Origin of the sequence: Serratia sp. H1w, from assembly GCF_000633355.1 — a bacterium.
GTDB lineage: Bacteria > Pseudomonadota > Gammaproteobacteria > Enterobacterales > Enterobacteriaceae > Chania.
Map to the genome: position 1 here is coordinate 1 of NZ_AYMQ01000056.1, position 56,710 is coordinate 56,710.

General features: G+C 54.5%; 55 protein-coding genes and 1 pseudogene. 22 read left to right on the top strand and 34 right to left on the bottom strand.

Annotation, left to right across the window (positions count from 1 at the left end; translation table 11 throughout):
• Positions 1-148: 148 nt before the first annotated feature.
• From U869_RS0113400 to U869_RS0113420, 5 genes are all read right to left on the bottom strand, one after another.
• The gene (locus U869_RS0113400; protein WP_025119313.1) at positions 149-1,129 is read right to left on the bottom strand and encodes a magnesium and cobalt transport protein CorA; all 981 of its coding nucleotides are present in this window, start codon (positions 1,127-1,129) and stop codon (positions 149-151) included.
• Positions 1,130-1,140: 11 nt separating this feature from the next.
• Positions 1,141-1,560: a GNAT family N-acetyltransferase gene (locus U869_RS0113405; protein ID WP_025119314.1), complete on the bottom strand. Its 420-nt coding sequence runs from the start codon at positions 1,558-1,560 to the stop codon at positions 1,141-1,143.
• A 63-nt stretch (positions 1,561-1,623) separates the two neighbouring features.
• A complete protein-coding gene (locus U869_RS0113410) occupies positions 1,624-2,040 on the bottom strand; it encodes a YjaA family stress response protein (protein ID WP_025119315.1) in 417 nt (138 codons plus the stop codon).
• 52 nt (positions 2,041-2,092) lie between these two features.
• Complete coding sequence (locus U869_RS0113415) at positions 2,093-2,713, bottom strand: glutathione S-transferase family protein (RefSeq protein WP_025119316.1); 621 nt, start codon at positions 2,711-2,713, stop codon at positions 2,093-2,095.
• A gap of 74 nt (positions 2,714-2,787) precedes the next feature.
• Positions 2,788-3,444, bottom strand: coding sequence for an HAD family phosphatase (locus U869_RS0113420; RefSeq protein WP_025119317.1), 657 nt, complete (start codon positions 3,442-3,444; stop codon positions 2,788-2,790).
• 417 nt (positions 3,445-3,861) lie between these two features.
• Here U869_RS0113420 and U869_RS0113425 point away from each other — a divergent pair, with 417 nt between their 5' ends.
• A complete protein-coding gene (locus U869_RS0113425) occupies positions 3,862-5,067 on the top strand; it encodes a serine hydrolase (protein ID WP_025119318.1) in 1,206 nt (401 codons plus the stop codon).
• 181 nt (positions 5,068-5,248) lie between these two features.
• On the opposite strand, the gene U869_RS0113430 is transcribed toward U869_RS0113425, so the two are convergent.
• From U869_RS0113430 to deoC, 4 genes are all read right to left on the bottom strand, one after another.
• A complete protein-coding gene (locus U869_RS0113430) occupies positions 5,249-6,616 on the bottom strand; it encodes an L-serine ammonia-lyase (protein WP_025119319.1) in 1,368 nt (455 codons plus the stop codon).
• Positions 6,617-6,751: 135 nt separating this feature from the next.
• On the bottom strand, positions 6,752-8,050 hold the full coding sequence (locus U869_RS0113435; RefSeq protein ID WP_025119320.1) for an HAAAP family serine/threonine permease: 1,299 nt from the start codon (positions 8,048-8,050) through the stop codon (positions 6,752-6,754).
• 967 nt (positions 8,051-9,017) lie between these two features.
• Entirely contained in the window at positions 9,018-9,782 is a 765-nt protein-coding gene (gene deoR, locus U869_RS0113440) for a DNA-binding transcriptional repressor DeoR (RefSeq protein WP_025119321.1), read from the bottom strand.
• A gap of 162 nt (positions 9,783-9,944) precedes the next feature.
• Positions 9,945-10,625 carry a deoxyribose-phosphate aldolase gene (gene deoC / locus U869_RS0113445; protein ID WP_025119322.1) on the bottom strand — a complete coding sequence of 227 codons (681 nt, stop codon included), beginning with the start codon at positions 10,623-10,625 and terminating at the stop codon, positions 9,945-9,947.
• A 226-nt stretch (positions 10,626-10,851) separates the two neighbouring features.
• Between deoC and U869_RS0113450 the strand changes: the two genes are divergently transcribed.
• Positions 10,852-11,670, top strand: a complete 819-nt coding sequence (locus tag U869_RS0113450) for a hypothetical protein (RefSeq protein WP_025119323.1) — start codon at positions 10,852-10,854, stop codon at positions 11,668-11,670.
• 28 nt (positions 11,671-11,698) lie between these two features.
• On the opposite strand, the gene ybjG is transcribed toward U869_RS0113450, so the two are convergent.
• Together ybjG and U869_RS0113460 are read right to left on the bottom strand one after the other, a co-directional pair.
• On the bottom strand, positions 11,699-12,304 hold the full coding sequence (gene ybjG / locus U869_RS0113455) for an undecaprenyl-diphosphate phosphatase (RefSeq protein WP_025119324.1): 606 nt from the start codon (positions 12,302-12,304) through the stop codon (positions 11,699-11,701).
• Positions 12,305-12,310: 6 nt separating this feature from the next.
• Positions 12,311-13,069: a phosphatase PAP2 family protein gene (locus tag U869_RS0113460; protein WP_037408175.1), complete on the bottom strand. Its 759-nt coding sequence runs from the start codon at positions 13,067-13,069 to the stop codon at positions 12,311-12,313.
• 169 nt (positions 13,070-13,238) lie between these two features.
• Here U869_RS0113460 and eco point away from each other — a divergent pair, with 169 nt between their 5' ends.
• The gene (gene eco / locus U869_RS0113465; RefSeq protein WP_025119326.1) at positions 13,239-13,751 is read left to right on the top strand and encodes a serine protease inhibitor ecotin; all 513 of its coding nucleotides are present in this window, start codon (positions 13,239-13,241) and stop codon (positions 13,749-13,751) included.
• 67 nt (positions 13,752-13,818) lie between these two features.
• On the opposite strand, the gene lpxA is transcribed toward eco, so the two are convergent.
• A complete protein-coding gene (lpxA, locus tag U869_RS0113470) occupies positions 13,819-14,610 on the bottom strand; it encodes an acyl-ACP--UDP-N-acetylglucosamine O-acyltransferase (protein WP_025119327.1) in 792 nt (263 codons plus the stop codon).
• A gap of 353 nt (positions 14,611-14,963) precedes the next feature.
• Here lpxA and U869_RS0113475 point away from each other — a divergent pair, with 353 nt between their 5' ends.
• The gene (locus tag U869_RS0113475) at positions 14,964-15,389 is read left to right on the top strand and encodes a universal stress protein (RefSeq protein WP_025119328.1); all 426 of its coding nucleotides are present in this window, start codon (positions 14,964-14,966) and stop codon (positions 15,387-15,389) included.
• Between the two features lie 369 nt (positions 15,390-15,758).
• Here U869_RS0113475 and U869_RS0113480 read toward each other — a convergent pair whose 3' ends face one another.
• Entirely contained in the window at positions 15,759-17,447 is a 1,689-nt protein-coding gene (locus U869_RS0113480; protein ID WP_025123983.1) for an aspartate:alanine antiporter, read from the bottom strand.
• 344 nt (positions 17,448-17,791) lie between these two features.
• Here U869_RS0113480 and U869_RS0113485 point away from each other — a divergent pair, with 344 nt between their 5' ends.
• A complete protein-coding gene (locus U869_RS0113485) occupies positions 17,792-18,181 on the top strand; it encodes an inner membrane protein YbjM (RefSeq protein ID WP_025119330.1) in 390 nt (129 codons plus the stop codon).
• 52 nt (positions 18,182-18,233) lie between these two features.
• On the opposite strand, the gene U869_RS0113490 is transcribed toward U869_RS0113485, so the two are convergent.
• The gene (locus U869_RS0113490) at positions 18,234-18,497 is read right to left on the bottom strand and encodes a GrxA family glutaredoxin (protein WP_025119331.1); all 264 of its coding nucleotides are present in this window, start codon (positions 18,495-18,497) and stop codon (positions 18,234-18,236) included.
• 238 nt (positions 18,498-18,735) lie between these two features.
• Here U869_RS0113490 and U869_RS0113495 point away from each other — a divergent pair, with 238 nt between their 5' ends.
• The 8 genes from U869_RS0113495 to rlmC all read left to right on the top strand — a co-directional run bounded on the left by U869_RS0113495 (position 18,736) and on the right by rlmC (position 26,624).
• Entirely contained in the window at positions 18,736-19,035 is a 300-nt protein-coding gene (locus tag U869_RS0113495) for a YbjC family protein (protein WP_025119332.1), read from the top strand.
• Between the two features lie 57 nt (positions 19,036-19,092).
• Positions 19,093-19,995 (top strand): 30S ribosomal protein S6--L-glutamate ligase, encoded by a 903-nt coding sequence (rimK, locus tag U869_RS0113500; protein WP_025119333.1) that lies wholly within the window; start codon positions 19,093-19,095, stop codon positions 19,993-19,995.
• A 175-nt stretch (positions 19,996-20,170) separates the two neighbouring features.
• Positions 20,171-20,650, top strand: a complete 480-nt coding sequence (locus U869_RS0113505; RefSeq protein WP_025119334.1) for a YbjN domain-containing protein — start codon at positions 20,171-20,173, stop codon at positions 20,648-20,650.
• 396 nt (positions 20,651-21,046) lie between these two features.
• The gene (gene potF / locus U869_RS0113510) at positions 21,047-22,156 is read left to right on the top strand and encodes a spermidine/putrescine ABC transporter substrate-binding protein PotF (RefSeq protein ID WP_025119335.1); all 1,110 of its coding nucleotides are present in this window, start codon (positions 21,047-21,049) and stop codon (positions 22,154-22,156) included.
• A gap of 234 nt (positions 22,157-22,390) precedes the next feature.
• The gene (gene potG / locus U869_RS0113515) at positions 22,391-23,524 is read left to right on the top strand and encodes a putrescine ABC transporter ATP-binding subunit PotG (protein ID WP_025119336.1); all 1,134 of its coding nucleotides are present in this window, start codon (positions 22,391-22,393) and stop codon (positions 23,522-23,524) included.
• Positions 23,525-23,548: 24 nt separating this feature from the next.
• Positions 23,549-24,511, top strand: coding sequence for a putrescine ABC transporter permease PotH (potH, locus tag U869_RS0113520; protein ID WP_021804975.1), 963 nt, complete (start codon positions 23,549-23,551; stop codon positions 24,509-24,511).
• Positions 24,508-25,353, top strand: coding sequence for a putrescine ABC transporter permease PotI (gene potI, locus U869_RS0113525; protein ID WP_025119337.1), 846 nt, complete (start codon positions 24,508-24,510; stop codon positions 25,351-25,353). Before potH ends, potI begins: the two co-directional genes overlap by 4 nt.
• A gap of 143 nt (positions 25,354-25,496) precedes the next feature.
• Positions 25,497-26,624, top strand: a complete 1,128-nt coding sequence (rlmC, locus tag U869_RS0113535; protein ID WP_025119338.1) for a 23S rRNA (uracil(747)-C(5))-methyltransferase RlmC — start codon at positions 25,497-25,499, stop codon at positions 26,622-26,624.
• A 177-nt stretch (positions 26,625-26,801) separates the two neighbouring features.
• Here rlmC and U869_RS0113540 read toward each other — a convergent pair whose 3' ends face one another.
• The 6 genes from U869_RS0113540 to U869_RS0113565 all read right to left on the bottom strand — a co-directional run bounded on the left by U869_RS0113540 (position 26,802) and on the right by U869_RS0113565 (position 31,425).
• Complete coding sequence (locus tag U869_RS0113540) at positions 26,802-27,536, bottom strand: arginine ABC transporter substrate-binding protein (protein WP_025119339.1); 735 nt, start codon at positions 27,534-27,536, stop codon at positions 26,802-26,804.
• A gap of 192 nt (positions 27,537-27,728) precedes the next feature.
• The gene (gene artM, locus U869_RS0113545; protein WP_025119340.1) at positions 27,729-28,397 is read right to left on the bottom strand and encodes an arginine ABC transporter permease ArtM; all 669 of its coding nucleotides are present in this window, start codon (positions 28,395-28,397) and stop codon (positions 27,729-27,731) included.
• Complete coding sequence (artQ, locus tag U869_RS0113550) at positions 28,397-29,113, bottom strand: arginine ABC transporter permease ArtQ (RefSeq protein ID WP_025119341.1); 717 nt, start codon at positions 29,111-29,113, stop codon at positions 28,397-28,399. The genes artM and artQ overlap by 1 nt, the downstream gene beginning before the upstream one ends.
• A gap of 9 nt (positions 29,114-29,122) precedes the next feature.
• On the bottom strand, positions 29,123-29,854 hold the full coding sequence (gene artJ / locus U869_RS0113555; RefSeq protein ID WP_025119342.1) for an arginine ABC transporter substrate-binding protein: 732 nt from the start codon (positions 29,852-29,854) through the stop codon (positions 29,123-29,125).
• A gap of 32 nt (positions 29,855-29,886) precedes the next feature.
• Positions 29,887-30,615, bottom strand: coding sequence for an arginine ABC transporter ATP-binding protein ArtP (gene artP / locus U869_RS0113560; RefSeq protein WP_115650685.1), 729 nt, complete (start codon positions 30,613-30,615; stop codon positions 29,887-29,889).
• Between the two features lie 261 nt (positions 30,616-30,876).
• The gene (locus U869_RS0113565) at positions 30,877-31,425 is read right to left on the bottom strand and encodes a lipoprotein (protein WP_025119344.1); all 549 of its coding nucleotides are present in this window, start codon (positions 31,423-31,425) and stop codon (positions 30,877-30,879) included.
• 176 nt (positions 31,426-31,601) lie between these two features.
• On the opposite strand from U869_RS0113565, the gene U869_RS0113570 reads away from it, so the two are divergent.
• Positions 31,602-31,925 carry a heavy metal-binding domain-containing protein gene (locus U869_RS0113570; protein WP_025119345.1) on the top strand — a complete coding sequence of 108 codons (324 nt, stop codon included), beginning with the start codon at positions 31,602-31,604 and terminating at the stop codon, positions 31,923-31,925.
• Between the two features lie 32 nt (positions 31,926-31,957).
• Positions 31,958-32,230 (top strand): hypothetical protein, encoded by a 273-nt coding sequence (locus U869_RS0113575; RefSeq protein WP_025119346.1) that lies wholly within the window; start codon positions 31,958-31,960, stop codon positions 32,228-32,230.
• Between the two features lie 115 nt (positions 32,231-32,345).
• On the opposite strand, the gene U869_RS0113580 is transcribed toward U869_RS0113575, so the two are convergent.
• Complete coding sequence (locus tag U869_RS0113580; protein WP_025119347.1) at positions 32,346-33,767, bottom strand: DUF3300 domain-containing protein; 1,422 nt, start codon at positions 33,765-33,767, stop codon at positions 32,346-32,348.
• Positions 33,768-33,969: 202 nt separating this feature from the next.
• On the opposite strand from U869_RS0113580, the gene U869_RS0113585 reads away from it, so the two are divergent.
• On the top strand, positions 33,970-34,803 hold the full coding sequence (locus U869_RS0113585; protein ID WP_025119348.1) for an N-acetylmuramoyl-L-alanine amidase: 834 nt from the start codon (positions 33,970-33,972) through the stop codon (positions 34,801-34,803).
• Here U869_RS0113585 and U869_RS0113590 read toward each other — a convergent pair.
• Together U869_RS0113590 and U869_RS0113595 are read right to left on the bottom strand one after the other, a co-directional pair.
• Positions 34,798-35,808, bottom strand: a complete 1,011-nt coding sequence (locus U869_RS0113590; RefSeq protein WP_025119349.1) for an NAD(P)-dependent oxidoreductase — start codon at positions 35,806-35,808, stop codon at positions 34,798-34,800. The two genes, U869_RS0113585 and U869_RS0113590, sit on opposite strands and share 6 nt — an antisense overlap.
• Before the next feature lie 151 nt (positions 35,809-35,959).
• Complete coding sequence (locus tag U869_RS0113595; protein WP_025119350.1) at positions 35,960-37,402, bottom strand: DUF2867 domain-containing protein; 1,443 nt, start codon at positions 37,400-37,402, stop codon at positions 35,960-35,962.
• Positions 37,403-37,554: 152 nt separating this feature from the next.
• Between U869_RS0113595 and U869_RS0113600 the strand changes: the two genes are divergently transcribed.
• A complete protein-coding gene (locus tag U869_RS0113600) occupies positions 37,555-37,902 on the top strand; it encodes a DUF1294 domain-containing protein (RefSeq protein ID WP_025119351.1) in 348 nt (115 codons plus the stop codon).
• A gap of 48 nt (positions 37,903-37,950) precedes the next feature.
• On the opposite strand, the gene U869_RS29415 is transcribed toward U869_RS0113600, so the two are convergent.
• From U869_RS29415 to U869_RS0113630, 7 genes and pseudogenes are all read right to left on the bottom strand, one after another.
• Positions 37,951-38,622, bottom strand: a complete 672-nt coding sequence (locus U869_RS29415) for an MBL fold metallo-hydrolase (RefSeq protein WP_232785361.1) — start codon at positions 38,620-38,622, stop codon at positions 37,951-37,953.
• Complete coding sequence (locus U869_RS32555; RefSeq protein ID WP_232785362.1) at positions 38,534-38,944, bottom strand: hypothetical protein; 411 nt, start codon at positions 38,942-38,944, stop codon at positions 38,534-38,536. The genes U869_RS29415 and U869_RS32555 overlap by 89 nt, the downstream gene beginning before the upstream one ends.
• A 93-nt stretch (positions 38,945-39,037) precedes the next feature.
• Positions 39,038-40,054, bottom strand: a pseudogene (ltaE, locus tag U869_RS29420) (low-specificity L-threonine aldolase).
• A gap of 107 nt (positions 40,055-40,161) precedes the next feature.
• Positions 40,162-41,883, bottom strand: a complete 1,722-nt coding sequence (poxB, locus tag U869_RS0113615) for a ubiquinone-dependent pyruvate dehydrogenase (RefSeq protein ID WP_025119352.1) — start codon at positions 41,881-41,883, stop codon at positions 40,162-40,164.
• 392 nt (positions 41,884-42,275) lie between these two features.
• On the bottom strand, positions 42,276-43,280 hold the full coding sequence (gene hcr, locus U869_RS0113620; protein ID WP_025119353.1) for an NADH oxidoreductase: 1,005 nt from the start codon (positions 43,278-43,280) through the stop codon (positions 42,276-42,278).
• 55 nt (positions 43,281-43,335) lie between these two features.
• Entirely contained in the window at positions 43,336-44,985 is a 1,650-nt protein-coding gene (hcp, locus tag U869_RS0113625) for a hydroxylamine reductase (protein ID WP_025119354.1), read from the bottom strand.
• 181 nt (positions 44,986-45,166) lie between these two features.
• Positions 45,167-46,063, bottom strand: a complete 897-nt coding sequence (locus U869_RS0113630) for a lysine exporter LysO family protein (protein WP_025119355.1) — start codon at positions 46,061-46,063, stop codon at positions 45,167-45,169.
• A gap of 178 nt (positions 46,064-46,241) precedes the next feature.
• On the opposite strand from U869_RS0113630, the gene U869_RS0113635 reads away from it, so the two are divergent.
• Entirely contained in the window at positions 46,242-47,897 is a 1,656-nt protein-coding gene (locus U869_RS0113635) for an ATP-dependent endonuclease (RefSeq protein WP_025119356.1), read from the top strand.
• Here U869_RS0113635 and U869_RS0113640 read toward each other — a convergent pair.
• The gene (locus tag U869_RS0113640) at positions 47,894-48,835 is read right to left on the bottom strand and encodes a VirK/YbjX family protein (protein WP_025119357.1); all 942 of its coding nucleotides are present in this window, start codon (positions 48,833-48,835) and stop codon (positions 47,894-47,896) included. The genes U869_RS0113635 and U869_RS0113640 overlap by 4 nt on opposite strands.
• A 195-nt stretch (positions 48,836-49,030) precedes the next feature.
• Between U869_RS0113640 and macA the strand changes: the two genes are divergently transcribed.
• Positions 49,031-50,146 carry a macrolide transporter subunit MacA gene (gene macA / locus U869_RS0113645; protein WP_025119358.1) on the top strand — a complete coding sequence of 372 codons (1,116 nt, stop codon included), beginning with the start codon at positions 49,031-49,033 and terminating at the stop codon, positions 50,144-50,146.
• Positions 50,146-52,092 carry a macrolide ABC transporter ATP-binding protein/permease MacB gene (gene macB / locus U869_RS0113650; RefSeq protein ID WP_025119359.1) on the top strand — a complete coding sequence of 649 codons (1,947 nt, stop codon included), beginning with the start codon at positions 50,146-50,148 and terminating at the stop codon, positions 52,090-52,092. Before macA ends, macB begins: the two co-directional genes overlap by 1 nt.
• A gap of 77 nt (positions 52,093-52,169) precedes the next feature.
• On the opposite strand, the gene cspD is transcribed toward macB, so the two are convergent.
• Complete coding sequence (gene cspD / locus U869_RS0113655; RefSeq protein WP_021804952.1) at positions 52,170-52,391, bottom strand: cold shock-like protein CspD; 222 nt, start codon at positions 52,389-52,391, stop codon at positions 52,170-52,172.
• A gap of 334 nt (positions 52,392-52,725) precedes the next feature.
• Here cspD and clpS point away from each other — a divergent pair, with 334 nt between their 5' ends.
• Together clpS and clpA are read left to right on the top strand one after the other, a co-directional pair.
• Positions 52,726-53,046 (top strand): ATP-dependent Clp protease adapter ClpS, encoded by a 321-nt coding sequence (gene clpS / locus U869_RS0113665; RefSeq protein ID WP_025119360.1) that lies wholly within the window; start codon positions 52,726-52,728, stop codon positions 53,044-53,046.
• A 26-nt stretch (positions 53,047-53,072) separates the two neighbouring features.
• Positions 53,073-55,352, top strand: coding sequence for an ATP-dependent Clp protease ATP-binding subunit ClpA (gene clpA, locus U869_RS0113670; RefSeq protein ID WP_025119361.1), 2,280 nt, complete (start codon positions 53,073-53,075; stop codon positions 55,350-55,352).
• A 282-nt stretch (positions 55,353-55,634) separates the two neighbouring features.
• Here clpA and infA read toward each other — a convergent pair whose 3' ends face one another.
• Both infA and aat read right to left on the bottom strand, forming a co-directional pair.
• Positions 55,635-55,853 (bottom strand): translation initiation factor IF-1, encoded by a 219-nt coding sequence (gene infA / locus U869_RS0113675; protein WP_002211347.1) that lies wholly within the window; start codon positions 55,851-55,853, stop codon positions 55,635-55,637.
• Positions 55,854-55,959: 106 nt separating this feature from the next.
• Entirely contained in the window at positions 55,960-56,685 is a 726-nt protein-coding gene (gene aat / locus U869_RS0113680) for a leucyl/phenylalanyl-tRNA--protein transferase (protein ID WP_025119362.1), read from the bottom strand.
• Positions 56,686-56,710 lie beyond the last annotated feature (25 nt).

The window sequence follows — 56,710 nt, forward strand, 5'->3', positions numbered from 1 at the left end:
CGGTCTGTACACTCCCACAGGGCGAGGGAGCTAGTCCGGAGTCGGTGGGTAATCTGTGCCGCTTCGGAAGGTACGGTATTACGTCAAGCCGTCAACGAACTCGATCAGTTCCCTCTCCCTGGGGAGAGGGTTAGGGTGAGGGGGCTGGCTATAACCAACCGGAACGCTTGAGCTTTTGGTACAGGAAGAAGCAGCCAGCGACCGTGACGCCCAGCGTCGTGTGGTAAGCCCAGGGAAACTTCAATTCGGGCATATCGGTGAAGTTCATACCGTACAGGCTGAAGATCACCGTAGGGATAGCCAGTATTGCCCCCCAGCCCGCCAGGCGTTTAACCACCTCGTTTTGCTTGACCGTGACCAGCGCCAGATTGACGTGCATGGCGTTGGTCAGCATTTCGCGCATATCGTCCAGCGTGCTGGCTACCTGCCGGGTGTGGTCCTGCACGTCGCGCACATAAGCTCGCAGCTCTTTGGGGATCACATCCTCATGCAGATGGATCAGTTGGTTGCAGATCTCATCCATCGGCAGGGCCGCATTACGCAGGCCGAGCAGGTGACGGCGCAGGCTGTAGACGTTTTCGATGGCGGTTTCGTCAAACTCCGAACGGAACATATTGGACTCGATGTCTTCGATCATCGTTTCAAACTTGCCGACGATATGGCGATAGTTGTCGACGATAAAATCCAATACGGTATACAGCGCAAAACCAGACCCGTGGCACAGTTGCTTAGGGTTTTCCTCTGCTTTGGCACGAATGGGGGCATAGCTTGCGGAGGCTCCGTGACGCACGCTGATCAGGAAGTTTTTGCCAACGAAAAAGTGGGTTTCACCGTATTCGACTTCCTCATTTTCCCAGCGTGCGGTTTTCACTACGATAAACAGCGAATCACCGTAGGTCTCTATTTTCGGCCGCTGGTGGGCGCAGAGGGCGTCTTCAATCGCCAGATCGTGCAGGCCGAATTCCTCCTGGATCTTGCGCATAAAGGCATCTTCCGGTTGCCACAAGCCCAGCCAGATAAAGGTATCCGGCTCTTTGACCACTTCACTGATATCGTCAATCGTCACGTCGGCCAGCCGTTTACCGGCCTGATACGCCACGCAGTTGATGACCATCTCTTGGGTTTCCATTGCGTTACCTGTCAGTCAGTGAGGGTTTTGGTGAAGAAATAGCGCTCATGTTTTACCGGGTAATCGTGCAGCGTCATCTGAAGCTGGTAGCCCAACTTTTCGTAGAATGGGCGGGCCTGAAAGCTGAAAGTATCAACCCGAGCGTAACGGCATCCTGCGGCAATTGCCTGCCGCTCTGCCTCCTGGATGATCTGCTTGCCGACGCCTTCACCCCGCAGCGCCTCGGAAACCCAAAGCAACTCGATGCTCAGCCAATGACCCACGGTACTGCCGGTTAACCCCGCAATTTTATTGCCGTGATCGTCGAGGGCAAAAACCCCGATATTCTTGTTCAGGATATCGCCGACAAATTGGTGATTGAATGCTTTCAAATGATTGCGAATTTCTTCGGTATCTGCGGCTTGTAGAGCGTCTGTTACGGTGATTTTCATCGTGCCTCCTGGATCAATCCACTAACTTAAGCACAGCAAATGGAAAATGCAACATATTGAAATTTAGGCGCGTTTGAGGTCGATGGCGGTAAGTACCTGGTCGGATTTCATTAAGAAAATACGTTTTACCGTGTCGTCGCTCAGAGGATGCGGGTCTGCATAAACTGAGTGGTATCCTTTGGGAAAGCCTGCAACAGTAATTTCCTGCAGGATCCGCTGTTCTACCTGACTGACACCACCTTCCAGCATTTCCATTGCATGGATCACTATGTCATGGCGAAGGTGACGGCGCCTAAGTTGATTGATAAACCCAGGAAAGAACTGCGGGACCAGGTTGTACAGGCAGAATTCGGCAACAAAGAATTGGCCAATTAGCAGTCGTTGGGTGCTGAAATCGGCAGCGCCGGAGGCGGTCTTCTGTGTCTCAAGGCTTTTCAGCGTCAGATGGTTGCGGCGTACCTGTAAATAAAACAATGACATACTTCTTCGTACCTCCGTTGTACGACGTGCCCCGGCAGGGGCACTGTGGCAATCAGGTGAGTGGTATCATTACTGCGTGTTGGTAAGCCGGGCGGGCGCACAGCCGTTGGTACCAGCGTTCCATATGCGGGCTGGGCTGACGCTTGATCGGCATGGAGAACCAGGCGTAAACAAAGCTGCCGAGCGGAATATCGCCAATCCCGAACTCTTGGCCAGAGAGATAAGGTTGTTCAGCCAATGTCCGCTCGATGATGGCAAAATGTTGTTCCAATTCGGCGATGGCGGCCTCGATCTGGGCCATATCACGTTTTTCGGGCGGGGTACGAACCATGCCCCAGAACACGGTGCGGAAGGGGGCAGTAATGGTTGAGGTATTCCAGTCCATCCACTTTTCTGCCGCGGCACGGGCCTGGAGATCCTGCGGGTAAAATGGCGCCTGGCCGAACTTGGCCGCCAGATAGCGCACGATGGTATTGGACTCCCACAACACGAAATCCTCATCCTGCAACAGCGGCACCAGGCCGTTGGGGTTGAGGGAACGGTAAGGCTCATCGTTAACCTTGCCGTAGGCACCACCGGCGTTGATATGGGTATAATTCAACCCCAGTTCAGCGGCACACCAACGCACTTTTTTGACGTTGTTGGAATTTTCACGGCCCCAAATGGTCAGCACAAAGCACCTCCTCATCGACTGGATAAAAGTAACTGTAATACCTACGCTACAAAGCCGCTTTTGTCACCTTGAAATCAGCGTTCCCAGTGGCACACTTCCCAACCGTGCTGTTCGGCCAGCGTGCTCAGATCGCTATTCGGGTTGATGACGGTGGCATTGTCGACATATTCCAGCATGGCCTTATCGTTAATGGAATCACTGTAGCCGTGGCTATGGGCAAATTGCCGTTCAGGATGTTGCTGTAACCATTGTTGCAGGCGGATGACCTTACCTTGTTGATAGGTCATGGTGCCGTAGGTATTGCCGGTAAAACGACCTTCTGCCACTTCGACGCCGATAGCCAATGCCCCATCGGCTCCCAGTTGTTCGGCGATGGGGGCAACCAGATGTTCACCCGTTGCCGAAATAACCAGAATGCAATCGCCGCGTTCGCGATGCCATTGCATACGCTCGCGTGCCGCAGGGTAGACGCGGGGTAGGATATCCCGGCGAATATAGCGCTGTACCCAACCTGCGACGGTCTGGGTACTCAGACCCGTCAGCGGAACCAGCGTTGCCTGCATATACTCTTCCATCGACAGTTTTCCCTGATAGTAGGATTGCATCAGCAGTTGCTCCTGGCGCTCCAACTCCGCTGGCGCGAACCCTTCGGCCACCAACCAGCGGACCCACAGGCTGGCGCTGTCATCATCAATCAGGGTTTCGTCCAGGTCGAACAGGGCTAAGTCCATCAATATTTCTCCGGCAAGGAAAGCTCTTGGGATACAGGATAACGGATACGTGCGGCGGCCAGCCAGTTGCCGCAGTGAGATGCGCTGAGCATAAGTCGCTTTGATGACAGTGCGACGACGGTTTGTTGAAGGTTTGCCTAACCTGGCGTACGGCCTGATTGCCAACCCATTTCTCTGCGGTTACGTACAGTTATGTAAAAAATCAGAAAAATCAGCCTTAACCCTGCAAAAATAAGAGCAATCTAATAAACTCTCAGCAAGGGCACTTTCGGTGCCGCGTTGGCCCAAATGGGAGCCGCTGGCTATTGCGCGGTTGGCAGCGCGGCCTGGTGCCACTCTCGCTGGTTGGCTGAAAACGTGAACATGTTTGAAAGTTAACGCTATTTCAATGGTTTGAATGGACACTCTGGCGACGTCATGATGAAAAATAATAGTACCACCCCTCTGGGTAAATTGGCCCTCAGCGTAGGCGTCATGTTATTGGTAATGCCTGCCGCACAGGCAGCAGAGGCTCCGGCCGCACCGCAGGTCGATGCGAAAGCCTATGTATTGATGGATTACAACAGCGGCAAGATCCTGGCAGAAGGCAACGCAGATACCCGCCTGGATCCCGCGAGTCTGACTAAAATCATGTCCAGCTATGTGATTGGTCAGGCGATTAAAGCCGGTAAAATCAAACCGGACGATCTGGTCACCGTAGGCAAAGATGCCTGGGCCACCGGTAACCCGGTGCTGCGCGGTTCCTCATTGATGTTTATCAAACCCGGCGATCAGGTGCCGGTCTCTGAACTCAACAAGGGCATCGTCATTCAATCAGGTAACGACGCCAGCATCGCCTTGGCGGATTTCGTGGCAGGGAGCCAGGATTCGTTTGTTGGCTTGATGAACAATTACGGCAAGTCCCTTGGTCTGCAAAATACCCACTTCCTGACCGTGCATGGTCTGGATGCCGAAGGGCAATACAGCACCGCACGCGATATGGCGTTGCTGAGTCAGGCGCTGATCCGCGACGTGCCGGATGAGTATGCGCTGCATAAAGAAAAAGAGTTCACCTTCAACAAGATCCGCCAGATTAACCGCAACCGTCTGCTATGGAGCACCAACCTGAACGTGGACGGTATCAAGACTGGCTACACCGGTGGGGCCGGGCACAACCTGGTTGCCTCGGCAACCGATGGCCCAATGCGCCTGATTTCGGTGGTGCTGGGTGCTCCGAGCGATCGCGTGCGCTTTAGTGAAAGCGAGAAACTGCTGACCTGGGGTTTCCGTTTTTATGAAACCGCGACGCCGATCAAAGCCGACAAAGCGTTTGTGACGCAGAAGGTGTGGTTTGGTGACGTGAGTGAGGTTCCGCTAGGCGTAGCGAAGGATGCCGCGGTCACTATTCCTAAAGGGCAGATGAAAAACCTGAAAGCCAGCTATAAGCTGAACCAGCCTACGTTGGAAGCTCCGCTGGCGAAAAATCAGGTGGTGGGTACCATTGATTTCCAACTGGATGGTAAAACTATCGAACAACATCCGCTGGTGGTGATGCAGGAAGTACAGGAAGGGAACTTCTTCGGCCGCATGTGGGATTTTGTGATGATGAAGCTGACTCAGTGGTTTGGCGGCATCTTCGGCTGATCGCGCTCCCTCACCCTAACCCTCTCCCACAGGGAGAGGGGACCGTTCTGTGCTACCTATCTACTCTTGCATCAGTCTTCAATTTCGTGGTCGTTACATGTCAAAAATTTACTCCTGCACCTGAATTCAGCGCTGTACCAGCTCCCTCTCCCTGTGGGAGAGGGTTGGGGTGAGGGGTAAATCAATTACACGCCACAACCTTGATCGCCAATCCGCCCTGTGATGTCTCGCGGTATTTGGAGTTCATGTCCTTGCCGGTCTCGTACATGGTCTCGATCACCTTATCCAGGCAAACGCGCGGCTCGCTGGTGCGTCGCAGTGCCATACGTGCGGCGTTGACTGCCTTCACGGCGGAGATCGCGTTACGTTCGATACAAGGCACCTGAACCTGCCCGGCCAGTGGATCACAGGTCAGCCCAAGATGGTGCTCCATGGCAATCTCTGCGGCGATACAAACCTGTGCCGGGCTACCGCCCATCAACTCTGCCAAACCGGCCGCGGCCATTGAGCAAGCCACGCCGACTTCCCCTTGGCAGCCCACTTCGGCACCGGAAATTGAAGCATTCATCTTGTACAACGTGCCGATCACTCCAGAAGCCAGGAAATAGCGACTGTAGGAATTGGTGTTCACCGGGCGGATAAATTGGTCGTAATACGCCAGTACCGCCGGGATAATGCCGCAGGCCCCGTTGGTGGGGGCCGTCACCACCCGGCCACCCGCCGCATTCTCTTCGTTGACCGCAAACGCGAACATGTTGATCCAATCGACCACGTTCATCGGATCGGTATTGTTCTTGTCACCGGTGACCAGGATGCGACGCAATGCAGCGGCACGGCGTTGTACCTTCATCGGGCCAGGTAGCAACCCCTCGGTATTCATACCGCGTTCGATACCGTCGCGCATCACCTGCCAGACATCGGCGAAGTGTGCTTCGATTTCAGCTTTGCTGCGCAGTGCCAGTTCGTTCTGCATCACCAAGCCGGAAAGCGAAAGTCCGGTATCTTTACAGTGTTGCTGCAAATCCAGCGCGGAGCGGTAAGGGTAGGGGACCGCTACACTATTGCTGGCCGATTGACCGAAGCTTGCTTCATCAACGATAAACCCACCGCCGATGGAATAATAAGTTTTGCTGTGCAGTAACCGATCGCCAGCATAGGCGCTGATCGACATGCCGTTTTCATGCAGCGGCAGGTTGGTACTGTGGAAGTTCATACCGCCGAGCGGTGGAAAATCGACTTCGTGCACACCCTTTGCCAGCAACAGGCGGCCACGTTGTTCTACATCGCGAATAAAACCTGGGATGCTGTCGATGTCCACGTCATGAGGCAGATTACCCGCCAGGCCCATAATAATCGCGATATCGGTATGGTGCCCTTTACCCGTCAATGACAGTGAGCCGTAGACGTCAACCGCTACTCGCGTTGTGTCGTGGAGCTGTCCGGCTGCCAGCAAATCATCGATAAACAGTTTACCGGCTTTCATCGGGCCGACGGTGTGGGAACTGGAAGGGCCGATGCCAATTTTGAAAATGTCGAAAACGCTGACCATAGTCTCGCTTCCTTCTTGAGGTTAATTCCCCTCTGCCTGCCGTTGTTATTGGCTGGTGGGTAATGCTTGGTTCGCGGCGGGGTGGGAGGGGGAGATTCGAGATAGCCGGTGCCATAAGGCACCGGCTGAGCGTGATTAACCGAACAGGGTGTACAGGATGGCAGAGATGGCAATCAGCCCCATCACGACCACAAATACGTTGCTGATGTGGCCGCTGTACTTGCGCATGGCAGGCACTTTACGGATAGCGTACATCGGCATCAGGAACAGCAGCATCGCGATGATTGGGCCACCCAGGTTCTCGATCATGCCCAGAATGCTTGGGTTCAGCGTCGCGACGATCCAGGTGGTCACCAGCATGAAGATGGCGGTGATGCGGTTCAGTTTGTTGGTGGTGATGGTCTTGCCACGGCTTCTCATCGATTTGGCGATCATGCCGTTAAAGCCTTCACGAGCACCGAGGTAGTGGCCCAGGAAAGATTTGGTGATGGCGATAAAGGCGATCACTGGCGCGATGTACTCGATAACCGGGTTGTTAAAGTGGTTAGCCAGGTAAGACAGGATGGAGATGTTTTGCGCTTTAGCTTCGGCCAGATCCGCCGGGGACAGGCTCAGCACGCAGCTGAAAACAAAGAACATCACGGTCAGCACCATCATGATGTGTGCATAACCCAGGATGCGGGAACATTTCTTCTCGGCGTCAACGCCGTATTCTTCACGTTTGGCTACCGCAAAGGCTGAGATGATCGGTGAGTGGTTGAAGGAGAACACCATTACCGGGATTGCCAGCCACAGGGTGATCACCAGGCCGTGGCCCAGGCTGCTGCCAGAACCGGCCAGCGAAACGTTTTCGAAGATGGCGCTGGTCCAGTTAGGGATCAGATATACCGCCAGCAGCATCAGTACCGCAACAAACGGGAATACCAGGATACTCATGGTCTTCACGATGGCCTGCTCACCGAAACGTACGATGCCCATCAGGCCCACGATCAGGATCAGCGACAGAATGGCGCGCGGTGGCGAGGTCATCCCCAGTTGGTGGGTGATGAAGCTGTCCACGGTGTTGGTGATCGCGACGCTATAGACCAGCAGGATTGGGTAAATGGCGAAGAAGTAGAGCAGGGTGATCAGCTTACCAGCGCTGATGCCAAAGTGCTCTTCTACGACTTCGGTGATGTCTTCACCAGGGTTTTTGCCAGACAGCACGAAACGGCACAGGCCACGGTGGGCAAAGAAGGTCATCGGGAAAGCGATGATGGCCATGATGATCAGCGGGATCAAACCACCGATACCGGCGTTGATTGGCAAGAACAAGACGCCAGCGCCGATGGCGGTGCCGTAGAGGCCCAACATCCACATGGTGTCTGATTTACGCCAGGCCGTGCTGGAACCTGAGGCTGCAGAGGCGATAGTGCCGGTCTGTGTAGTGTCCATAAATATCTCCGAGGTGAACACGATAATTTAAAATCAAAAGAAAAACTTAAGGTTAAAATCCGCTGGTGAAATAAGTTGCTATGCCGCCAGTGGTAAAATCAGTAGTGACAACTAGAGGTTGAATTGCGCCTCTGAATTGTTTATCAGGCTAATTAACGGGCTAACCTGTCAAAATGGTTTCTGCTGTTAAAGGGGCCAACACCGATGCTTCTGTCGGCGGGGAAACTGCCCACCGATTTTGTTGGCGGCAAGATAACGATTTGCAGCAGAAACAACCGTGATCGTGCTCTCAAATGCGTGATGTGTGTGGTTAAAGGCTTTTATTGTAAATTTTCATGCAAATGTTGCGTATTTGTGCAAAACATCATGCTGCAATCGCTCTCACTAAAACCACAGTCTTTATCCGGTTTGTATGATGTTTGGCCAGATAAAAACCTGCCTTATGTGGCAGGGCGAGCAATATATTTTATGTGCTGGTTTCGGTCTAGCTAAAAAGCCGGATTAAGCCTGTTTAGTGATATAGATCACATTTAACTATCAGGGGGGTAAATGGTTATCTATTTGATTATTTTGACTTTTTTTGATTTTTGTTGATTATTACATCCTATTTCGCAGCAAGGCTAGTGCGATAAAAAAACGTTCCTATTCATCATATGAATAAAGATAAATCCTGATTATTTGTGTAAATTCAGCCAATGATCTGGCCATAAAAAGTGGCATAGCGGGGTAGATAGTGGTGGCAGGCTGTTTTATCCGGGTAAGGAGTGGTGCAATTTAGCGCTATTAATCTTCATGGAGAATAATAACCTTGGCAAGTTGTTGCAATTTATTAACCTGTAATTATCGCTCAATAGGAATTTTTTCAGTTTAATTGTGCAAAAATAAAACGGCATTTAACGGCGTTCGGCAACCGCGTCCTTCAATGGGGCGCTGAAGGACACGGTATAAATCGGCTGCGGGAGCGGGGTCAAAAACGCAAAGTAACCGCGTGCAGGTTAAAAAACTCGACGAACTCGGGGTCGGGTTGGCGATCGGTGATCACCTTATCGAACAACGCCAGCGGCCCGATGCAGGCGGGCTTGGTTTGGGCAAATTTGCTGTGGTCGGCCACCAGGATCTTTTGCTGTGCCTTGTCTAACGCCTTATGTTTCATTGCCAGCTCATCAAAGTTGTAGCAGGTTGCGCCGTGCTGCAAAGTGATACCAGCCGCCGAGATAAAGGCCACGTTAGGGCAGATATGGTCCAACTCGTTATGCTGGCCAATGGCGGTAAAAATGTAGTTGCTTGGTTTGAATTCGCCGCCGCACAGGATCACCTTGCAGTTAGGTTTGTCCTGCAGTGCCAGGAAGGTATTGAGTGAGTGGCAGATGGCGGTAAAGGGCAGTTCATCGGCAATGGCGTCGATAATGGCCGGGGTGGTGGTGCCACAGTCAAAGAATACCGTGTCATTTTCGTTGACCAACGGTGCTGCCAGCAGGCCAATGCGGCGCTTTTCGGCGACCTGTTTGGCTTTCTGATCGGAGACGAAGTAATTGGTGACCCCGTTGATACGTGGATCGGCTACGACGTAACCCCCAAGCAACACCACAGCAGCGGGTTCGGCACTGAGATCGCGGCGGATAGTCATTTCCGAGACGCCGAGCAGTGCGGCTGCTTCTTTCAGGTGGATCTTGTCAGAACGCTTTAGAGCCTGAACTAACCGGTTGATACGTTCGTCGCGCCGGGTTTCCATCAGTTATTCCTACAGGTCTATACCCCAGGTTGCTGGTATAGAGGAGCCAAAAGTATCTTTCGTTCGCTCCAACACAATAATGCGGAGTAGTGCAGACCCAGTTTGCACTGAGGGCACAACCCCGCATTAAAAGTCGCTATAACTAGATAGAGCTAGCGAAAATCAGTAGCTACCAGCGGCAGCCGCATTGCCAGAAACGATGGCAACGCCCGAGCTGGTGCCGATACGTGTTGCACCGGCGGCAATCATTTTCTCTGCGGTAGCGCGATCGCGCACTGCGCCAGAGGCTTTGACGCCCATCTCGCTGCCTACGGTAGCACGCATCAGCTTAACGTGTTCTTCACGGGCGCCGCCGGTGCTGAAACCGGTAGAGGTTTTCACGAAGGCCACGTCCAGTTCACGACACATTTCACAAACCACAACGATTTGTTCATCGCTGAGCAGACAGGTTTCCAATATTACCTTCAACGGGATAGCCGCGCAAACTTCACGCACTGCGGCGATATCAGCTTTAACTTCCTCATTCAGACCGCTTTTCAGCCAACCGACATTGATCACCATATCGATTTCCTGTGCGCCTGCGGCAATGGCAGCTTTGGCTTCGAAAGCCTTCGAGACGGTCAAACCCGCCCCCAGAGGGAAGCCGATAACCGAACATACTTTAACGTTGCTTTCCTGTAACAGGTGAGCGGCCAGCGGGACATAACCCGAGTTAACGCAAACGGCATAGAAATTATGCTGACGCGCTTCTTCGCACAGTTGGTTGATCTGGCTTTCCGTGGTGTCCATAGCCAGCAGGGTATGGTCGATATAGCTAGCGTAATCAATCTGTTCAGTAGTCATGGTAATTCCTCAGTGGGTATATAAACGCTTTGGGATGTTAGTGATGTTATTATCCTAACATTGTCACATGGCGATTGGTAGTTGTATTAACACTAATTTTTTAGTCATAAGCGGAATTGATGAGCACTGCTCGCCACAGGATTTGCCGGTAAATGTTATTTAAATAACATAGATTACACATTGACCAATCCGTTCGCTGTGCAACGACTGCCCCTGAGGAAAGAAGATGAAGACGATCATGACTCTGAACCCTGGACTGTTCGGCAAAATGCCGAATGAAGTGTATCGCGGTGCCGGTTTTACGGTTACCGCGTTTATGTTTCCTGGTGAGGTTGCCGCATTGGCGCTGCAAAACCAGCGGGGCACCTTAACGCTGCTGCCCTATCAGGATTTGATGGTTTGGGATGCCGTATTTGACGGCAAGTCCCTCAAATCAAACGTTGGCCACGCGCAGCCCCGGCGTAATGATGCCCGTGGTTGTTTTGCATCTCATCAGGGCTTGCCGGCTAATCATGGTCCGGTGGTTGATGTTTGGCTGGAGGTGGAGGAAGACGCAATTACAGTGCGAGCCAGCACTGCCGAGAGTCAATGCCGCACTCAACCGGCGGTTCAGCTAGCCGCCAACAGCACACAGTTCAGTATTGAAATGGTGATCAATAACCTGGCCGAGCAGGCTCAGCCATTGAGCTATATGTGCCATATGAACTATGCCTGTGAGGAGGGGGCCGTATTCCGCCAGAACCTGCCGGGCTGTGCGCTGAATATCCGTGATAATCCGCAGCGGATCATTTGCTCAGACGATCTTTCGTTATACGTCGATCAGGCAGAGTTCTTTATGCTGACGCCGTGCGGCAGAAGGTATGTGACCCGTTTTTCCACCGGCCAATTCAGCTATGCCGTCTTACAGCGGCCACGGGCTAACTCGCGAGCGGCGGCTTTTATCCAGCCAGCCAGTTGCAGCCCAGAGATTGCTGCCACATCAATGGCAGCAATGTTAAAAGCGGGAGAGAAGCGGGAATTTCGTGTGACGACGGGCGTGCTATAGCCGCAGGGGCAAGCCCCTGCGGCAGGCATTACTCCTTTACCCAACCCTTGCGGATCGGGAAGGCGAACAGGAAATGGTACAGGCGCGTCAAACGTTGGGCGATGGCATCGCCAAACAGGTTCCATACCAATTGGGCAAACAGGCAACCCACGCAGCCCAGCAGGAAACCGCCAACCATATCCAGCGGCCAGTGCACGCCGAGGAATACGCGCGACCAGGCGATGGCAACTGCTACGGCCATTAGCAAAACACCGGACCAGGCACGATGCCAACACAAGAAGGCCAGGGCGAAGGTGAAGATGGCTGTGCCATGATCGCTGGGGAAAGAGCTGTCTGGAGCATGCGCCAGGAAGGTATAGCCGATCCCGGCGACAAACGGGCGCTCATGGGGCAACAACGCACCGATAGCGGCCGCGGCGCTCATGGCAAATAACAGAGCAATAGTCGTTTTGGCTACCACTTCTCGCTGTGCTGTCAGTTGGCTATGCGCCCCCCAGAGCCACAGGCCGACAATCAGCAGCGGGATAATGGCGATCAGATCCCGCGCGATGAAAGTGGCAAGATCGATCAACCATTCCGGGCTGGCCGGAGTCGCATTGATCCAGGCGAAAAGAAGATAGTTCAACTGCTCCATTAAGTATTACCTCGTCTTACGGCGGATATAGCCGCTGATACACCAATAAACAGCCAACTGGCTGAACCAGACCCACCACCCGGCCCACAGGTTATGGGAAAGAAAATGCGCGCCCCGCATGATCTGGCCAAAGCCCATCAGCATGCCAAGCGTGATACCGCCGAACCAACACCAGTAAGCCAGGCGTGGGCGTTGCGGATAAAACAGGAAGAACAACGCCATCACGGCAAAGCCACTGGAAGCATGGCCACCGGGGAAACAACGGCCAGGCCCCGGAAACGCGGGTGTGGTGCCAAACAGTGGGAACGACATCGCCTTGCCACCGTACTCCAGCAGATCCCAAGGGCAGGAATGTGCGCTGGTGGCTTTCAGGATCCCCACCACTAATGGCCCAATGCCGATCAACAGCATGGTGACTATCAGCCGTGGATTACGGCGATAAATTCCCCAAAACAGCGCCAACACCGCCCCGGTAATCACTGAAATCTTTAACAGACGATGGTTAATCAGATCCAGCCAGTAGTTGTTCTGCCAAGGGAAGCGCTGGTTGGCGGCGTCATACCAATAATTGCTGACTGCCCAATCCAACTGTTCATTGCGTGACAGCCAGATAAACAGCAAACCCGTCACCAACAACCCAAAGGCTTGCCAACGGTAAAAGGATGTAGGCAAGGAGTAAAGGGAGGTAGTCTTAATTTGGCTTACCGTTGAGGATTGATTTAATGAAGATTGTTTGGCGTTTGACGAGTTCACACGGAGGCTCATAGGCGATAACAGATCGGCTTACTGTAATCTTCCTGCCTTAAGAAAACCTTAATGGATAGCGATCTCGGCAACCGGCCTGCGTAGTGATATCCAGAATTGACCTATAATTTAACGGTGAAAACTGTGCTAGCGTGGCCGGGTATTAGATAATGAATTGTAAGGATAAAAAATGAACAAGCTTTCTATGGTAGTGACCAGCCTGCTGATGGCTGCGTCCGTCAGCGCTTTTGCCGCCACCACCGCCGAAAATGACGATCTCAATATGCAGCCGTTGGAGAAGGTCGCGCCGTTCCCGAAAGCGGAACCGGGGATGAGCCGGCAGGTCATTTATTTGCCCAAGCAGGAAAATGAAGAGAACTTTAAGGTTGAGCTGCTGATTGGCCAAACGTTGGAAGTGGATTGCAACCGCCACATGATGGGGGGCAACCTGGAGAGCAAAACGCTGGCCGGTTGGGGTTACGACTACTTTGTGCTGGCGAAGCTCTCGGCTCCGGCCTCTACCATGATGGCTTGCCCGGATAATACCAAGCGTCAGGAGTTTGTGGCTGCTCATCTGGGAGATGCCGCGATGCAGCGCTATAACAGCCGCCTGCCGATCGTCGTGTATGTGCCGAAGGATGTAGAGGTGCGCTACCGCATCTGGTCAGCCAGTGAAAATACCGGCCGTGCGGTAATTAAATAATCGCATTCTAATGTAGGGGCGCCGCATGCTGCGCCCGTTTAGCCGCATGCTACGCCCGCTTACCTATCTAGCGAATAATGCCGCGCGCCGAGCGTGAGAAGAAAGAGTTAAACCACTGCAGCAGCGGATAGGTTTCGCTCAAGCGTTGCGCCTCCTGTTTCACTTCATCGATCGCCAGCGCATTGTGGTACAACATGTTATACAGTGCCAGGATCACCTGCTGTTGCTGGCTATCCAACGATTGGAAGGCTACCGCTGACTCGTTGACCCCGATGGGGGCCGCATGGTTGCCACTGGCGCGGACAAACGGTGGAACATCCTGCACGACCCCGGATTGATTGGCGATGTGTGCATGGGCACCCAGCAGACAAAACTGATGGATGGCGCACATAAACCCAATCTGCACAAAATCAGCCAGTTCAACATGCCCGGCCAACCCCGAGTTATCACCGATCACGGTGGTATTGCCGACAATGCAATCATGACCAATATGGACGTTGTTTAAGAACAGGTTGTCATTGCCAATGGTGGTTCGGCGATATCCTTGCACGGTACCGCGATGAATGGTCGCATTTTTGCCGATCCGATTCCTGTCGCCAATCACCACGTCGGTGGCTTCACCGGCATATTTCAAATCCTGATTCACTTCACCGATGGTGGAAAACTGCCCGATAACGTTATCGCGGCCAATACGGGTGAGGCCGTTGATGCTTACGTGGGAAGCTATGACCGTATCGTCACCGATCTCGACGTCGGCTGCGATGATGCAAAAGGGGCCAATGCTGACGCGCGCACCGATAATCGCCCCCGGTTCGATCAAGCTGTTGCTTGCGACCCGGGCAGAGGGAGAGATTGACATTGCATTATCCTGGAGATGGCGCGTGGCGTTGCCGACATCGGGCCCAATCATGGGTAAATGACTAAGCCGAAGTGTGGATTAATCAGAGAATAAACGTCGAATGGGAGGGGGGTAGGATTGGGCCATTGAAGGCCACTGATTGTTCTTATCGACAAGGCGAGTATAAGGAATGCTCAGGCGCAGCACGCTATCTTATATTTTATTTATTTTCTGAACCTTTCCGTAATGACGGATGAGGCACGGATTATGGTCGCAGCACGTCCAGCTAGCAGGCAACAACTCTCACGCTAGGCTAGAATTAATAGGTAGATGATGGTCAGGCTGGGTATTAGGCAATACGGAGGGCTGACAACATGACTTATCAACATATCGTTATCGCTACCGATCTGAGTGAAGATGCCGAATTGGTGGTGCGAAAGGGCTCTGAATTGGCTAGTTCGCTAAACGCCAAGTTGTCGCTGATTTATATCGATGAACAAGCCAGTCACTACAGCGAATTTGGTAGTGGCGAGTTCAATTATACCGATAAGACCTTCTCCGAACGGGTGAGGAATATGCTTAACGCCATTCAGCAGCAGACGGAGTACCCCATCAGTGAAGTGATCATTGGCCGTGGCGAACTCAGCGAAGCACTGAATAATGCTATCCATGAAAAGGGGATTGATTTGGTGATTTTCGGTCACCACTACGATATGTGGAGCCGTTTGGTGTCCAGCACGCGACGCACGATCAACCACATTGCGGTGGATATGCTGGTGGTGCCGCTGGTGAAAAGCTGAGGTGGAGATTTTGAATCTGAGAATGCCCGGCACCACAACAATTTAGAACAGTTTTCCCTCACCCAGTTTTATCCAAAAGGATGAGGGAGCTGACGTCAGGCTCGGAAGTTAATATGTGGCACGTATACAAAAATTCCTCCTTTGAGCGAGAAATTTTTGTATACGTTTTTATAAGTTCGTTAAATTTCAGGCAACAAAAAACCCGTTAATCTTGAACCTAAAAAGGCGGGACTAACGGGCTCCACAAAATGGGGACATCAAAGAAAAGCAGTGGCACTAATTCAGACTATGTCCCGATCGAAAAGTTCTGCCTGTTGCTAGAAAAAGCAAAAAATATTTTGCCATGACATCATCGCTCAGCCAGCCTGACTACCCCATGATGGCTGGCCAGATCACCACGATGAGCGAGCCTGCCAAGGTTAACAACACGTTAGCGATGGCATAGGTGCCTGCGTAACCTAATGCAGGGATATTACTACGTGCAGTGTCGCTTATGATTTCCATCGCTGGGGCACAGGTACGCGCTCCCATAATGGCGCCAAACAGCAGGGCACGGTTCATTCGCAGGATATAGGCACCAAACAGGAAGCAGATCACCACCGGCACCAGGCTGACAATCAGGCCGGCGACGAGCATCTGGCCACCGACTGCGCCAAGGCTATGGCCGATACCGGCACCCGCACTCAGACCCACACCGGCCATAAACACCATCAGGCCGAACTCTTTCACCATATTCAACGCGCCCTGGGGGATATAACCAAAGGTCGGGTGGTTGGCCCGCAGGAAGCCCAGCATGATGCCGGACATCAGCAGCCCGGCGGCGTTACCGATACCAAAGGAGAAGCTACTGAACTGAATGGTGATCTGGCCAATCAGCAGGCCGATAATAAAGAAGGCACAGAACGCCAGCAGATCGGTGACCTGGCTATGAATGGAGATAAAGCCAATCTTCTCCGCCACGCTTTTTACCCGGCGGGCATCGCCACTGACCTGCAACACATCGCCTTTATTCAACACGATGCTGTCATCGATCGGCATTTCAATCTGGCTGCGGATCACCCGGTTCAGGAAGCAGCCATGATCGGTCAGCTTCAACTGACTCAGGCGCTTGCCGACCGCATTGCTGTTTTTTACCACGATCTCTTCGGTGACAATGCGCATATCCAGCAGATCGCGGTCAAACACTTCCTTTCCGTTACGGAAACTTGGGTCCAGGCGTGCGTGCGCATCAGGGTAGCCAACCAGGGAAATTTCGTCCCCGACCTGCAACACCGCATCTCCGTCCGGGTTGGCCAGAATACCATTACGGCGAATTCGTTCGATGTAGCAGCCGGTCTGGCGGTAAATGCCCAGCTCACGCAGGTTTTTGCCATCAGCCCAGGCAACCAGCTCCTGACCAACGCGATAGGCGCGGATCACCGGTAAATAGACCTTGCGCTGGCTATCGGCATCAAGGCCGCGTTCACGGGCAATTTGTTGGGCTGAGGTAGAGAGATCCTGATGCTGCAATTTCGGCAGGTAACGAGCGCCGAAGATCAGGCTGACCAGACCAATCAGGTAGGTCAGGGCATAGCCCAGGCTCAGATGATCCTGCGCGGCAAGCAGCGCCGGGCCGTTGGTGATGGTATTACGTAGCGTATCGCCAGCCCCCACCAGCACCGGCGTGGAGGTCATCGAGCCGGCGAGCATACCGGCGGTAAGGCCGATATCCCAGTGGAATAGCTTGCCCAGGCCGAGAGCGAGCACCATCGCGGTCCCCACCATCACCAGAGCCAGCATGAAGTAGTTTTTGCCGTCGCGGAAAAATATCGAGAAGAAGTTGGGCCCAGCTTCAACGCCAACACAAAAAATAAACAGCATAAAACCGAGGCTCAAGGCTTCGGTGTTAATGGCAAAGTGCTGCTGGCCAAGCAACAGCGAGACCACTAAAACGCCAATGGAATTACCGAGTTGAACGGAGCCAAGACGAACCTTTCCGAGGCAGAGCCCCAGGGCGAGTACCACAAACAGTAACAGGATGTAGTTACCGTTTAACAAACTTGCGACGTTTATGTTCACGGGGGATAACTTATTGTTTACCAGTAAGTTCTTGATAAAGAACACTATAAGAGTTAGATTCAGCCATAGAGTATATGGATAAAACTTATATAACAACCAACCATCGGAAGGCGAGCCGAACCATCGAATGGCGGCGCTTATTCTAGTCGCTATCACGTATGACAGCCAGCATAAAGCTGTGTCGGTATACGTATTTAACCCTTTTTGACCAAGGAAAAAGCTCAGCCAGCGCTGCCGATTTCGGCCGCGTATCGCAAGGTCTGTGCGATAGGCTGTTTTTTACGATGTATTCAGCGGTCACATCGCGATACCCGTCGGTTTTCGGGTATGGAAGGGAGAGGTGGATGGTGGGTTATCGATACTGGGTGGGCATTTTCAGCTGTTTTCTGCTCTTTAGCCTGGTTTTTCTTGTCCAGAAGAGCGGTACCGTCGGCGTGACGGAGTCTGAGCATCATGGTGAAACCGGCCTGCTGTTGTTTATTATTCCCGGTTTTATCGCCAGCTATTTGTCTAGTAAGCAGCGTATCCTGTGTCCTTTGCTTGGCGCACTGTGTGCGGTACCGCTGTGTCTGATTATCCGCCACTTTTGGTTGACGCCCGGCTATTCGTTCTGGCAGGAGTTGGCTTACGCGGTCAGTGCCGTGTTCTGGTGTGTTCTGGGCGGGATGTTGTATTTACTGATACGCGCGATGTTGCATGCGTGGCAACAGTTTACTTTGCGGCAAAAATCCTGAGCATAAAAAAGGCCACCTTTATTCGGTGGCCTTTTTTGTTCGAGCGTGAAGCTTACTGGAACAGATTCAGGTTTTCTTTGGCGTAGGCTTCAAAATCGGTGCAGCCGCCAATGTGGTCCTGATCGATAAAGATCTGCGGTACGGTTTCAACCGGTTTGCCCACGGTTTTTTCCAAGTCGGCCTTGGTGATGCCTTCGGCGTGGATATCAACATAGCGGAAGTTGAAATCGTCACGCTCTTCAGTCAATTTCTCTGCCAGCTCTTTAGCACGGACACAGTAAGGACAGCCCGGACGCCCGAAGATTACAGCAAACATGTAACACTCCTAGTCTGTTATTAATAATTAACCGTTATTGTAACGACATTCCTTCCGTCATAAAAAGACTTCAGTTGCGCAATCACTCACGTCATGGCGCTTACTATGCCCGTTGGCAGGGCTAAAAAAAAGCAGGATCTGCCTCTTGGTCTGATTTATAGAACCGATTAATCATCTAGGGCTGTTGCTACGTGGGTGAATTCACTACACTGAGCACAGTGAGTCTGGAGATAAAAATATGCGTTCATTCGGTGACTTACCGCGTTCGGTGCTGGTGCTTGAAGGCCTGGGTATGGTGCTGTTGATACTCTCTTATCTGAGTATTCATGACTACGTGCGTTTGCCGGGCATACTGGCTTCGCAGCAGGCGGCGGTTGGCATGATTTTTCTTGGCGTCTTCCTGATGGTGCCTGCGGCCGCATTTTTGGTCTGGCGCGTAGTACAAGGATTGAGCCCGCTACTGCGTGGTGGCATGCCGCCGCAGAACGATCGGCGTACCCCGCCAAAAGATAAACAAGACCAGGGACCGCAGGACTAAACGCGGCTATGGGGAATGCCTGCCAATGCAGGTGATCAACGCCTTTAGGGGTGACGAGTGAAAATTGCCATTCTTTCACGCGATGGTTCGCTGTACTCATGCAAAAGACTGCGTGAGGCTGCCGAGCAGCGTGGGCACCGTATCGATGTTATCGATCCGCAGTCTTGCTATATGAATATCAACCCGGCGGCACCGAGCATTCATTATCGCGGCCGCCAGTTGGAACGGTATGATGCGGTGATCCCGCGCATCGGTTCCGCTATTACGTTTTACGGCACCGCCGTGCTGCGCCAGTTTGAACTGCTCGGCAGCTATCCGCTCAATGAGTCCGTGGCCATTACCCGGGCACGTGACAAGCTGCGTTCGCTGCAACTGCTGGCGCGCCAGGGGATTGACCTGCCCATTACCGGTTTTGCGCATTCGCCGGATGATACCGGTGATTTGATCGAGCTGGTGGGGGGCGCACCGCTGGTGGTGAAACTGGTCGAAGGCACCCAGGGGATCGGCGTGGTATTGGCCGAAACCCGTCAGGCGGCGGAGAGCGTCATCGACGCCTTTCGTGGCCTGAACGCGCATATCCTGGTGCAAGAATATATCCGCGAAGCCAACGGCTGCGACATTCGTTGCCTGGTTGTTGGGGGCAGGGTGGTCGCAGCGATTGAACGCCAGGCAAAGCCGGGGGAATTTCGTTCCAACCTGCATCGCGGCGGCACTGCCCGTAAAGTACATATCACCGCCAAGGAGCGCGCCACGGCGATCAAGGCCGTTACGACGCTGGGGCTGGATGTGGCTGGGGTCGATATTCTGCGTGCCGATCGTGGCCCGCTGGTGATGGAAGTGAACGCCTCACCGGGGTTGGAAGGCGTAGAAACCACCACCGGGCTGGATATTGCTGGCATGATGATCGAGTACATCGAACAACGGGCCCGACCTGGCTTTCGTCTGAAATCTGGCGGCTGAGAAAATGGCGCTTTTCGCTGTCGTGCCAAGCCTGTACGCGCAGTAACAGGTGTAGATATCCCGTGCAGTGTGGTCGCATTAGTGAATTAAGCGGCTTTGATCGTGGCATCTCGATTGAATATTCCGTAAGCTATGCGCCTTTTCATGTTTTTGAACCCTGTGAGGCTGGTAATTTATGGATTCACTCATCGTCCCCGATTTGGCGTTATTACGACGTTGGTTGGATCAATTGGGGATCTCGTTTTTTGAATGTGATTCTTGCCAGGCACTGCACCTGCCACACATGCAAAACTTTGACGGCGTATTCGATGCCAAGCTCGATCTGGTGGACAATGTGATCCTGTTTTCCGCGCTGGCCGAAGTCAAGCCAACCGCGCTGATCCCGCTGGTGGCCGATCTCAGTCAAATCAATGCCAGTTCGCTGACCATCAAGGCCTTTGTCGATATTCAAGACGACAACCTGCCAAAACTGATCGTGTGCCAGTCCCTGAGCATTGCCGTGGGCGTTGCCTTTGAGCAGTTTGCCCACTTTATGCAACAGGGCGAAGAGCAGATCTCGATGGTGATCCTGGAAGCCCGGGCGAACGATCTGCTGTTTATGGGTGATGAAGAAGAGAACCCGGCTACCGTAGCCAGCCAGCCGATGCTGCATTAATCCCCGCTGTACATTATGTGTGCCGCAGATCTGGCGGCACGCAGCCCTGACTTCCCCTCACAACCAGATATTCTGCGTTTCTCCCCTTATTGCCAGATATTTCTCGTCTTTTCGGGCGTTATTGCCGCATCACATACAGAACACGTGCATAATTAATCGATAAAAGGCGTTTTTTACCCTGGAGGCTGGCACCGTCTGGCAACTCCGGTTATGCTGCTGATCTTGCTAAAGGCTCACGCTCCTGTTTGTGACCTCGTGGGCTGGCAGGTGAGAAAATCGCATGCAATCAACTGCATAGCTATTCACTCGCCATCGCAACGGTTGCGCTCGGCTAATCAAAGGCGTTGTATCCAGCCAGGATACACATTTACCCCCTTGTTTTGGAGGAAGTTACGGATGGTCACCCAACGTAAAAAGTGGTTATCGGGTGTGGTTGGCGGCTTGCTGATGACGGCTTGCTTCACCGCGTCGGCCGCAGACAATACGCTGCATATCTATAATTGGTCCGACTACATTGCGCCGGATACTTTGGCCAAATTCCAGAAAGAAACCGGCATTAAAGTGGTTTATGACGTCTTTGATTCCAACGAGGTTCTGGAAGGCAAACTGATGGCGGGCAGCACCGGTTATGATCTGGTGGTGCCATCATCCAACTTCCTCGAGCGCCAGTCCAAAGCCGGTATTTTTGAGCCGCTGGACAAGAGCAAGATACCGAACTACAAAAACCTTGATCCCGAAATGCTGCAACTGGTGGCGCATAACGACAAGGAGAATAAGTACGGTATCCCTTACATGATGGTCACCACCGGTATTGGCTATAACGTCGATAAGGTCAAAGCGGTACTGGGTAAAGATGCCCCGGTCGACAGCTGGGATCTGATCCTCAAGCCGGAAAACCTGGAGAAACTGAAAAGCTGTGGTGTTTCCTTCCTGGATGCGCCAAGCGAAGTGTATGCCACCGTGCTGCACTATCTGGGCAAAGATCCTAACAGCACCAATGCGGAAGATTACACCGGTGCAGCCAACGATCTGCTGATGAAGCTGCGCCCGAATATCCGTTACTTCCACTCCTCCCAGTACATTAACGATCTGGCGAATGGGGATATCTGCGTGGCGATTGGCTGGTCTGGCGATATCATGCAGGCTGCCAACCGTGCCAAAGAAGCCAAAAACGGCGTGAATGTGGCTTACTCGATCCCTAAAGAAGGGGCGCTGACCTACTTTGACATGTTTGCGATGCCAGCAGATGCCAAAAACAAGGACGCGGCCTACCAGTTCCTGAACTTCCTGCTTAAGCCAGAGGTGATCGCGGACGTCAGCAACCACGTGTTTTATGCCAACGCGGTGAAAGACGCTACGCCATTGGTCAATGCCGAGGTGCGTGATAACCCGAACGTTTATCCACCGGCAGATATTCGCGCCAAACTGTATACGTTGAACGTACAGTCGCCGAAACTTGACCGTGTCATTACCCGCTCATGGACTAAAGTTAAAAGCGGCAAATAAATACCCGTCGTCTTTCAAACTGCAGCGTTGTTACCTGCACTTACTCACCCCAGTCACTTACCCAAAAGTAAGCTCCTGGGGATGAGTAAGCTTGTCGCCTAGCTGCAGCTCGAAATCCATAGGGTATTATTGAAATATTGAAAGGTAGGTGGGGTAACACCCGCCTGCATTGCCATTTTGGGCCATGGCAATTGCTGTGGTTGTTCGTACTGCTTTAGCCGGAGAGCACCCCGATTGAACGACGTTATCCCCCGTCCTCAAGCCAAATCGCAGAAGGTTTTCACCCCTCTGCTGGAAATCCGTAACCTCACCAAAACCTTTGATGGCCAAAACGCGGTTGAAGACGTCAGCCTGACGATCTACAAGGGCGAAATCTTTGCGCTGCTGGGGCCGTCTGGCTGCGGGAAGTCTACGTTGTTGCGCATGCTGGCCGGCTTTGAACAGCCGACGGAAGGGCAGATTGTCCTCGATGGTCAGGACATGTCCCACGTGCCGCCCTACCAGCGCCCGGTCAATATGATGTTCCAGTCCTATGCGCTGTTCCCCCATATGACGGTAGAGCAGAACATCGCGTTTGGCCTGAAGCAGGACAAAATGCCGCGCCCGGAAATTAACGAGCGCGTTGCCGAAATGCTGACGCTGGTGCATATGCAGGAATACGCCAAGCGTAAGCCACACCAGCTTTCCGGCGGGCAACGCCAGCGTGTGGCACTGGCACGCAGCCTGGCTAAACGGCCAAAGTTGCTGTTGTTGGATGAACCGATGGGCGCGTTAGACAAGAAACTGCGCGATCGTATGCAACTGGAAGTGGTGGATATTCTGGAACGCGTGGGCGCGACCTGTGTCATGGTGACCCACGATCAGGAAGAAGCCATGACCATGGCTGGCCGTATCGCCATCATGAACCGTGGCAAGTTTGTGCAAATCGGTGAGCCGGAAGAGATTTACGAGCACCCGAACAGCCGTTTCAGCGCCGAGTTTATCGGTTCGGTCAACGTGTTCGATTGTGTGCTGCTTGAACGGCGGGACGATGCGCTGATCCTGCAAAGCCCGGGTTTACGGCATGCTCTGAAGGTCGATCCTGACTCTTCAGTGGTGGATGGCGTGCCAATCCAGGTCGCGTTGCGTCCGGAAAAAATCATGCTGTGTGAAGAAGTACCGGAAGACGGCTGCAACTTTGCGGTGGGTGAAGTGGTGAACATCGCCTACCTGGGCGATCTGTCGATTTACCACGTCAAGCTGCTCAGCGGGCAGATGATCAGTGCGCAATTGCAGAACGGCCATCGCTTCCGTAAAGGGATGCCGACCTGGGGTGATGAAGTGCGCCTGTGTTGGGAAACCGACAGCTGTGTCGTGCTGACGGTGTAGTTGAGAAAGTGAGGAGTAACCACCATGACATTGCTTTCTGAACGTTCGCCGGAGCCTCCGGCAAGAGTACCCGGCCCGATCAAAGCCTTTATCCAACGGTTGCAGATGGCCCATGGCCGCAAGCTGGTGATTGCACTGCCGCTGCTGTGGCTGCTGCTGTTGTTTATGCTGCCGTTCCTGATCGTGTTCAAGATCAGTCTGTCTGAACTGGCCTTGGCGGTACCGCCTTATACCGACCTGATGAGTTGGGCCGACGGCAAACTCGATATTGCGCTGAACTTTGCCAACTACCTACAGCTGACAGACGATCCGCTCTACATTGATGCCTATCTGCAATCCTTGCAGATCGCGGCGGTTTCAACGCTGTGCTGTCTGGTGATCGGCTACCCGCTGGCGTGGGCGGTGGCACACAGTAAACCGTCAACCCGCAATATTCTGCTGTTGCTGGTGATCCTGCCTTCCTGGACGTCATTCCTGATCCGCGTATATGCCTGGATGGGGATCCTGAAGAATAACGGGGTGTTGAACAACTTCCTGATGTGGCTGGGGGTGATCGATCAGCCGTTGGTGATCTTGCATACCAATCTGGCGGTGTATATCGGCATCGTTTATTCCTATCTGCCCTTTATGGTGTTGCCGATTTACACCGCGTTGACGCGCCTTGACTACTCGCTGGTGGAAGCCTCGTTAGATCTGGGGGCCAAACCGTTGAAAACCTTCTTCAGCGTGATCATGCCGTTGACGCGGGGTGGCATTATTGCCGGATCGATGCTGGTGTTTATCCCGGCGGTCGGGGAGTTTGTGATCCCGGAACTGCTTGGCGGGCCGGACAGCATCATGATTGGCCGCGTGCTATGGCAGGAATTCTTCAATAACCGTGACTGGCCGGTTGCCTCGGCGGTAGCCACCGTGATGCTGCTGTTGCTGATTGTACCTATTCTCTGGTTCCACAAGCACCAGAACAAGGAAATGGGAGGGCAGGGATGAACAACTTGCCGGTAGTGCGCTCACCGTGGCGAATAGCGATCCTGGTGATCGGTTTCACCTTCCTTTACGCACCGATGCTGATGCTGGTGATCTACTCGTTCAACAGCTCCAAGCTGGTTACCGTGTGGGCGGGATGGTCATTCCGCTGGTATATCGAACTGTTCCACGATTCGGCAATGATCAGCGCAGTCGGCCTGAGTTTGACCATTGCGGCAGCCTCCGCCACGGCGGCGGTGATCCTCGGCACCATTGCCGCGATGGTGATGGTACGCTTTGGGCGTTTCCGGGGTTCGACCGGGTTTGCCTTTATGCTCACCGCGCCGTTGGTTATGCCAGACGTGATCACCGGCCTGTCGCTGCTGCTGCTGTTTGTGGCAATGGGGCATACCTTTGGTTGGCCTTCCGAGCGTGGGATGTTCACCATCTGGCTGGCGCACGTCACCTTCTGTACCGCCTACGTGTCGGTGGTTATCAGTTCGCGCTTGCGCGAGCTGGATCGCTCGATCGAAGAGGCGGCGATGGATCTGGGCGCAACGCCGCTGAAAGTGTTTTCGGTGATCACCTTGCCGATGATTGCTCCGGCTCTGGTTTCCGGCTGGATGCTGGCGTTTACCCTGTCGTTGGACGATCTGGTCATTGCCAGTTTCGTCGCCGGACCTGGAGCCACCACCTTGCCGATGTTGGTATTCTCCAGCGTGCGCATGGGGGTTAACCCAGAGATCAACGCTTTGGCGACGCTGATCCTGCTGGTGGTGGGGATCATCGGGTTTATCGCCTGGTGGTTTATGGCGCGGGCGGAAAAACAGCGTGCGCGTGAGTTGCAAAGAGCCGCTCGTGGTTGATGTCCTGGTGACTCATTGAGCTTTAAGCGCCGCCTGACTGGGCGGCGTTTTGTTTTCTCCTACCCTGGTAAACAGGTTTTTCTCCGCGTTGGGTGATACAATCTGCGCCCTCATTGTTCATCCTGGTTTAACGGTTACTATTCATGCATTGCGCTTTGTATTCGGCGAACACCTGCCGTTCCTGTCAGTGGCTGGAAAAGCCTTATTCCCAGCAACTGGAAGAAAAACAACATCATCTGCAATCCTTACTGGCGGATCGCGATGTCGTGCAGTGGCTGGAACCGGTGACGGGTGAACAGAGTGCATTTCGCAACAAGGCGAAAATGGTGGTCAGCGGCAGCGTTGAGCGACCGTTGCTTGGCATGTCGCACCGTGATGGCACGCCGGTAGATCTGTGTGATTGCCCGCTGTATCCGGCCAGCTTTGCCCCTATCTTCGCGGTCTTGAAAAATTTCATTCCCCGTGCCGGATTAACGCCTTATAACGTGGCGCGTAAGCGTGGCGAGCTGAAGTATTTGCTGTTGACGGAAAGCACCTTCAGCGGCGGCCTGATGCTGCGCTTTGTGCTCCGCTCCGAGAGTAAGCTGGCGCAGCTGCGTGCCGCTTTGCCTTGGTTACAACAGCAGTTGCCCCAGTTGAAGGTGATCTCCGCCAATATCCAGCCAGTGCACATGGCGATCATGGAAGGCGAACAAGAAATTCCCCTGACCGAGCAGCAGGCGTTGGAAGAGCAGTTCAACCAGGTGCCGCTGTATATTCGCCCGCAGAGCTTTTTTCAAACCAATCCGCAGGTGGCCAGCCAGCTGTACGCCACCGCACGGGACTGGGTGCGGGCGCTGGGTATCGCCAGCATGTGGGATCTGTTCTGCGGTGTCGGCGGCTTCGGCTTACATTGCGCTCAACCGCAAACCAGGCTGACTGGCATCGAGATCAGCGGAGAGGCGATTGCCTGTGCCAAACAGTCGGCGCAAACCCTCGGCTTACAGCAGGTGGATTTTCAGGCGCTGGATTCAACCCGATTTGCAACCGCTGAGGGGGAGGTTCCTGAATTGGTCTTGGTGAACCCGCCGCGGCGGGGAATTGGCAAGGAACTGTGTGATTATCTCAACCGTATGGCACCGGGTTATATTCTTTATTCCAGCTGTAATGCGCTAAGTATGGCGAAGGATTTGGCGATGCTGCCTGATTACCGCGTGGAACGCGTACAGCTGTTTGATATGTTCCCGCACACCGCTCATTACGAAGTACTGATGCTGTTGGTGCGGAAATAATCCCCTCACCCGAGCCCTCTCCCAAAAGGAGAGGGGACTAAACGTTCTACAGTTTTACTCTCGCATCTGACCTTAACACGGGCGCAGCATGCAGCGCCTCTACGCAGTGCCACATTAGCTGCCAACGACGCTGAACTGGCTCCCTCTCCCTGTGGGAGAGGGTTGGGGTGAGGGGACTTACTGCGGGAACCACTTATCGTTGATCGCCTTGTAGGTACCGTCCGCCTTGACCGCATCCAGCGCAGCATTCAGCTTGACCAATAGCGCCTGATTATCCGGACGCACGGCAATCCCTAAACCGGTGCCAAAGTACTGTGCGTCGGTCACGTGCTCGCCAACAACGGCCAGCTCCGGATTGCTTTTCAGCCACTCATTCACTACCGCAGTATCCCCGAATACGCCATCGATACGGCCATTTTTCAGCTCCAGCACGGCGTTTTGGTAGCTGTCATACGACACGGTATTGATCTCTGGGTGCTTGTCCTGCATGTATTTTTGATGCGTGGTGCCGTTCTCCATCCCCAGTTTCTTGCCTTTCAAATCCGCCAGCGAGGTGAATTTGCCTTTCTGGGCAATAACAATGGCTGAGTTGGCATAATAGGGCTGGGTAAAGGTCACTTGCTTGCTACGCTCTGGCGTGATGTCCATACCGGAGATCACTGCGTCATATTTCTTGAATTTCAGCGCCGCGATCAGGCTGTCAAAGGCCTGGTTGGTGAAGGTGCAGTCGGCTTGCATCTGTTTGCACAGGGCTTTGGCCAGATCGATATCAAAACCAACGATCTGGTTATTGGCATCCAGAGATTCAAACGGCGGGTAGGTTGCCGAAGAGGCGAAACGAATGGTGTCTGCGGCGGTGGCGTTAAAGGTGATCCCGGCGAGAATGGTGGCAGCAAGTAACAGCTTTTTCATCGGTACGGCTCCTGTCGTAAATTTGATTTTTGTCTCGCCACCTTTATTCTGACAACGACCAAAAGGCATTGTGAGTGGCTATGCCGATAACAATGCCATTTAGTGAATTATTATGCAATATAAATGACTATAAAATTATTTTGGTCATAAAAAAGCCCCGCGCAGGGCAGGGCTTGGTCATCGTGGACTGGCTCAGTTACGCCGTTCAAACGCCAACGCGCGGCGTTCAACCATCCGCATCAAGAGTGTCAGCAGGCCGTTAACGCACAGGTACACAATGCCAGCGGCACCGAATACCATCACGTCATAAGTCCGGCCATACATCAGCTGGCTGTAGCCCATCACTTCCATCAGGGTAATGGTATAGGCAAGAGAGGTACTCTTGAACACCAGCACCACTTCATTGGAATAAGAGGACAAGGCACGTTTGAAAGCATACGGCAGCAGAATGCGCAGCGTTTGCTGGCGTGACATGCCCAGCGCTTCACAAGATTGCCACTGGCCCGCCGGAATAGCACGCACCGCACCATGGAACAGCAGGGTGGTATAAGCCGCACTGTTCAACGCCAACGCAATCATTGCGCAGAGCCAGGGTTGCGACAGCAGGTTCCACAACCAGGGATATTCACGGATCGCCGGGAACTGGCCGGGGCCGTAGTAAATCAGGAAGATCTGTACCAGCAACGGTGTACCGGTGAACAGCGTAATGTAGACCTTCACCAACTGCGTCAGTACCGGCGTTTTTAACGTCAGGATCACCGTCAGCACTAACGACATCAGCAAGGCGACCACTAATGCCACGATGGTCAGAGACAGGCTGGTGTGCAGGCCTTTGATGATTTCGGGTATGAACTCAAGCATCAGGCTGGCCCCCGCTCAAAACGCGTCGTGCGCAGTTCGATCCGCTTAAGGATGTACTGGCTCAGTAGGGTGACAACTAGATAGATTGCCGCTGCGATCACATACCAGGTAAACGGCTCCTGGGTGCGGGTGGCAATGCTCTTGGTCTGCAACATCAAATCGTTAACGCTGATCAACGACACCAGCGCGGTATCTTTCAGCAGCACCAGCCACTGATTACCCAGCCCCGGAAGGGCATGACGCCACATTTGCGGCATAATCAAGCGAAAGAAGATGGCTGTCTTGCTGAGCCCCAAGGCCTGGCCGGACTCCCATTGGCCCTGTGGCACCGCTTTCAGCGCCCCACGCAGCGTTTGCGACGCGTAGGCCGAATAGAGCAGGGCCAAGGCGATAACGCCGCACAGGAACGGGCTGACTTCGAAATTATCGATCGACAGTTGCACCGGCAGTTGGAACAGGCCGAAGTTCAGCACGAAGCCGTCGGACAGCACCATCAGCAGCTGCGAAGAGCCGAAATAGATAAACAGCACCACCAGAATTTCTGGCAAGCCGCGCAGCAGCGTCACCCAGGCGGTGCCGAGCCAACTGACCGCTTTCCAGCGGGATGACTCCCAGACGGCAAACAGCATCGCCAGGATCAGCCCAAGAACCAGGGCACAAACGGCAAGGCCGACGGTCATCCCGGCGGCGCTAGCTAAAGGTTGGATTTCATTCATGGATAATGATTACTGCTGGAACCATTTTTTGTAGATGGTCTCGTAAGTCCCATCCTGCTTGATTTTATCCAGGGCAGCGTTGAATTTGCCCTGCAGTTCGGTGTTTTGCAGGCGCATGGCGATGCCCAGGCCGCTACCGAAGTAGTCTTTATCCGTCACTTTATCGCCCACGGCGGTCAGCGCAGCGTTATCTTTCAGCCACTCGTTGACCACTGCGGTATCACCAAACACCGCATCAACACGGCCATTTTTCAGATCCAGGATGGCGTTCTGATAGCTGTCGTAGCCCACGGTGGTGATTTCCGGGTGCTTATCGTTGAGGAATTTCTGGTGCGTGGTGCCGTTTTGCACGCCAACGCGTTTGCCTTTCAGCGCGGCAACGTCGGCCACTTTGCCTTTCTCGGCAATAAACAGGGCCGAGTTATCGTAGTAAGGCTTGCTGAACAGCACCTGCTTTTCGCGCTCAGGGGTGATATCCATACCGGCCATTACTGCGTCGAAGCGCTTGAACTTCAGGCTTGGGATCAGACTGTCGAAGCCCTGGTTGGTAAAGGTGCACTCAGCCTGCATCTCTTTACACAGCGCATTGGCCAGATCGACGTCGAAGCCCTGGATTTTGTTATCCGCCGCCACAAACTCGAACGGAGGGTAGGAAGCTTCGGTAGCGAAACGGATAGTTTCAGCTGCTGAGGCAGAAACGTTGATGCCAGCCAGAACGGCGGCGATTAGTAGTTTTTTCATCGCAAATTCCCTGAGAACAGCAAATAACGCTATTAGTGTGATAAGTAATTGGCAAACTCTACGGTTTGCGGTTGTGCAAACAGGCTGGCATCGCCCTGTTCGACGATATGGCCGTTTTCCATATACACCACGCGGCTGGCGGTTTTACGCGCGACTTCAACCTCATGGGTAACGATCACCTGGGTAATACCGGTGCCGGCCAACTCACGAATGATGCTGACGATCTGTGCGGTAATTTCCGGATCCAGTGCGGCCGTCGGTTCATCGAACAGCAGCACCTGAGGTTCCATCATCAGCGCACGGGCAATCGCTACGCGCTGTTGTTGGCCACCGGAGAGATGCAGCGGGAAACGATCGGCAAAATCGGTCAGACGTAACCGGGTCAGCAACTTGTCGGCACGCGCCATCGCCTGGGCCTTGGTCAGGCCAAGTACGCGGCAGGGAGCTTCGATCAGGTTTTGCACCACGGTCAGATGCGGCCAGAGATTGTACTGTTGGAAGACCATGCCCACGTTTTGGCGCAGTTCACGGATGGATTTCTCCCCCGGCGACTGTTTAAAGTCGAACTTGTTGCCCGCAATTTGCAGGTGGCCAGAACGCGGCATTTCAAGCAGGTTAAGCACCCGCAGCAGCGAACTCTTGCCTGCGCCGCTTGGACCAAGCAGCACCAGAGTCTCGCCGGCAGGGCAATCCAGTGTAATGTTAAACAGCGCCTGATGTGCGCCGTAAAAGCAGTTGATATCTTTTAGTTGAATACTCATGCGCTGAAATTGAATAGACATTGATGCCGTGAATGGTAACTTCCACAGAATACTTATGCAATCTTTGTGAGTTAAAATTTATTAGTACGCGGCAGAATCGCTAAAGAATAGCATAAGATACCGCGAGCGCTGGCTGAACGGCGGATTTGTCGCGCAGAGTGTGAGCTTGATAGCCAATTTTCTCAAACTGATGGATTTTTGAGCATCGAAAGGGTTTTTTGGCAACCGGGTAAGCTATTACGCCCGGCTGCCAGTTCGCTGTTACTGGTTCTCAAGGACCTGGCGCAGCGTACCGCTGGCGGCATGTGCCGGGATGTTCAGGAAGCGGATGTCGTCGACCACCCAACAAGTCCCTTCGCGCACCATCAGCACTTCTTCCTGCCAGTTGATTGCACTGGCGCCGTCTTTTTGGTGGGTCAGTTGCACACGCAGCGGGATGTTTTTGGCATCGGTGTTAGGGATGGTGGAGGCGCTGGCTACCGTTGCGCTGGTTGGCCCCTGGGCATTGCCAGAGAACAGATCGCCGGTGATGGTGTGTTTACCGGGATGCTGACTTGCGCTCACAAAATCCTGATACAGCACATGGCTCAGGTAAGGTTGCAACTGTGCCAGGCGGCTAGTGTCCGGCAGCGCGTTGCTTGGGCCTTGCTGAATGCGCAGATCATAGAACTTCTGGGCTACCGTATCCGGGCCACCTTCTACGCAAGGTCCGGTGCGAACCCCTACATCCTTGAAGGCGGGATCAACGGTGGTACAGGCGCTCAGGAACAGGGCCAAGGGTAAAACAACAGCAAGCGTTTTTGTTTTCATCTCATAACCTTATGTGAAAGTCTCTCAACCATGAAGACCGAAAACCTCGGGACTAGCCTACAGTATAAAGGCGTTTTGGGTCCTTGCATTGGTGCTGTGTGCCATTGTGCCACAGAACATCCGTTAAAATTAGTTGTCCTACCACAGCAATGATTTGATTTTACGAGGAGTTCTTGATGCAATTGTCCACTACCCCCAGCCTGGAAGGGTTTACCATCACCGAATATTGTGGCGTCGTCACCGGTGAAGCCATTCTGGGGGCCAATATCTTCCGTGATTTTTTTGCTGGCGTGCGTGATATCGTTGGCGGCCGTTCCGGCGCCTACGAGAAGGAGTTGCGTAAGGCGCGTCAGTTGGCCTTTCAGGAGTTGCAGGAGCAGGCCAAAGAGTTGGGGGCCAATGCGATTGTCGGCATCGATATCGATTACGAAACCGTGGGTAAAGACAGCACCATGTTGATGGTCAGCGTCAGCGGCACCGCGGTTAAAGTCAGCCGCTAAGCGGCAATATTGTGAAATAACAAGGACGTTAAATGGAAAGTACTGAACAAGGATGCAATGAACTGCAACAGAAAATCAGCCGGCTAACCCAATTGATGACCTGGTTGTTGATCGGGGGAGTTGTCACGCTTGGAATGGCTCTCCTCAAGCTTTTTACCGGCGAGTTCGATCCTATCTACCATTCGATTGAGGCTGCGCTTGGGGTGTACTGTCTGGCAACGTGGTGCAAGAGCTATTCCGACAGACAAAAGCTGGTGCAGAAACTGCAAGCGGCCAAGACAGCGCCAGATTCGCTCGTTTCATGATGCACCGTTAATTAACCGCTCTGGCACGGCAATGATTTGCCCTGATGCAACTACCGCCGCACCGTTTGTGATAAAGGGCGGTAGTTGATGTCAATATCCGCATTAAGCGGCAGCCTTATCCCTCCTTGTGTTCCTCTTTTCTTACTGGCAAATGTTCCTGTGGACGCTTATTCACGCTGACGTGATGCGCAAGCATAGGGGCCGGAGGCTGATGGATCTGCGGTGTTGGTAATTTCGGATGCACTTGTGGAGTAATAGGTGGATGCTCAATAGGTTGTGCATGAACGACGGTTTGTTTTTCAGGAGCCGCAGGTTGTCTGACAGGATGATTCATCACGGTGCCAGGGTGGATACTCGGCGACTGCGCCAGAGTATTGTGGCTGCCAGCAGGGAGTGACTCATGCGCGAGTTGTGTCATATGGAAATTTGGGGCGGTCATAGGAATCTTGGCGTGGGGCATGACGGTGGTTGGCCCAAACCGAGGAACTGGCAAGGTAGCCGCGCTGGATGACGGATGTACCATCGTCGGCGCAGTAAAATGAGGGATCTGGCCATTGTTAGCCTGCGCTGGGAAATTATAGTGGTCGTGACTGTCGTAATGATTCACCGTACTGTAGCGACTGACGTTATTGTACTCATTGACGTTCACCACCGTGGCTGGGTGGGAAAAATAAGGCTGATTGTTATACATCACCGGTTGATGCCTGCCATCGTAATGCCCGTCCCAGTGAACATCCCAGTCGTTCCAACCGTGATGGTGGTCGTTGATTATCGCCCCTAGCGCAACGCCGGCACCAAAGCTGATAATACCGGTAGTCAGCATTTCGCCACCGCTGAAGCCTGAAGGGGCGGCGTAATGGTAGCCGGGGTAAGCCGCTATTGGCCCACCGTAGGCCACCCAAGGATCGTAATAAGGCACATACAGCACGTCCGGCTGGCTGGGTTCAATCACAATAGTCTGTGGTGGGGCCATGACCAGGCTCTGGGGAGCGATATAATCAGGGGGCGCAGCAGAGACGACAACCCGCTGCTGCGGCGTATTTTTCAGCGTACCTTTATGTGCGGCGCGTTGGCGCATGACCTGAATAGCGTTCATCACATCGGTGGGATCGTTGAGATAAGCGTTGCCCAGTTGCGTCGTCCAGGCGATATTTTTTGCCATCTGATCGATAATATCAGGGAACAGTACCAGACTGCGGACGCTGTTGTCCCAAGGTTGAGTATTGGCCGCGTTGCTCAACGCTGCGGGTTGTCGACCTGGGTTTTGCGTCAGCCAGTTATCGGCAGCGGTGATCTGATCGGGATACCCCGCACCTGCTAATACCTGCGCCAGCAATTTATCTGGGAATAGCGCGATTGGGCTGACCAACTGATACAGTTGATCGGCGCTCAGTGGCGTGTAAGCCTGAAGCACCGGCTGCGTTGGTGCCTGAGAGGGGATTATTGGTGTTGCTGCGGTAGTGTTTTTTTGATCGCAACCACTAAGTGGCAGCAGGGCAATAGCTACCAGGCAGGCTAAAACGCTGGGCTTGAACATGATTGACTCCGCTTCTTGGTATACCGGCGATACTTTGAGGCTAACACGCAGACTGCAACTCGCTGGCTGGGTTAACACTCCCTTGCAAATCAGAGAGGAGTTTCATGGTTTGTTGATTAACTGGGTGATTAGATACAGCTTAATCCATGTCGGTAACACATTGTCGGGCTGACCGGCGGATGATAAATACAGGAAGGAACAGGTGAAAATCAGAGCAGGGATAGTAGCTTTCATGCTGCTGGTGGGGTGCCAAAACGTTCAGCATGATACCGTCGTCGATCACGGTAGCTATCAATTGGAAATCCTGCATCAGGCACCGGGTGCCGATCAACGTATTCGTTTCCTGGTGATGCATTACACCGCAGAAAACTTTCATTCCTCGCTGAAGACGCTGACGGATGAACACGTCAGCGCGCACTATTTGTTGCCCGCCCATCCGCCATTGCAGGGCGGCAAGCCGGTGGCTTATCAACTGGTGCCGGAAGCTATGCGCGCTTGGCATGCCGGGGCCAGCAACTGGCGTGGGCGGACCAATCTGAACGATACCTCGATCGGCATTGAGATCGTCAACCAAGGCTATAGCCGTAAGTTGCTGGAGACTGACTGGCAGCCTTATACACCAGAGCAAATTGCGTTACTGATCCAGCTTAGCCGCGATATCGTACAGCGTTACGCGCTGCAGCCGACAGATGTGGTAGGGCACAGTGATATTGCTCCGCAGCGCAAACAGGATCCCGGTCCACTTTTCCCTTGGCAGCAGCTGGCGCAGGCAGGTATTGGCGCCTGGCCGGATGAACGGGAGGTGGCGCGCTATCTGGCGGGTCGTGACAAGCATGCGCCGGTGGCAATGGCATCACTGTTGGAAAAGCTGGCGCGCTATGGTTATGGTGTCGATCCCGCGTGGGATGCCAAGCAGCAACGGAACCTGATAGCGGCGTTTCAGATGCATTTCCGGCCCAGCGATTATCGCGGTGAGCCGGATGCAGAAAGTGAGGCGATTATTGAGGCGTTACTGAGTAAATACGGGGCTTCATAGTCCGTGCAGATTACCGTGCTCTTTCAACCAGCGGGCGGTACGGCTGATGCCTTCTTCCAACGACACCTGCGGCTGATAACCCAGCTCCTGCTGCGCCCGCGTGGTGTTCAGCGTCAGATCGAAGTTGAGTTTAGCTACGCCATAATGGGTCAAGACCGGCTCTTTTTCGCTTTTACTGCCCAGCTTTTCCATGCCACGTGCCATCATATCCAGCATCGGGTAGGGCACCGAGCGGATGCGGCACTTCATTCCCAGTTCGTCGATCAGCTGTTGCAGCACCGTGCGCAGCGTGCAGGCTTGCAGGTTGGAGATATTATAAGCCCGTCCTGAAGGGGTATCTTCCTTCATGGTGGCTAACCACATGGCGTGCACCGCATTATCCAGATAGGTCATATCGACCAGCGCATCGCCACCACGCGGCAACAGCAGGCTGCCGTAATGTTTGATCATGTGCAGCAGGCGCGGCAGCATGATCTTGTCATGCGGGCCAAATAGCCCCTGTGGACGCAGGATGGTGAAGTGGGTTTGCGGGTTGGACAGCGCCAGCTGTTGTACCACCAGTTCCCCAGCGGCCTTACTGCGGGCAAACTCGTTGGCGTAACGGGCCGGACGGAAGTCTTCATCCACATTGCGGTGATGGTGATAATCGAAGTAAATGGCTGGCGATGAAATATGAATAAACTGCTCTACGCCGTAGGCCGCAGCCCACTCGCCTAAACGCCGGGTTGCACGGACGTTGGCCAGTTCGAAGGCTTCTTCTGTGCCCCATGGGGAAGTGAAACCGGAGCAGTGCCACAGCACGTCCACATCCGCCAGCATGGCTTTGGCCTGGGAAGAGATCAGGTTGGTGAGATCGCAATGGATGAATTCGGCACCCAGTTTTTCCAGCAGGCAGCCCATGGCCTGATTACGCCCGGTGGCACGCACTTTTACGCCTTGGCGGCGGAGATATTCAACGGCGTTTCGGCCTAACCCACTGGTTGCACCGGTGACCAATACCTTCATAACGAACTCTATTCTCACCAAAAATCAGGATGCGGGGGGCGTTGTAGCGCGCCCCAGCAAATAAGATGCCATTCTTTCGTGATTTCGTGCGCTATGCAATCGGAAAGGACCCAACCGCAGCAGCAAACTGTGCGGTTGATCGAGAATTGGTCTATTGAGGACGCTGGTTATCGTACTCTTCGGCCAACTGGGCAATACGTTTGGCCATGCCACGGAAAATAAACAGGTGAGCGGGCATCATGACAAACCAGTACAGCAGTCCGCTGAAACCGGCAGGATGCCACCAGGCGCGCACATCGAGCTGACGGCGATCGCCCAGGTCCTTGATGCTGAAAGTCAGGCGACCCAGCCCCGGCGCTTTCATCCCGAACATCAACGCCAACTGGCGTAATGGCTTCTTGGTGATCACCTTCCAGCCATCGACCAAATCGCCAACTTCCAGAGTGTCACGTTGCGGTCGGCCATAAACGATGCCGTTGCCGATCATATCGTCCATACGGGCGCGGATCTGCCAAAGAATATTGCCGTAGAAATATCCCTCTTTGCCGCCCAACTGCTGCACGACATGCCATAGCGCCTCACTGGAAGCCTGCGTTTCCACCTCACAACCTGCATGTTTGGGATAGAAGCCATAGCCGGGGCGCCAGCGGGCCCGGGCTTCAGGATCGTAACCCCAGTCGGCAGAGTCGACCACCTCATCTTCGCGGCGTAGCGTTTCCTTCACGGCATCATCAAAGGTTTGTAGCGGCTGTGGGATCAAGGTTTGCAGCGGTTTGCCATCGGCAGGCAAGTCATGATTCAACCCCTGGATGAGCGCGCTGGCAATTGAAGTTGGCACCGAGGTGATCATGCTGATAAACCAGACCGAGATAAAGCGTGTCGGCAGGGGAACCGGGATCAGCCAGCGCTTTTTGCCGCTGATCTTGATAAAACGCTCGAACATCGTTTGGTAACTGATGTACTCCGGCCCGGCGACGTCAAAAATCCGGTTTTCATGCGCTGGATGTTGCAGCAGCTCGGTCAGGTAGGTGAGCAGGTTATCCAGGGCGACCGGGGAGGATTTTGAACGTACCCAGCGCGGTGGCGTCAGGATTGGCAGGTTGTAGACCATATCGCGCATGATCTCGAACGCGGCAGAGCCAGGGCCAACCACGATACTGGCGCGTAGTTCGGTGACCGGGATACCGCTTTGGCGCAGGATCTCACCGGTCAGTTTACGGGCGATGAGGTGAGGGGAACTGTCGCCCTCGGGTTGCAGCGCGCCAAGGAAAATGACCTGTTTGACGGTAGATCCTCGCAGGGCATCGCGCAGATTCTCTGCTGCCTGACGTTCCTTTTCGATAAAGTCATCGCCATCGCCCATCCCGTGGATCAGGTAGTAAACGGCATCGATCTGCCAGAGCGCTGCCGTGAGCGTTTCCGGACGATAGACATCCACGTAACGGCAGTTCACGTGCGGCCAATTTTGCTCTTCCAACCATTCAATACGGCGCGCTGCGGCGGTGATCTCGTGGCCCTGCTCGGTCAGGCGAGGGATCAGGTGCTGGCCGATATAACCGCTGGCGCCAAGAACCAGAATACGTTGGGAAGTCATTGCGCTGCCTTATTTTAATGATGTTGGTGTGAGCGTAAATTATAGGATGCCAAATTAGCAGGGTAATTGCACTTTTTGCATGGATATCAGGAGTTGCATCTGCACGGTGGGCAGTTCACACTACGCAGCGTTCAAGCAACGAGCCATGTCCGATGAAACTCAATTCCCTGTGTTACTTCCTGCTGCTAATTGCCCTGGCTGGCAGCCTGTGTTTTCCCGCTCCGCTGTGGACCTGGTTACTGCTGGTAAACCTGCTGACCCTGCTGATCTACGGCGTAGATAAATTGGCTGCCTGCAAAAGTTGGCAACGGGTGCCGGAAATCACTCTGTTGCTGTTCGGCGTGCTGGGCGGTTGGATCGGCGCGATTGTGGCGCAACGGCTATTTCGCCATAAAACGCAGAAACAACCGTTCAAAACCTATTTTATTCTTAGTGTCGTGCTGAATTTGCTGTTGGTACTGGCTGTAGGCTACTGGCTCTATGGCCGGATGGTGGTTTGATTTATCAACGGGGTGCCGCATGCTGCGCCCCGATATCAATAATCTACGTTAAGGTTTCTTCTCGCCTTTGACTACCGGGGCATACTCAACCGGTACCCACGCATAGCCTTTACCTTCGACACGCACGTGGCCCAGACCAGGGAACGGTAAATGCGCTCCGCCAACCCACAGCTTGTTTTTAGCCGCATCGGCAAACACCTTTTGCCGGGTAGCGATCGCCTGTTTGGAATCTGTGTCAAAGTCTACCGCGACTTCAGGCTCGGCAAATTGCAAAGAGTGACTGTGAACGATATCCCCCCACAGCAGCAGTTTCTGCCCGCCAGAGCTAAACAGGTAAGAGGTATGCCCAGGCGTATGGCCCGGCGTCGCGATCACTTCCAGGCCAGGGAGTAACTGCTCCCCAGGGCTGTATAGCTTCAACTTGCCCTGTTCAGCATAAGGGGCAACGGCGTCTTGCACCATTTTGAACATCGGTTGCGCGTCCTTGGGAGCTTTGAGAGCCACCTCCTTACTCAACCAGTAGTCACCATCGGCCTTGGAGGCATAGACGGTGGCGTTAGGAAAGGCGGCTTTACCCTGATCGCTGACGCCACAGGCGTGATCGGGGTGCAGATGCGTCAGCAATATCGTGTCAACCTGCTCTGGCTGATACCCTGCCGCGCGCAGGTTGCTCTTGATGGCCCCCAACGTCGGGCACAAAACACTGTGCAGTACCGGCATCAACCAGGACCAGATGCGTTCCGGTGTTCACCAGAAATGCGTTTACTGCCGTCTGTATGCCTGACTTGCTGTCGGTAAACATGCGGGCGAACAGCTTTTGCATATCCGGCTCGCTGATGCCGTGGAACAGTTTGCTGTCCAGATTGACGTAACCATCGTACAGCGCCGTCACTTCCAGGTTACCCAGCATCATGCGATAAAAGCCGGGAGCCTGCGTTTGCTGTTGGGCTGGGGCCGTGGCGGCGCTGGCTGGCAAGGTAAACATCATTCCACTGCTAGCAAGGGTAAGAGCTAATAACGTCTGGCAAAATTTATGACTCATAGAGGATATCCCTTCAGGTATTGGAACCAGGCTGAGATTGCTGGCTAGGCGAGAGCCGGGATGCGGGGGCATCCCGGTTTTACTGCAAAAAACTTACGCGTGTTGCTGCAGGAAATCCTGCCACAGATCGACCACTTTTTGCAGATCCTGGCGGCTAACGTTGAGGTGCGTCAGGATACGGGTCAACGGCCCGGCACTGATTAACACGCCGCGTTCACGCATCCAGGGGCCGAGCTTGGCCGCCAGTTCCGGAGATTGACGCAGGTATAGCACGTTGGTTTGTGCGCCCGGTTCGGCGATGTCTACGCCAATATCACGCAACTGCTGTTCGAGCCATTTGGCGTTGTCATGATCCTCTTTCAGCCGCTCGACGTTGTGCTCCAACGCATACAGCCCGGCAGCCGCCAGAATACCGGCCTGACGCATACCGCCACCGGTCATCTTGCGCCAGCGATTGGCACGCTGAATAAACTCTTCGCTACCGCATAGCAGCGAGCCGACCGGTGCACCCAAGCCTTTCGACAGGCAAATGGTGAAGGTATCGCAGTACTGGGCAATGTCTTTCAGCGGTACGTTCAGCGCTACCGCGGCGTTGAAAATGCGCGCGCCGTCAATATGCAGGGCCAGCTTGTGTTCACGGGTGAACTGCCAGGCCTGTTGTAGATATTCCAGCGGCAGCACTCGGCCACTGATGGTGTTTTCCAGGCTCAGCAAACGCGTCTTGGCGAAGTGAATATCATCGGGCTTGATGGCGGCGGCAACCTTGTCTAACGGCAGTGTGCCATCGGGGTTGGCTTCAATCGGTTGGGGCTGAATACTGCCCAGCACGGCTGCGCCACCGGCTTCATATTTGTAGTTATGCGCCTGCTGGCCAACGATATATTCCTCACCGCGCTGGCAATGGCTCAGCAAGGCTACCAGATTAGCCTAGGTACCGGTGGGCAAGAATAATGCCGCTGGTTTGCCAGAGAGTCTGACCGCTTCGGCCTGGAGGGCGTTAACGGTGGGATCGTCGCCATACACGTCGTCGCCGACGTCTGCCTGTGCCATGGCGGTGCGCATCTCTGCGCTCGGTTGGGTAACGGTGTCACTGCGTAAATCGATAAGCATACGGGTCCTTGGTAGCCGATGAGGAAGTGGCTTTTATCATAACCGGATTAGCGCGTGGCAAAAGCGGAAAATGCAGGGACAACCCACTTGATTGTCCCCGCTAGGAATTATCGTAACCAATTGGTTTTAGCCAGCTCGACGACTTCATCACCCCGGCCATTGATGATCGCGCGCAGCATATACAGGCTGAAGCCTTTAGCCTGCTCGAATTTGATCTGCGGCGGCATTGCCAGTTCCTGTTTGGCGGTAACCACGTCGAGCAACGCCGGGCCTGGATGGGCCAACAGTTCCTGTAATGCGCCATCCAGTTCGGAGGCTTTTTCGACCCGTATGCCTTTGATGCCTGCGGCGTTGGCAATGGCGGCAAAGTCCGGGTTATGCAGATCGGTGCCGTCGGTAAGGTAACCACCGGCTTTCATCTCCATCGCCACAAAACCCAGCACGCTGTTGTTGAACACCACCACCTTGACCGGTAGCTTCAACTGGGCCAGCGATAGAAAGTCCCCCATCAACATGGTAAAACCACCATCGCCGCACAGGGCGATCACCTGTTTATCCGGTTCGGTGGCCTGAGCCCCAATCGCTTGTGGCATGGCGTTAGCCATTGACCCATGGTTGAACGAACCGAGCAGTCGGCGTTGACCATTCATTTTCAGATAACGTGCGGCCCACACCGTTGGCGTGCCGACATCGCAGGTGAAGATCGCGTCCTCAGTGGCGTAATGGCTGATTTGCTGCGCCAGGTATTGTGGATGGATCGGTTGGTTGTCATTGGCGGTTGCCAATCCGTCGAGATCTTTACGCGCTTCCCGGTAATGTTCCAACGCCTTATCCAGAAACTTGCGATCGCTTTTGGCTTGCAGCTGTGGCAGCAAGGCGCTGAGCGTCGTTTTGATATCCCCCATCAGCGCCATATTCACCGGGCAATGAGCGCCGATGCTACCGGGGTTGATATCGATTTGAATAATATTGGCATTGGTCGGATAAAACGCCCGGTACGGAAACTGGGTACCGAGCAGCACCAGCGTATCCGCATTCATCATGGCGTGGTAGCCGGAGGAGAAACCGATCAGTCCGGTCATGCCGACGCTGTAGGGGTTATCCCATTCAATATGCTCTTTACCACGCAGGGCATGGACAATTGGGGCCTGCAGCAGCTCGGCTAGCTTGACGACTTCATCATGGGATCCGGCACAGCCGCTGCCACACATCAGGGTGATATTTTTGGCGTTGTTCAGCGTTTCGGCCAGTTTTTGCAACTCGCTCATCGGTGGCTGCATCAATGGATGCGCAGGCGTATGCCACACCATGCTGGCATCTTCCGGGGCCATTTGCAGGGCAACGTCGCCCGGCAGCACAATCACCGAGACGCCGCGGTTGAGGATCGCTTTACGCATGGCGATCTCAAGCACGCGGGGCAGTTGTTCTGGATTGGAGACCAACTCGCAGTAGTGACTGCATTCGCGGAACAGCTCTTGCGGATGGGTTTCCTGGAAATAGCCGCTGCCGATCTCGCTGGAAGGAATATGGGCGGCGATAGCCAGCACCGGGACGTGATTACGGTGGCAATCGAACAGGCCGTTGATCAGATGCAGGTTGCCGGGGCCGCAGGAACCTGCGCAGACCGCCAGTTGGCCGGTAAGCTGTGCTTCGGCACCGGCGGCAAAGGCGGCGACCTCCTCATGACGGGTGCCCATCCAGGCAATGGTGCCCATCCGGTGCAGGCTGTCGCTCAGGCCGTTGAGTGAATCGCCGGTGACGCCCCAGATGCGTTTTACACCGGCCTGTTCCAGCGTTTTGGCGATCAGCGTGGCTACTGTTTGCTTCATCGTTCCTCCAGTCATTATGCAAAATGAGGGGTACTCGCCCGGTTAGAGGCAAACAGAAAGTGTAGAAGGGCATTAGGGGTTACGCTTACCGATATGTGCCCCATCGGGTGATGGGGCGCTAGGCTGTGTCCCTCAATTGACCGTGGTGCCGTCGCAGACACAAAAGCCCGTAATCAAGGCGGAGGGTGCAGGGCCTAGTGGGTCTAAGTTCAAGCCCGACAACGCTGAGTACGGGCTTTTGGGGCGCGACCCTTCGGGCTGGGGCCATTTGAACGCGTAGCTGGGTTACTCCCTGCTTATTTGGGACCACCAAGCCTTACAGTTTGTACCTTGCAACGCGTCCAAATGACCCCCAGCGGCGCTCACGTGCAATTGGGGGACACAGCCTAAACTCAGGCGAGGGTGACATCGCTGTGGAGTTGGCAGCTACAGGCCAGCACGTAGCCTTGCTCGATTTCCGCCGGGGTTAACGTCATGGTGCTGCTGGTGGTGTATTGGCCATCGATAATGCGGGTCTTGCATGAGCCGCAGACGCCAGCCCGGCAGGCGGCATTGACCGGTAACTTGTGGGATTCCAACGCCGCAAGCAGGGTGCTGCCGACCAGCACACGGAACTCACGCAGCGGCTGACCAATGCGCAGCGTCAATTGTTCACCTTGCCCATCATCAACTTCTGCTGAGGTGTGAAACTGTTCCTGGTGGAAATTGGCTGCCGGTACGCCGAGCCGTAGGCAAAGCTGTTCAACCTGCTGCATGTAAGGGGCAGGGCCGCAGGTCATCACGGTGCGCGAGGCGATATCCGGCACGACCTGTTGCAACACCTGCTCGTTGATGCGGCCAGACAGGAAACCGGGCTGTGCATCCTGTTCTGCCATCAACGTCAACTGGAGTTGCGGATGAGCGGCGGAGAGTTGCTGCCACTGTTCGGCAAAAATCACATCCGCAGGCGTGCGAACGTTGAAGATCACCTTGATGTCACATTGCGGGCGGTTGACTACCAGCCAACGACACATGGAAATTATTGGTGTGACGCCACAGCCCGCGGCCAGCATCAGGTAGCGATCGCTTGGGTATTGAACGCAGCTAAACTCCCCTTGGGCATCTGACAGCCACAGTGTCTGGCCAGGTTTGACCTCTTGCGTCAGCCAGCGCGAGCCGAGGCCATCAGGTAAGCAACGCACGCTGATGCTGATAAAAGGACTCAGGCCGGGCGAAGAGGAGAGGGTATAGGCACGCAGCGTGTCTTCACTGTCGCGAATACTGACCAACGCAAACTGACCGGGCTGATACGGGTAAAAGTCGTTGTTGATCAGATTCAGCGTCCAGACGTCGGCAGTTTCCTGGTGCAGGGAATGTACCTGCATCGGGTTGGGGCAAAGTGGGCTGGGTTGGCTCATGGGGCACCTCAAAACAAACGGGGCCGCCGCGATGGGCAGCCCCGGAAAATCGGCCTTAGCCGAGAAGGGATTGCATGTCCTGCTCTACGGTGGTGACCGAGCGCAGGCCGAATTTCTCATTCAGCACCGCTAACAGATTGTCGGTCAGGAAGGCTGGAGCGCTTGGGCCGGTAACGATATTTTTCACCCCCAGCGACAGCAGCGTCAGTAGAATGACGATCGCTTTCTGCTCGAACCATGACAACACCAGGCTGAGCGGCAGGTCATTGACCGTTCCGCCCACTTTCTCGGCGAGTTTGACCGCCAGCATCACGGCAGAATAGGCGTCGTTACATTGGCCCACGTCCAATAGGCGCGGCAGACCTTCCAGCGTACCGAAGTCCAGCTTGTTGAAGCGATATTTACCGCAGCCCAGCGTCATGATCAGGCAATCTTGCGGCACGTTGCGGGCAAAGTCGGTGAAGTAGCTGCGTTCATCACGGCTGCCATCACAACCGCCAACCAGGAAGACGTGGCGCAGTTTTTTCTGCACGACCAGATCGACGACGGTATCCGCGGCGCTGAGCAATACCTGGCGGCCAAAACCGACGGTGATCAGGTGTTCAATCTCGCTGTAAGGGAAGCCAGCCAGCTGCTGCGCCTGAGCGATCACGGTGCTGAAATCATCACCTTCCAGATGGTTAACACCTGGCCAGCCAACGATGCTGCGAGTCCAGATGCGATCGCCATAATTACCGACGTTCGGATCGATAATGCAGTTGGAGGTCATGACGATCGAACCCGGGAATTTGGCGAATTCGGTCTGCTGATTCTGCCAGCCGCTGCCGTAGTTACCCACCAGATGCGGGAATTTTTTCAGCTCGGGGTAGCCATGGGCTGGCAACATTTCACCGTGGGTATACACGTTGATACCGGTGCCTGCGGTCTGTTCCAGCAGCAAGCGCAGATCTTTCAGATCGTGGCCGGAAATCAGGATCGCCTTGCCCGCGACTGGGCGCACATTGACCGTAGTCGGCTGTGGATCGCCAAAGGCGCTGGTTTCACCGCGATCCAGAATGGCCATCACGCTGAAGTTCATTTTACCGATGGCCATCGAGTTGTTAAGCAGGGTGTCCAGATCGCTCGGTTGAGTGCCCAGCCAGGCCATAAAGGCGTGGTAATCGGCATAGATCTGATTGTCGAACTGGCCCAGCACATGGGCATGTTCCATGTAGGCGGCGGCCCCTTTCAGGCCATACAGGCACAACATGCGCAGGCCGTGGATATCGTCGCCTACTGCGGCTTTATCGTTATTGAGGGCAAATTGCGCGGCCTGTTGCAACAGGGCAGGCATATCGTCACCGGCCAGTTGCAGCTGAGCCAGAGGGTGATCGACCCGTACGCTGGCATCGAGCAGACGGCAGCGAACCGCCAGCGAATCACGCAGGGCTATGGTGTCACGCGCATAGCCGATAATGCGTGCGGAATCGAAGTTGACGTTGGTCAGCGTAGAGAAGAAGGCGCGTGGGGAAAAACTGTCGACATCATGGTCGATAATCCCCAACGCACGCGCCTGCAAGGCCCAGGCAGACAGTCCTTGCAGCGCCGCTATCAACAGATCCTGCAGGTCTGAAGTTTCTGCCGTTTTCCCGCACATCCCTTGAGCGTAGGAGCAGCCGTTGCCTGCCGGTGTCCGGATGGTTTGTTCACATTGCACACAGAACATAATCGCTTCCTTTTTTAAAGTTGCATTTATAATGCTTGTTTTGAAGCATAGATCGATGGCGCAACCTTAAAAAGGCTTTTGTGACACAACTTTAACAAAGATTGATTTAGAACAAATTGGCGTGCGGATGGGAATTATTACGATTTTGAATATCGGGCGCAGCGAACCGCGCCCGATATTATCAGGAGAACAGAGCTATCAACACCGGGGCCAACAGGCTCAGCAGGAATCCGTGCACGATGGCCGGAGGCACCATTTCCATCCCACCGCTGCGTTGCAATACAGGCAGCGTGAAGTCCATTGAGGTGGCACCGCATAAACCTAATGCCGAGGAGCGACTGCGGCGCACCAGCGTAGGTAGCAACATAATGGCCACCAGCTCACGGGCCAGATCGTTGAAGAAGGCGGCGCTGCCCATCACCGGGCCATAGGCGTCGGTGATCAGAATGCCGGAAAGGGAATACCAGCCAAAACCTGAAGCCATAGCCAAACCGGCTTTCAGCGGCAATCCCAGCAGCAGTGCGGCGACGGCTCCACCGACCAGCGAACTGACAGCCACCACCACGGCGACCATCATGCCACGGCGATTGAGAGCGATCTGGCGCAGCGTCATCCCGCTGTTGCGTAACTGCGCCCCCACCAATAACAGCAGAAACAGCAGGGCGTATTCACTGCCCTGGCCAGCAAATTGCAGCCAGTGCCATTGGGTAAGACCCAGGGCAAAACCACCCACCACTACCCCGCAGAGTTTCAGGGATTCCAATGCCATATGCAGACGCGAGGGTAACGTTTCTTGCTTGTGAGCACTGCGCCAAGGGCGACGGCGTTCAAACACTGCCAGCCACAGGAGATTGGCGCAGAAAATGCACAGGAAAAACACCAGGGTATACTGAAAGATCAACAGCAGATTGCTGCTGAGGTTTTCCAGGAATGCCAGGCTGATCCCCATAAAGAACAGGATCACATACACCATCCAGCTCAGCAGGCGGTTAATGGCCCGGATCAGGGTGACGCTACGCAAGGGGACAAGATAACCGACGATCAGCGGTATCAGTATAATCAGCAGTCCTGAATACATGTGAAGCAAGCGTCCTTTTGATTTTAAGGGAACGGCAAACCCAACACGCTAACCAAAATAATCTTCTGAGTAAAGTGGCTGATTTGCGGTGTTTACCGCACGTGCAGGAATGTCTGCTTGACCTGCAATGGCTTTATTGCTCATCCTCAAGGTATCAGGCGAATAAAGGAGTCAGCAGATGTACCTGGAGCGCATTGAGATTGTAGGATTCCGCGAAATTAACCGGCTTTCACTGACGCTGGATGATAACACCGTATTACTCGGGGAAAATGCCTGGGGTAAATCCAGCCTGCTGGATGCCATGACCTTTTTGCTGGCGCCGGAACAGACGCTGTATCGCTTCGAAGCCAAAGACTTCTACTTCCCACCGGGTGAGGAGGCGGCCAAAGAGCGCCATTTGCAGATTATCTTCACCTTCTGCGAGAAAGATCTTGGCCATGCGCACCTACCGCGCTATCGCCATCTTTCACCGCTGTGGTCGAAGGGGGAAGATAACCTGAGCCGTATTCATTACTGCTGCGAAGGGGAGTTGGCCGATGACGGCACGGTATGTACCTGGCGGCGTTTCCTTGATGCCGATGGCAACGCTTTACACCTGCACCATATCGATCAACTGGTACATGCCCTGATCCGCATCCATCCGGTGCTGCGGCTGCGTGATGCGCGCTTTATTCGCCGCCTGCGGCCCAGCTCGCTCAGCGATCGCCTCCCCGCCGATAATGAAGCTCTGGCACAGCAGTTGGATCAACTGACACGTGAACTGGTGCGTAATCCGCAGAAACTGACCAATTCCGAACTACTGCAGGGGCTGGCGGCGATGCAGCAACTGCTCGAACACTATTTTGCCGAGCAAGGCTCACAGGTTGCCGGGCCTCGCCATCGTCGCCAGCCGGAACAACAGGCGTGGCGATCGTTGGACAGCATCAACCGTATGATTGCCGAACCGAACAGCCGCAGCATGCGTCTGATCCTGTTGGGGATGTTTTCCACGCTGTTACAGGCCAAAGGCAACGTAAAGCTCGATCCCCATGCCCGGCCATTATTGCTGGTAGAGGACCCAGAAACACGCCTGCATCCTATCATGCTGTCGGTGGCCTGGGGGTTGCTCAATCAGATGCCGCTACAGCGCATTACCACCACCAATTCCAGCGAACTGGTATCGCTGGTGCCGGTGGAGCATATTTGCCGCCTGGTGCGCGAATCGGCCCGAGTGGCCACCTATCGCCTTGGGCCAAAGGGGTTAAGTGCAGAGGATGGGCGGCGCATTGCGTTCCACATCCGCTTTAACCGGCCAGCCTCGTTGTTTGCCCGTTGCTGGCTGCTGGTGGAAGGAGAGACCGAGGTGTGGTTGCTCAATGAACTGGCGCGCCAGTGCGGCTATCGTTTTGAATCCGAAGGCGTGCGGGTGATTGAGTTCGCCCAGTGCGGGCTGAAGCCATTGCTGAAGTTTGCCCGCCGCATGGGCATTGAATGGCATGTGCTGGTGGATGGTGATGAAGCTGGCAAGAAATACGCCAACACCGTGCGCAGCATGCTGGATAACCACGAAGATAACGAACGCGATCGCCTGACCGCGCTACCCGCTCCGGACATGGAACACTTCATGTATCGCGAGGGATTCAGTTCGGTCTATCATCGGGTGGCCTCAATACCGTTAAAGGTACAGATGCCGGTGCGCAAGGTGATCCTCAAGGCGGTGCATCACACTTCCAAACCCGATCTGGCGATTGAAGTGGCCATGCAGGCTGGTGCGTGGGGCACCGATTCTGTACCACCATTGCTGAAGAAGATGTTTTCCCGCGTGATGTGGCTGGCGCGGGGCCGAGCGGATTAGGGGAAGTGTGAGCCGATCCCTCGCTGCAATTCATCCAGTAGCTGATAACGGCGGCGATATTCGGCGCGTTTTTTACTGGCGATCTCTGCCATCGGTTTGCGGGCGATACACTCGGGTAACAGAAAATAACCGTTATCGAGCTTCCTGCCTCCCAGGGAAAGCCAAAAGAGATCGTAATCGGCATGCAGCAGGCCTTTCTTTTTGTTGTGGTAGCGCCAGTTTTGATAGATATGGCTGGTGTTGCCTACCGCGATTATCTGGCGGATACCCAATTGCTGTGCCAGATGGCATATCCCCTCCAGCACCAGGCGTTTGGGAAACAGGCCGTGACAGGCCTTGGTCATGTGCTGGATCTCCGCATGGGGCACTCCACAATTGGCGCCTTGCAGACCGCCGATAAACAGCGTGGGTTGCTGCTGGTAATTCATCAGGGTGAAGGTCATTTCTGCCAGCATAATTCCTTGGCTATTGCGTAGCAGCAGGGTGGCTTCGCCTTCTTTGTTCAGATGGTCGAGAGACGCCAGTTGCAGGCAGATCTGCTCGCCATTCTTATCCTGCACCTTGCTTAAGGTAAAAGGTTGGCTGCCAAGGTGGCCGAGGCGCATTCTCAACGGCATGCACTGGGCGATCAGATTGTAGTGATCGCGCAGGGCTAACAGGCGGTCGAGGCGGCTCATGTTGGCAGCCAGATAGGGGCGATGCAGTTTGCATGGCAGGTTGGGCTGCGCATGTAAAATTTCATCCAGCAGAGGGTTGGCAGCCAGCGTATTGAGCAGACAACGGGTCGTTGGCCAACTGAGTAGCGAACGGCTGAGAAATTTGAGGCGAAATGAGGTTTTTGCCCAGGCTTTGCTGGGCATCTTTTCACCGTTGAGCAGCGCCATCATCAGTCGACTGGCCGGTTTGGCCGATATCAGTGGATAGCTGAGCTGAGACATGATGAAATCCTTCTCTGTGTAAAAACACCACTTCATCAAGGCTGCACTAAACGGTGGGTCAATACGGCATGACAAAACCGGCTTGTCAGTAACTTGTTGAGCCTGGGTTTAGTGATTGGCCACGCAACATGCTAATTTACTTCGGTTACCGATATGGGTAGCTAAAGCACGCTAGGAAATAGGTAGGAACAGACATTGACGTGGTTATTAAAACGTAAAAAACGCGGGTTGGTGGTATGCGCCGTTCTGGTGGTGCTCGCCATTTTGGCTTATTGGCGTTTCAGCCATCCGGCCCCGGTAGAGTTTAAAACGGTCAAGGTGGCTAAACGCGATCTGGAGCAAAGCGTACTGGCGACCGGCCAACTGGATGCGGTGCGCAAGGTTGACGTGGGGGCCCAGGTCAGCGGACAGTTGGAGAGCCTGAAGGTCGAGATTGGCGATAAGGTACAAAAAGGCCAACTGCTCGGCATTATCGATCCCCAGCAGGCGCAAAACAGCATTCGCGAAGGCGAGGCCACGCTACAGCAACTGCAAGCCCAACTGCAACAGGCGCAGGCGGAGCAGCAACTGGCCGAGGTTACCTTGCAGCGTAACCGTGAACTGGCCAAGGTGCAGGCAGTGTCACGCCAGGATCTGGATCAGTTCGCCACCAATCTGGCGGTGAAAAAGGCACAGGTTGCCACCACCCGGGCAGAGATCGCCAAAAATCAGGCCAGCCTGGACACCGCCAAGATCAATCTGGCCTATACCCGCATCGAAGCACCGATGGACGGTGACGTGGTGCAGATCACCACCTTGCAAGGCCAAACGGTGATCGCTGCGCAACAAGCGCCCAATATCCTGACGTTGGCCGATATGAGCACCATGCTGGTGAAGGCACAGGTTTCCGAGGCGGATGTGATCCATCTCCAGCCGGGGCTGAAAGCCTGGTTTACCGTGCTGGGAGATCCGAGCAAACGCTTTGACGGCGTGCTGAAAGACATTCAGCCCACGCCAGAAAAGGTCAACAACGCCATTTTCTATTACGCACGCTTCGAAGTGCCAAACCCACAGGGTTTGCTGCGTTTGCAAATGACCGCGCAGGTGCATATTCAACTGGCTGGCGTCAGCGATGCGCTAGTGATCCCGCTGGTGGCATTAGGGGATCAGATCGCCGATAACCGTTACCACATTTCGGTGCTGCAACAGGGTAAGGAAGAGAAGCGGGAAGTCACGATCGGCATTCGCAACAACGTGGATGTGCAGATTATCAGCGGGTTGCAGGCCGGTGAAGAGGTGATAGTCAGCCGCGGCGGCGCGGAGGCCAGCTGATGACCGCACTGTTGGAACTGAGTGATATCCGGCGTAGCTATCTCTCCGGCGATCAGACCGTGGACGTGCTGAAAAACGTCAGTCTGCGTATTGACGCCGGTGAGATGGTGGCGATTATGGGGGCTTCTGGCTCTGGTAAATCGACGCTGATGAACATTCTTGGCTGCCTGGACAAACCCAGCGCCGGGACCTACCGCGTCGCCGGGCAGGACGTGGCGACGCTCGATGGTGATGCGCTTGCCCAGCTACGGCGCGAACATTTTGGTTTTATCTTCCAGCGTTATCATCTGCTGCCTCACCTGAGTGCGGCACATAACGTGGAAGTGCCTGCGGTGTATGCCGGGCTGAGCAAGACTGCACGGCGCGCAAGAGCGGCAGCCTTGTTGCAACGCCTGGGGTTGGGGGAACGTATCTCCTATCGGCCAAGCCAGCTTTCCGGTGGGCAGCAGCAGCGCGTCAGTATTGCGCGGGCCTTGATGAATGGCGGCCAGGTCATTCTGGCGGATGAGCCGACCGGTGCGCTCGACAGCCATTCCGGCGAAGAGGTGATGACGATCCTCAAGCAACTGCGCGAGCAGGGGCACACGGTGATTATCGTCACGCACGATCCGGCGGTAGCCCAGCAGGCGGAGCGGATTATCGAGATCCGCGACGGAGAAATCATCGCCGACTCCCGGCCACAGGCGCAGGGCAACCCGCAGGCCAAGATGCTGGAACTGGCCACGCCAGCGCCTTCCTGGCAGCAGATGGCTGGCCGTTTCCGTGAGGCATTGGTGATGGCTTGTCGCGCCATGGCGGCCAACAAGATGCGCACGGCATTAACCATGCTGGGGATCATCATCGGCATTGCCTCGGTGGTGTCGATCCTGGTGATTGGCGACGCGGCCAAGCAGATGATCCTGGCAGACATCAAATCCATCGGCACCAACACCGTGGACGTTTATCCCGGCAAAGACTTTGGTGATGACGATCCCACCCTCCGTCAGGCGTTGAAGTATGGCGATCTGAGCGCGTTGCGTGAGCAGCCCTATGTCAGTGCGCTGTCGCCGAATATCAGCAGCAGCATGCGGCTGCGGTTTGGTAATATCGATGTTGCTGCCAATGTCGCGGGCGTCGGTGAGCAGTATTTTCGGGTTTATGGCATGACGTTTTCACAAGGGGTCGGCATTGACGCCATGCAGGTGCAGTCTCAGGCGCAGGTGGTGGTGATCGACGCCAACACCCAGCGCCGCCTGTTCCCGTATCAAAAGAACGTCGTGGGTGAGGTGATCCTGGTTGGCAATATGCCCGCTACGATAGTGGGTGTCGCGCAGGAAAAGCAGTCGATGTTCGGCAGCAGCAAAACGCTGAGCGTATGGGTGCCCTACAGCACCATGGCCAACCGGTTGATGGGGAACGACTACTTTGATTCGATCACCGTGCGTATCCGTGATGGCTACAACAGCCAGGAGGCGGAGCAGCAGTTGACGCGGTTGCTGACGTTACGCCACGGCAAGAAAGACTTCTTCACCTACAACATGGACAGCCTGGTGCAAACCGCGGAGAAAACCACCCGCACGCTGCAACTGTTCCTGACGCTGGTGGCGGTGATCTCGCTGGTGGTCGGGGGGATTGGGGTGATGAATATCATGCTGGTCTCGGTTACGGAAAGGACGCGTGAAATCGGCATTCGTATGGCGGTCGGGGCGCGCTCCGGCGATGTCCTGCAACAGTTCCTGATCGAGGCTGTGCTGGTTTGCCTGGTGGGGGGCGCGTTGGGGATCGCTCTGTCGTTCGCCATTGGTCTGCTGGTGCAGTTGGCGATGCCGGGGTGGCAGGTCAGCTTCCCGCCGCTGGCCCTGCTGAGTGCGTTCCTGTGTTCCACCGGGATTGGTGTAGTGTTCGGTTATCTACCGGCACGCAGTGCTGCGCGATTGAACCCGATTGATGCGTTGGCGCGAGAATAACCGCAAAAATAAAAATGCCAGTCATACGGCGGCTGGCATTTTAACTTGGCTATGCAGAAGGGGGCTGGTGGGAGCGTTTAGGCCATGGCCTCGCTTTCCAGCGGCATAATCAGGCTCGCGTGGTTCCCTTTCGGCCCTTGATGCACGTCGAACCTGACCTGTTGGCCTGCTTTCAACGTTCGGTAGCCATCCATTTTAATTGTTGAATAATGCGCGAAGATATCTTCACCGCCGCCTTCCGGGCAGATAAAACCGAACCCTTTGGCGTTATTGAACCATTTAACAGTACCCGTCTCCATGCTTCTACATCCCTCGCAACGCTATTTTTAGATGAGATGAATAACTGATTCTGGTGAGTCCCTGCTGGTCAAAAGACCAGCAACCCACGAATTTACACTCTAGAGCAAATGATCATCACGTCAAGGGATCGGCCAATGAGCGCTTCGAGCAGTTCGCCAAAGTTTGAACTAGTTAACGCTATTGACATGCTTTGGTAACAATTTATCGCCGCGATTATTCGCTTTGTGCTGCGGCACGTTACCCGCGAAGATGGTAAAATGATCTCGATAACCCAGTTTGAATAACCCGAACATGGCCCCATATACTGAGGCATGGCAGAGAAGATGAGCAGCGATGGGCAATAGCAACGATTGGCTAAATATTGAGCACTTGGCCGAAGAAAAACAAATCGATGCGGTAAAACCGCCGTCAATGTATAAAGTTATACTTAACAACGACGATTACACACCGATGGAATTTGTGATTGACGTTCTGCAAAAGTTCTTTTCTTATGATATTGAACGTGCAACGCAACTGATGCTCACGGTCCACTATCAAGGCAAGGCGATCTGCGGTGTTTTCACCGCCGAGGTCGCGGAAACCAAGGTGGCCCATGTGAACCGTTACGCAAGGGAGAACGAGCATCCGTTGCTCTGTACGCTGGAAAAAGCCTGAAAAGGCAATCTATTGGGGAGGTGCCTATGCTCAATCAAGAATTGGAACTCAGTCTCAACATGGCTTTCGCCAGAGCGCGCGAGCACAGACATGAGTTTATGACCGTGGAGCACCTGTTGCTGGCGTTACTCAGCAACCCTGCCGCGCGCGAAGCGCTCGAGGCTTGTACGGTGGATCTGGCCGCGTTACGCCAGGAGCTGGAAGCCTTTATCGAACAAACCACACCGACGCTGCCTACCAGCGAAGAGGAGCGCGACACCCAGCCGACGCTCAGCTTCCAGCGTGTGTTGCAGCGTGCGGTATTCCACGTGCAGTCCTCCGGCCGGAGCGAAGTGAGCGGTGCCAACGTGTTGGTGGCGATCTTCAGCGAACAGGAGTCCCAGGCGGCATACCTGCTGCGTAAACACGACGTCAGCCGTCTCGACGTGGTGAACTTCATTTCACATGGTACACGTAAAGATGAGCCGGGCCAGGCACCTAATGCGGAAAACCCGGTAAACGAAGAGCAGCCTGGAGGGGAAGACCGTATGGAAAACTTCACCACCAACCTCAACCAACTGGCCCGAGTGGGCGGTATCGATCCGCTGATTGGCCGTGACCGTGAACTGGAGCGTGCCATTCAGGTGCTGTGCCGCCGCCGTAAAAACAACCCGCTGCTGGTGGGGGAATCCGGCGTAGGTAAAACCGCGATTGCCGAAGGTCTGGCCTGGAGGATCGTGCAGGGCGACGTGCCGGAGGTTATGGCTGACTGCACGCTGTACTCGCTGGATATCGGCTCATTGCTGGCGGGCACCAAATACCGTGGCGACTTTGAGAAGCGCTTCAAGGCGCTGCTCAAGCAACTGGAACAGGATAAGAACAGCATCCTGTTTATCGACGAAATTCACACCATCATCGGTGCCGGTGCGGCTTCTGGTGGGCAAGTGGATGCCGCCAACCTGATCAAACCGCTGCTGTCGAGCGGCAAGATCCGGGTGATCGGCTCGACCACCTATCAGGAATTCAGCAATATTTTCGAAAAAGACCGTGCGCTGGCGCGTCGCTTCCAGAAAATAGATATCACCGAACCGACGCCGGAAGAGACCATTCAGATCATCAACGGTCTGAAAACCAAGTACGAAGCGCACCATGACGTGCGTTACACCGCCAAAGCGGTACGTGCGGCGGTGGAGCTGTCGGTGAAATACATCAACGACCGTCATCTGCCGGACAAAGCGATCGACGTGATTGATGAAGCCGGTGCGCGTAGCCGCTTGCTGCCGGTTAACAAGCGTAAGAAAACGGTCAACGTGGCGGATATCGAATCGGTGGTGGCGCGCATTGCGCGTATCCCGGAAAAAACCGTCTCGGCCAGCGATCGCGACGTGCTGAGAAGCCTGAGCGACCGTCTGAAAATGCTGGTGTTCGGCCAGGATCCGGCTATCGAAGCGCTGACCGAAGCGATCAAGATGAGCCGTGCCGGTCTGGGCCAGGATCGTAAACCTGTCGGTTCCTTCCTGTTCGCCGGGCCGACCGGAGTGGGGAAAACCGAAGTTACGGTACAGTTGGCCAAGGCTCTGGATATCGAGCTGCTGCGCTTTGATATGTCCGAATATATGGAACGTCATACCGTCAGCCGTTTGATTGGTGCACCTCCGGGCTACGTCGGTTACGATCAGGGCGGCCTGTTGACCGATGCGGTGATCAAACATCCGCATGCGGTAGTGCTGCTTGATGAAATCGAGAAGGCGCACCCGGACGTGTTCAACCTGCTGCTGCAGGTAATGGATAACGGGACGCTGACCGATAACAACGGTCGTAAGGCAGACTTCCGTAACGTGATCCTGGTGATGACCACCAACGCCGGGGTACGCGAAACGGAACGCAAATCGATTGGCCTGATCGAGCAGGACAACAGCATCGACGCGATGGAAGAGATCAAGAAGGTGTTTACGCCAGAATTCCGTAACCGTCTGGACAACGTCATCTGGTTCAACCATCTGTCTCCGGCGGTGATCCAGCAGGTGGTCGACAAGTTTATCGTTGAACTGCAAGCACAGCTGGATGCCAAGGGCGTGTCGATGGAAGTGAGCGACGAAGCGCGTGATTGGCTGTCAGTGAAAGGCTATGACCGTGCGATGGGCGCTCGCCCAATGGCGCGTGTGATGCAGGAAAGCCTGAAAAAACCGCTGGCCAACGAGCTGCTGTTTGGTTCACTGGTTGACGGTGGTTCGGTGAAAGTCGAACTGGATAAAGAGAAGAAACAGCTGACTTACCACTTCCTCAGCGCCCAGAAGCGTAAAGCGGATGAAGGTGCAGTGCACTAAGCGGTAAGGAGTTAACAAAAAAGCGATGCCAAGGCATCGCTTTTTTTATACGTGAAATTCACGGAGTATTTCATTTGTAGGATCGCCGCATGCTACGCCCGATCAGCTGCATGGTGCACCTGTTAAGCTGCATACCGCGTCTGTTCAAAATGAGTGAGCCCTCTCAGTTTACCTGCGCCAAGACAACTCGGTGGAGAACGTTGCTGCGGCGGTAAACGGAAAGGGCTCTTTTTGAGGGATCACATCCTCGGTGTCGCCAGTGGTTGGCGACGGGTGAGCCGATTAACGGCTACGGAAGACAATGCGGCCTTTGCTCAGGTCGTACGGGGTCAGCTCTACAGTGACTTTGTCACCCGTCAGGATGCGGATATAGTTTTTGCGCATTTTACCGGAGATATGAGCGGTTACCACGTGCCCGTTTTCCAATTCAACACGGAACATGGTGTTTGGCAGCGTATCAAGAACGGTGCCCTGCATTTCAATATTGTCTTCTTTGGCCATCGAATCCTCTAGGTCTAACTACCATAGTTTTTAACCGGCAAGATAATGCCGAAAAACCCACATTATGTAAAGGAGTGTCGGTGAACAATGCACCGATCCCACAAAATTAGTCAGTCTGGGTGGGTAGTACAACCAGCTGTAGGGGTATGACTTGCGCTGTCCAGCACTCCGGCGCTAAGGTCCTGCGCTGAAGGTTGCTCAACTGCTGTAAAAATAGGCGGCGGGGGATTTCCCTCGCTCCAAGCCGGGCAGTGTGAGCGTTAAGCACCTGACAGTCAACCAATTCCCCACCATAAGCGGCAAAATGGCGGCAAAACGCAAATAAAGCACACTTTGAGGCATTGGTCGTGCGGCTGAACATCGATTCCCCGCAAAACAGCGCCCCTTGAGCCACGCCGTACAGGCCGCCAACCAACGTTTCCCCCTGCCACACTTCAATGGAATGGGCATGTCCCAGATGATGCAACTGTAGATAGGCTTGCTGCACTTCCTCGCCGATCCAGGTGCCTTCGTCGGGACGGTATGAGCAGGCGGCGATCACGGCGGCAAAATCATGGTTAAGGGTAATACGGAACGGATCGCTGCGTAGGAAGCGCTTGAGGCTGCGGCTGACGTGATATTCCGCAGGGAACAGCACCGCCCGCGGGTCCGGTGACCACCAGAGGATGGCTTCCCCTGGCGAATACCAGGGAAAGATACCGCGCTCATAGGCCGCCAGCAGTCGCGCAGGCGCAAGATCGCCACCAATGGCCAGCAGACCATTAGGATCGTGCAGAGCGCCCTCTGGTGAAGGAAACGCGACGGACTGCGATGACAGCTTAACAATGCGCATAAAACCTCTTAGCGTTGCCTACAGG

What these genes read in the sequence shown, in the direction of transcription:
- U869_RS0113400 (WP_025119313.1), bottom strand. Translation starts at nt 1,129, where the DNA reads ATGGAAACCCAAGAGATGGTCATCAACTGCGTGGCGTATCAGGCCGGT.
- U869_RS0113405 (WP_025119314.1), bottom strand. Translation starts at nt 1,560, where the DNA reads ATGAAAATCACCGTAACAGACGCTCTACAAGCCGCAGATACCGAAGAA.
- U869_RS0113410 (WP_025119315.1), bottom strand. Translation starts at nt 2,040, where the DNA reads ATGTCATTGTTTTATTTACAGGTACGCCGCAACCATCTGACGCTGAAA.
- U869_RS0113420 (WP_025119317.1), bottom strand. Translation starts at nt 3,444, where the DNA reads ATGGACTTAGCCCTGTTCGACCTGGACGAAACCCTGATTGATGATGAC.
- U869_RS0113425 (WP_025119318.1), top strand. Translation starts at nt 3,862, where the DNA reads ATGATGAAAAATAATAGTACCACCCCTCTGGGTAAATTGGCCCTCAGC.
- U869_RS0113430 (WP_025119319.1), bottom strand. Translation starts at nt 6,616, where the DNA reads ATGGTCAGCGTTTTCGACATTTTCAAAATTGGCATCGGCCCTTCCAGT.
- U869_RS0113435 (WP_025119320.1), bottom strand. Translation starts at nt 8,050, where the DNA reads ATGGACACTACACAGACCGGCACTATCGCCTCTGCAGCCTCAGGTTCC.
- deoR (WP_025119321.1), bottom strand. Translation starts at nt 9,782, where the DNA reads ATGGAAACCCGGCGCGACGAACGTATCAACCGGTTAGTTCAGGCTCTA.
- deoC (WP_025119322.1), bottom strand. Translation starts at nt 10,625, where the DNA reads ATGACTACTGAACAGATTGATTACGCTAGCTATATCGACCATACCCTG.
- U869_RS0113450 (WP_025119323.1), top strand. Translation starts at nt 10,852, where the DNA reads ATGAAGACGATCATGACTCTGAACCCTGGACTGTTCGGCAAAATGCCG.
- ybjG (WP_025119324.1), bottom strand. Translation starts at nt 12,304, where the DNA reads ATGGAGCAGTTGAACTATCTTCTTTTCGCCTGGATCAATGCGACTCCG.
- U869_RS0113460 (WP_037408175.1), bottom strand. Translation starts at nt 13,069, where the DNA reads ATGAGCCTCCGTGTGAACTCGTCAAACGCCAAACAATCTTCATTAAAT.
- eco (WP_025119326.1), top strand. Translation starts at nt 13,239, where the DNA reads ATGAACAAGCTTTCTATGGTAGTGACCAGCCTGCTGATGGCTGCGTCC.
- lpxA (WP_025119327.1), bottom strand. Translation starts at nt 14,610, where the DNA reads ATGTCAATCTCTCCCTCTGCCCGGGTCGCAAGCAACAGCTTGATCGAA.
- U869_RS0113475 (WP_025119328.1), top strand. Translation starts at nt 14,964, where the DNA reads ATGACTTATCAACATATCGTTATCGCTACCGATCTGAGTGAAGATGCC.
- U869_RS0113485 (WP_025119330.1), top strand. Translation starts at nt 17,792, where the DNA reads ATGGTGGGTTATCGATACTGGGTGGGCATTTTCAGCTGTTTTCTGCTC.
- U869_RS0113490 (WP_025119331.1), bottom strand. Translation starts at nt 18,497, where the DNA reads ATGTTTGCTGTAATCTTCGGGCGTCCGGGCTGTCCTTACTGTGTCCGT.
- U869_RS0113495 (WP_025119332.1), top strand. Translation starts at nt 18,736, where the DNA reads ATGCGTTCATTCGGTGACTTACCGCGTTCGGTGCTGGTGCTTGAAGGC.
- U869_RS0113505 (WP_025119334.1), top strand. Translation starts at nt 20,171, where the DNA reads ATGGATTCACTCATCGTCCCCGATTTGGCGTTATTACGACGTTGGTTG.
- potF (WP_025119335.1), top strand. Translation starts at nt 21,047, where the DNA reads ATGGTCACCCAACGTAAAAAGTGGTTATCGGGTGTGGTTGGCGGCTTG.
- potH (WP_021804975.1), top strand. Translation starts at nt 23,549, where the DNA reads ATGACATTGCTTTCTGAACGTTCGCCGGAGCCTCCGGCAAGAGTACCC.
- potI (WP_025119337.1), top strand. Translation starts at nt 24,508, where the DNA reads ATGAACAACTTGCCGGTAGTGCGCTCACCGTGGCGAATAGCGATCCTG.
- rlmC (WP_025119338.1), top strand. Translation starts at nt 25,497, where the DNA reads ATGCATTGCGCTTTGTATTCGGCGAACACCTGCCGTTCCTGTCAGTGG.
- U869_RS0113540 (WP_025119339.1), bottom strand. Translation starts at nt 27,536, where the DNA reads ATGAAAAAGCTGTTACTTGCTGCCACCATTCTCGCCGGGATCACCTTT.
- artM (WP_025119340.1), bottom strand. Translation starts at nt 28,397, where the DNA reads ATGCTTGAGTTCATACCCGAAATCATCAAAGGCCTGCACACCAGCCTG.
- artQ (WP_025119341.1), bottom strand. Translation starts at nt 29,113, where the DNA reads ATGAATGAAATCCAACCTTTAGCTAGCGCCGCCGGGATGACCGTCGGC.
- artJ (WP_025119342.1), bottom strand. Translation starts at nt 29,854, where the DNA reads ATGAAAAAACTACTAATCGCCGCCGTTCTGGCTGGCATCAACGTTTCT.
- artP (WP_115650685.1), bottom strand. Translation starts at nt 30,615, where the DNA reads ATGAGTATTCAACTAAAAGATATCAACTGCTTTTACGGCGCACATCAG.
- U869_RS0113565 (WP_025119344.1), bottom strand. Translation starts at nt 31,425, where the DNA reads ATGAAAACAAAAACGCTTGCTGTTGTTTTACCCTTGGCCCTGTTCCTG.
- U869_RS0113570 (WP_025119345.1), top strand. Translation starts at nt 31,602, where the DNA reads ATGCAATTGTCCACTACCCCCAGCCTGGAAGGGTTTACCATCACCGAA.
- U869_RS0113575 (WP_025119346.1), top strand. Translation starts at nt 31,958, where the DNA reads ATGGAAAGTACTGAACAAGGATGCAATGAACTGCAACAGAAAATCAGC.
- U869_RS0113580 (WP_025119347.1), bottom strand. Translation starts at nt 33,767, where the DNA reads ATGTTCAAGCCCAGCGTTTTAGCCTGCCTGGTAGCTATTGCCCTGCTG.
- U869_RS0113590 (WP_025119349.1), bottom strand. Translation starts at nt 35,808, where the DNA reads ATGAAGGTATTGGTCACCGGTGCAACCAGTGGGTTAGGCCGAAACGCC.
- U869_RS0113595 (WP_025119350.1), bottom strand. Translation starts at nt 37,402, where the DNA reads ATGACTTCCCAACGTATTCTGGTTCTTGGCGCCAGCGGTTATATCGGC.
- U869_RS0113600 (WP_025119351.1), top strand. Translation starts at nt 37,555, where the DNA reads ATGAAACTCAATTCCCTGTGTTACTTCCTGCTGCTAATTGCCCTGGCT.
- U869_RS29415 (WP_232785361.1), bottom strand. Translation starts at nt 38,622, where the DNA reads ATGCCGGTACTGCACAGTGTTTTGTGCCCGACGTTGGGGGCCATCAAG.
- U869_RS32555 (WP_232785362.1), bottom strand. Translation starts at nt 38,944, where the DNA reads ATGAGTCATAAATTTTGCCAGACGTTATTAGCTCTTACCCTTGCTAGC.
- poxB (WP_025119352.1), bottom strand. Translation starts at nt 41,883, where the DNA reads ATGAAGCAAACAGTAGCCACGCTGATCGCCAAAACGCTGGAACAGGCC.
- hcr (WP_025119353.1), bottom strand. Translation starts at nt 43,280, where the DNA reads ATGAGCCAACCCAGCCCACTTTGCCCCAACCCGATGCAGGTACATTCC.
- hcp (WP_025119354.1), bottom strand. Translation starts at nt 44,985, where the DNA reads ATGTTCTGTGTGCAATGTGAACAAACCATCCGGACACCGGCAGGCAAC.
- U869_RS0113630 (WP_025119355.1), bottom strand. Translation starts at nt 46,063, where the DNA reads ATGTATTCAGGACTGCTGATTATACTGATACCGCTGATCGTCGGTTAT.
- U869_RS0113635 (WP_025119356.1), top strand. Translation starts at nt 46,242, where the DNA reads ATGTACCTGGAGCGCATTGAGATTGTAGGATTCCGCGAAATTAACCGG.
- U869_RS0113640 (WP_025119357.1), bottom strand. Translation starts at nt 48,835, where the DNA reads ATGTCTCAGCTCAGCTATCCACTGATATCGGCCAAACCGGCCAGTCGA.
- macB (WP_025119359.1), top strand. Translation starts at nt 50,146, where the DNA reads ATGACCGCACTGTTGGAACTGAGTGATATCCGGCGTAGCTATCTCTCC.
- cspD (WP_021804952.1), bottom strand. Translation starts at nt 52,391, where the DNA reads ATGGAGACGGGTACTGTTAAATGGTTCAATAACGCCAAAGGGTTCGGT.
- clpS (WP_025119360.1), top strand. Translation starts at nt 52,726, where the DNA reads ATGGGCAATAGCAACGATTGGCTAAATATTGAGCACTTGGCCGAAGAA.
- clpA (WP_025119361.1), top strand. Translation starts at nt 53,073, where the DNA reads ATGCTCAATCAAGAATTGGAACTCAGTCTCAACATGGCTTTCGCCAGA.
- infA (WP_002211347.1), bottom strand. Translation starts at nt 55,853, where the DNA reads ATGGCCAAAGAAGACAATATTGAAATGCAGGGCACCGTTCTTGATACG.
- aat (WP_025119362.1), bottom strand. Translation starts at nt 56,685, where the DNA reads ATGCGCATTGTTAAGCTGTCATCGCAGTCCGTCGCGTTTCCTTCACCA.